At 41.5% G+C, this 57671-nt stretch carries 49 protein-coding genes, 1 other RNA gene and 2 pseudogenes; 27 read left to right on the plus strand and 25 right to left on the minus strand.

Annotated features, from left to right (window positions below; all coding sequences use genetic code 11):
- Positions 1–33: 33 nt before the first annotated feature.
- The 3 genes from RMY00_RS17635 to RMY00_RS17645 form a co-directional block, all read right to left on the minus strand.
- The gene (locus tag RMY00_RS17635) at positions 34–738 is read right to left on the minus strand and encodes a DevA family ABC transporter ATP-binding protein (RefSeq protein ID WP_322648755.1); all 705 of its coding nucleotides are present in this window, start codon (positions 736–738) and stop codon (positions 34–36) included.
- Positions 739–819: 81 nt separating this feature from the next.
- Positions 820–1992: an ABC transporter permease DevC gene (gene devC / locus RMY00_RS17640; protein ID WP_322648756.1), complete on the minus strand. Its 1173-nt coding sequence runs from the start codon at positions 1990–1992 to the stop codon at positions 820–822.
- Between the two features lie 154 nt (positions 1993–2146).
- Positions 2147–3457: an HlyD family efflux transporter periplasmic adaptor subunit gene (locus RMY00_RS17645; protein ID WP_322648757.1), complete on the minus strand. Its 1311-nt coding sequence runs from the start codon at positions 3455–3457 to the stop codon at positions 2147–2149.
- A 249-nt stretch (positions 3458–3706) separates the two neighbouring features.
- On the opposite strand from RMY00_RS17645, the gene RMY00_RS17650 reads away from it, so the two are divergent.
- Both RMY00_RS17650 and RMY00_RS17655 read left to right on the plus strand, forming a co-directional pair.
- Complete coding sequence (locus RMY00_RS17650) at positions 3707–4321, plus strand: TetR/AcrR family transcriptional regulator (RefSeq protein WP_322648758.1); 615 nt, start codon at positions 3707–3709, stop codon at positions 4319–4321.
- Between the two features lie 658 nt (positions 4322–4979).
- A complete protein-coding gene (locus RMY00_RS17655) occupies positions 4980–5687 on the plus strand; it encodes a Crp/Fnr family transcriptional regulator (protein ID WP_322648759.1) in 708 nt (235 codons plus the stop codon).
- A 59-nt stretch (positions 5688–5746) separates the two neighbouring features.
- Here the strand turns inward: RMY00_RS17655 and RMY00_RS17660 are convergent, their stop codons facing one another.
- Positions 5747–6370, minus strand: coding sequence for a PAS domain-containing protein (locus RMY00_RS17660; protein ID WP_322648760.1), 624 nt, complete (start codon positions 6368–6370; stop codon positions 5747–5749).
- Between the two features lie 748 nt (positions 6371–7118).
- Here RMY00_RS17660 and RMY00_RS36200 point away from each other — a divergent pair.
- Complete coding sequence (locus RMY00_RS36200; RefSeq protein ID WP_109007878.1) at positions 7119–7262, plus strand: helix-turn-helix domain-containing protein; 144 nt, start codon at positions 7119–7121, stop codon at positions 7260–7262.
- Positions 7263–7462: 200 nt separating this feature from the next.
- On the opposite strand, the gene RMY00_RS17665 is transcribed toward RMY00_RS36200, so the two are convergent.
- From RMY00_RS17665 to RMY00_RS17680, 4 genes and pseudogenes are all read right to left on the minus strand, one after another.
- Complete coding sequence (locus RMY00_RS17665) at positions 7463–9388, minus strand: iron uptake porin (protein ID WP_322648816.1); 1926 nt, start codon at positions 9386–9388, stop codon at positions 7463–7465.
- A gap of 567 nt (positions 9389–9955) precedes the next feature.
- Positions 9956–10498: a hypothetical protein gene (locus RMY00_RS17670; protein WP_322648761.1), complete on the minus strand. Its 543-nt coding sequence runs from the start codon at positions 10496–10498 to the stop codon at positions 9956–9958.
- Positions 10499–10703: 205 nt separating this feature from the next.
- On the minus strand, positions 10704–11483 hold the full coding sequence (locus RMY00_RS17675) for an isoprenyl transferase (RefSeq protein WP_322648762.1): 780 nt from the start codon (positions 11481–11483) through the stop codon (positions 10704–10706).
- Between the two features lie 23 nt (positions 11484–11506).
- A pseudogene (locus RMY00_RS17680) lies at positions 11507–12466 on the minus strand (ferritin-like domain-containing protein).
- A gap of 251 nt (positions 12467–12717) precedes the next feature.
- Here RMY00_RS17680 and RMY00_RS17685 point away from each other — a divergent pair.
- A complete protein-coding gene (locus RMY00_RS17685) occupies positions 12718–12957 on the plus strand; it encodes a hypothetical protein (RefSeq protein ID WP_322648763.1) in 240 nt (79 codons plus the stop codon).
- A gap of 372 nt (positions 12958–13329) precedes the next feature.
- Here the strand turns inward: RMY00_RS17685 and RMY00_RS17690 are convergent, their stop codons facing one another.
- Positions 13330–14010: a Uma2 family endonuclease gene (locus RMY00_RS17690; RefSeq protein WP_322648764.1), complete on the minus strand. Its 681-nt coding sequence runs from the start codon at positions 14008–14010 to the stop codon at positions 13330–13332.
- A gap of 94 nt (positions 14011–14104) precedes the next feature.
- On the opposite strand from RMY00_RS17690, the gene RMY00_RS17695 reads away from it, so the two are divergent.
- The 5 genes and pseudogenes from RMY00_RS17695 to RMY00_RS17715 all read left to right on the plus strand — a co-directional run bounded on the left by RMY00_RS17695 (position 14105) and on the right by RMY00_RS17715 (position 17456).
- A complete protein-coding gene (locus tag RMY00_RS17695) occupies positions 14105–14368 on the plus strand; it encodes a CopG family transcriptional regulator (RefSeq protein WP_322648765.1) in 264 nt (87 codons plus the stop codon).
- Positions 14355–14735, plus strand: a complete 381-nt coding sequence (locus RMY00_RS17700) for a type II toxin-antitoxin system VapC family toxin (RefSeq protein WP_322648766.1) — start codon at positions 14355–14357, stop codon at positions 14733–14735. The genes RMY00_RS17695 and RMY00_RS17700 overlap by 14 nt, the downstream gene beginning before the upstream one ends.
- A 165-nt stretch (positions 14736–14900) precedes the next feature.
- Positions 14901–16946, plus strand: a pseudogene (locus RMY00_RS17705) (tetratricopeptide repeat protein).
- Between the two features lie 177 nt (positions 16947–17123).
- Positions 17124–17252 (plus strand): hypothetical protein, encoded by a 129-nt coding sequence (locus RMY00_RS17710; RefSeq protein ID WP_322648767.1) that lies wholly within the window; start codon positions 17124–17126, stop codon positions 17250–17252.
- Positions 17253–17333: 81 nt separating this feature from the next.
- Positions 17334–17456 (plus strand): hypothetical protein, encoded by a 123-nt coding sequence (locus RMY00_RS17715; RefSeq protein WP_322648768.1) that lies wholly within the window; start codon positions 17334–17336, stop codon positions 17454–17456.
- Positions 17457–17592: 136 nt separating this feature from the next.
- Here RMY00_RS17715 and RMY00_RS17720 read toward each other — a convergent pair whose 3' ends face one another.
- Positions 17593–18024 carry a hypothetical protein gene (locus RMY00_RS17720; protein ID WP_322648769.1) on the minus strand — a complete coding sequence of 144 codons (432 nt, stop codon included), beginning with the start codon at positions 18022–18024 and terminating at the stop codon, positions 17593–17595.
- Between the two features lie 159 nt (positions 18025–18183).
- Positions 18184–18411 carry a hypothetical protein gene (locus tag RMY00_RS17725; RefSeq protein WP_322648770.1) on the minus strand — a complete coding sequence of 76 codons (228 nt, stop codon included), beginning with the start codon at positions 18409–18411 and terminating at the stop codon, positions 18184–18186.
- A 702-nt stretch (positions 18412–19113) separates the two neighbouring features.
- On the opposite strand from RMY00_RS17725, the gene RMY00_RS17730 reads away from it, so the two are divergent.
- Complete coding sequence (locus RMY00_RS17730) at positions 19114–19770, plus strand: DUF2301 domain-containing membrane protein (RefSeq protein ID WP_322648771.1); 657 nt, start codon at positions 19114–19116, stop codon at positions 19768–19770.
- A 158-nt stretch (positions 19771–19928) separates the two neighbouring features.
- On the plus strand, positions 19929–20459 hold the full coding sequence (locus RMY00_RS17735; RefSeq protein WP_322648772.1) for an ElyC/SanA/YdcF family protein: 531 nt from the start codon (positions 19929–19931) through the stop codon (positions 20457–20459).
- Positions 20460–20677: 218 nt separating this feature from the next.
- On the opposite strand, the gene RMY00_RS17740 is transcribed toward RMY00_RS17735, so the two are convergent.
- Positions 20678–21838 carry an alpha/beta hydrolase gene (locus tag RMY00_RS17740; RefSeq protein ID WP_322648773.1) on the minus strand — a complete coding sequence of 387 codons (1161 nt, stop codon included), beginning with the start codon at positions 21836–21838 and terminating at the stop codon, positions 20678–20680.
- Between the two features lie 145 nt (positions 21839–21983).
- On the opposite strand from RMY00_RS17740, the gene dprA reads away from it, so the two are divergent.
- Positions 21984–23099, plus strand: coding sequence for a DNA-processing protein DprA (gene dprA / locus RMY00_RS17745; protein WP_322648774.1), 1116 nt, complete (start codon positions 21984–21986; stop codon positions 23097–23099).
- Between the two features lie 249 nt (positions 23100–23348).
- Here the strand turns inward: dprA and RMY00_RS17750 are convergent, their stop codons facing one another.
- Positions 23349–24911 (minus strand): serine hydrolase, encoded by a 1563-nt coding sequence (locus RMY00_RS17750; RefSeq protein WP_322648775.1) that lies wholly within the window; start codon positions 24909–24911, stop codon positions 23349–23351.
- A gap of 175 nt (positions 24912–25086) precedes the next feature.
- Positions 25087–25827 (minus strand): RNA methyltransferase, encoded by a 741-nt coding sequence (locus RMY00_RS17755; RefSeq protein ID WP_322648776.1) that lies wholly within the window; start codon positions 25825–25827, stop codon positions 25087–25089.
- Between the two features lie 168 nt (positions 25828–25995).
- Here RMY00_RS17755 and RMY00_RS17760 point away from each other — a divergent pair, with 168 nt between their 5' ends.
- Positions 25996–27840, plus strand: a complete 1845-nt coding sequence (locus RMY00_RS17760; protein ID WP_322648777.1) for a tetratricopeptide repeat protein — start codon at positions 25996–25998, stop codon at positions 27838–27840.
- Positions 27841–27946: 106 nt separating this feature from the next.
- Here the strand turns inward: RMY00_RS17760 and RMY00_RS17765 are convergent, their stop codons facing one another.
- From RMY00_RS17765 to RMY00_RS17775, 3 genes are read right to left on the minus strand one after another with little or no spacing between them, the layout of a single operon-like run.
- A complete protein-coding gene (locus tag RMY00_RS17765; RefSeq protein WP_322648778.1) occupies positions 27947–30547 on the minus strand; it encodes a BsuBI/PstI family type II restriction endonuclease in 2601 nt (866 codons plus the stop codon).
- Positions 30548–30574: 27 nt separating this feature from the next.
- A complete protein-coding gene (locus tag RMY00_RS17770; RefSeq protein WP_322648779.1) occupies positions 30575–30751 on the minus strand; it encodes a hypothetical protein in 177 nt (58 codons plus the stop codon).
- Between the two features lie 30 nt (positions 30752–30781).
- A complete protein-coding gene (locus RMY00_RS17775; RefSeq protein ID WP_322648780.1) occupies positions 30782–32134 on the minus strand; it encodes an N-acetylmuramoyl-L-alanine amidase in 1353 nt (450 codons plus the stop codon).
- A 297-nt stretch (positions 32135–32431) separates the two neighbouring features.
- Between RMY00_RS17775 and dnaG the strand changes: the two genes are divergently transcribed.
- A complete protein-coding gene (dnaG, locus tag RMY00_RS17780) occupies positions 32432–34408 on the plus strand; it encodes a DNA primase (protein WP_322648817.1) in 1977 nt (658 codons plus the stop codon).
- Positions 34409–34533: 125 nt separating this feature from the next.
- On the opposite strand, the gene RMY00_RS17785 is transcribed toward dnaG, so the two are convergent.
- Complete coding sequence (locus RMY00_RS17785; protein WP_322648781.1) at positions 34534–35139, minus strand: YdcF family protein; 606 nt, start codon at positions 35137–35139, stop codon at positions 34534–34536.
- 37 nt (positions 35140–35176) lie between these two features.
- Positions 35177–36520 carry a DEAD/DEAH box helicase gene (locus RMY00_RS17790; RefSeq protein ID WP_322648782.1) on the minus strand — a complete coding sequence of 448 codons (1344 nt, stop codon included), beginning with the start codon at positions 36518–36520 and terminating at the stop codon, positions 35177–35179.
- 258 nt (positions 36521–36778) lie between these two features.
- Here RMY00_RS17790 and infC point away from each other — a divergent pair, with 258 nt between their 5' ends.
- Positions 36779–37246, plus strand: a complete 468-nt coding sequence (infC, locus tag RMY00_RS17795) for a translation initiation factor IF-3 (RefSeq protein ID WP_322648818.1) — start codon at positions 36779–36781, stop codon at positions 37244–37246.
- Between the two features lie 1154 nt (positions 37247–38400).
- On the opposite strand, the gene RMY00_RS17800 is transcribed toward infC, so the two are convergent.
- Together RMY00_RS17800 and trxA are read right to left on the minus strand one after the other, a co-directional pair.
- On the minus strand, positions 38401–38565 hold the full coding sequence (locus RMY00_RS17800) for a hypothetical protein (protein ID WP_322648783.1): 165 nt from the start codon (positions 38563–38565) through the stop codon (positions 38401–38403).
- A 214-nt stretch (positions 38566–38779) separates the two neighbouring features.
- On the minus strand, positions 38780–39097 hold the full coding sequence (gene trxA, locus RMY00_RS17805; RefSeq protein ID WP_100898273.1) for a thioredoxin: 318 nt from the start codon (positions 39095–39097) through the stop codon (positions 38780–38782).
- Positions 39098–39674: 577 nt separating this feature from the next.
- On the opposite strand from trxA, the gene fabG reads away from it, so the two are divergent.
- Positions 39675–40421 carry a 3-oxoacyl-[acyl-carrier-protein] reductase gene (gene fabG, locus RMY00_RS17810; RefSeq protein ID WP_322648784.1) on the plus strand — a complete coding sequence of 249 codons (747 nt, stop codon included), beginning with the start codon at positions 39675–39677 and terminating at the stop codon, positions 40419–40421.
- 257 nt (positions 40422–40678) lie between these two features.
- Here the strand turns inward: fabG and RMY00_RS17815 are convergent, their stop codons facing one another.
- Together RMY00_RS17815 and RMY00_RS17820 are read right to left on the minus strand one after the other, a co-directional pair.
- Positions 40679–41041, minus strand: a complete 363-nt coding sequence (locus tag RMY00_RS17815) for a hypothetical protein (RefSeq protein ID WP_322648785.1) — start codon at positions 41039–41041, stop codon at positions 40679–40681.
- Between the two features lie 784 nt (positions 41042–41825).
- Positions 41826–42908, minus strand: a complete 1083-nt coding sequence (locus tag RMY00_RS17820; protein ID WP_322648786.1) for an MraY family glycosyltransferase — start codon at positions 42906–42908, stop codon at positions 41826–41828.
- 157 nt (positions 42909–43065) lie between these two features.
- Between RMY00_RS17820 and groL the strand changes: the two genes are divergently transcribed.
- The 7 genes from groL to RMY00_RS17855 all read left to right on the plus strand — a co-directional run bounded on the left by groL (position 43066) and on the right by RMY00_RS17855 (position 50763).
- Complete coding sequence (groL, locus tag RMY00_RS17825; protein WP_322648787.1) at positions 43066–44739, plus strand: chaperonin GroEL; 1674 nt, start codon at positions 43066–43068, stop codon at positions 44737–44739.
- Between the two features lie 815 nt (positions 44740–45554).
- Positions 45555–46697 (plus strand): magnesium/cobalt transporter CorA, encoded by a 1143-nt coding sequence (corA, locus tag RMY00_RS17830; protein WP_322648788.1) that lies wholly within the window; start codon positions 45555–45557, stop codon positions 46695–46697.
- 64 nt (positions 46698–46761) lie between these two features.
- The gene (locus tag RMY00_RS17835) at positions 46762–47457 is read left to right on the plus strand and encodes a hypothetical protein (RefSeq protein WP_322648789.1); all 696 of its coding nucleotides are present in this window, start codon (positions 46762–46764) and stop codon (positions 47455–47457) included.
- Between the two features lie 43 nt (positions 47458–47500).
- Positions 47501–47957: RNase P RNA component class A (gene rnpB / locus RMY00_RS17840), an RNA gene on the plus strand.
- Between the two features lie 91 nt (positions 47958–48048).
- Complete coding sequence (gene rnc, locus RMY00_RS17845) at positions 48049–48768, plus strand: ribonuclease III (protein ID WP_322648790.1); 720 nt, start codon at positions 48049–48051, stop codon at positions 48766–48768.
- Between the two features lie 102 nt (positions 48769–48870).
- A complete protein-coding gene (locus tag RMY00_RS17850; RefSeq protein ID WP_322648791.1) occupies positions 48871–49932 on the plus strand; it encodes a Gfo/Idh/MocA family oxidoreductase in 1062 nt (353 codons plus the stop codon).
- 3 nt (positions 49933–49935) lie between these two features.
- Complete coding sequence (locus RMY00_RS17855) at positions 49936–50763, plus strand: class I SAM-dependent methyltransferase (protein ID WP_322648792.1); 828 nt, start codon at positions 49936–49938, stop codon at positions 50761–50763.
- Positions 50764–50787: 24 nt separating this feature from the next.
- Here the strand turns inward: RMY00_RS17855 and RMY00_RS17860 are convergent, their stop codons facing one another.
- Entirely contained in the window at positions 50788–52917 is a 2130-nt protein-coding gene (locus tag RMY00_RS17860) for an ATP-binding protein (RefSeq protein WP_322648793.1), read from the minus strand.
- Between the two features lie 294 nt (positions 52918–53211).
- Between RMY00_RS17860 and RMY00_RS17865 the strand changes: the two genes are divergently transcribed.
- The 3 genes from RMY00_RS17865 (at position 53212) to RMY00_RS17875 (ending at position 55745) form a co-directional block, all read left to right on the plus strand.
- Positions 53212–53949, plus strand: coding sequence for a RibD family protein (locus RMY00_RS17865; protein WP_322648794.1), 738 nt, complete (start codon positions 53212–53214; stop codon positions 53947–53949).
- A gap of 141 nt (positions 53950–54090) precedes the next feature.
- Complete coding sequence (locus RMY00_RS17870; RefSeq protein ID WP_322648795.1) at positions 54091–55272, plus strand: GNAT family N-acetyltransferase; 1182 nt, start codon at positions 54091–54093, stop codon at positions 55270–55272.
- Between the two features lie 89 nt (positions 55273–55361).
- The gene (locus tag RMY00_RS17875) at positions 55362–55745 is read left to right on the plus strand and encodes a DUF4346 domain-containing protein (RefSeq protein ID WP_322648796.1); all 384 of its coding nucleotides are present in this window, start codon (positions 55362–55364) and stop codon (positions 55743–55745) included.
- A gap of 106 nt (positions 55746–55851) precedes the next feature.
- Here RMY00_RS17875 and psb32 read toward each other — a convergent pair whose 3' ends face one another.
- A complete protein-coding gene (psb32, locus tag RMY00_RS17880; RefSeq protein WP_322648797.1) occupies positions 55852–56589 on the minus strand; it encodes a photosystem II repair protein Psb32 in 738 nt (245 codons plus the stop codon).
- 377 nt (positions 56590–56966) lie between these two features.
- Here psb32 and surE point away from each other — a divergent pair, with 377 nt between their 5' ends.
- Positions 56967–57647 (plus strand): 5'/3'-nucleotidase SurE, encoded by a 681-nt coding sequence (surE, locus tag RMY00_RS17885; RefSeq protein ID WP_322648798.1) that lies wholly within the window; start codon positions 56967–56969, stop codon positions 57645–57647.
- The last annotated feature ends 24 nt before the right edge of the window (positions 57648–57671 follow it).

The following is a 57671-nucleotide window of genomic DNA, read 5'->3' on the forward strand; positions in this document are numbered from 1 at the left end:
CCATTTGTTATTTTGGCGTGTCCTTAACACACCCTAACCGACTGCAACAGCAGCACTATCATTGATTAACTTGCCATCTTCCATGTAGACGATGCGATCGGCAATATCTAAAATGCGGTTGTCATGAGTAACTAAGAGAATAGTACAATCTTGTTCTTTAGCTAGGGTTTGCATCAGGTTGACCACATCTCGTCCCGATTTACTGTCAAGGGCAGCGGTAGGTTCATCTGCTAAGACGATTTTAGGACGACCGACTAACGCCCGAGCGATCGCAACTCTTTGTTTTTGTCCTCCAGATAAATCATCAGGATAATAATTCAGGCGATTTCCTAATCCTACTTCCTCTAACATTTGGGCTGATCGGCTTTTCATTTCTGCCGGGGAAATATTATTATGCACTTCCAAACCCATTCTGACGTTCTGGAGCGCTGTCAGGCTACCGTGCAGATTGTGCGCTTGGAAAATATAACCGTTACTGCGTCGCGCTTGAGTAAGTTGTCCTTTGTTAGCCCCACACAATTCTTGTTCCAATATTTGCAAACTGCCAGATTGGGCAGAACGCAAGCCGCCGACTAAAGTGAGAAGTGTAGTTTTCCCAGAACCAGAAGGCCCTGTCATAATAATAATTTCGCCCGCGTTAATATCCAGGTTGATATCAAAAAGAACTTGCTTACGGAGTTGACCATGACCAAAATAGTGGTCGAGATTTTTAACAGAGATTACTGGTTGACTACTCATAAATAGCTTAATTACTCGTTATGATTGTCATTAGTCCTTTGTCCTTTGCAAATGACTAATGACTAATGACAAATGACAAATTTAAAACATATCTGCGGGGTCGGCGGACTGTAATTTACGGGTAGCGATCGCACCAGAAATTATACACATAATCATAGTCAGCGTTAATACCGTCAAAGCCCGTGCTACGGTCATGTAAACTGGCAAATTGGTGGCATTACGAGTTAAATGATAAAGTCCTAAAGGTGCGATCGCTCCTGGGATAAAGCCCAAAATCGCCAAAATTATCGCCTCTTCAAACACCACACCTAATAAGTGGAGATTGTTATATCCCATTGCTTTAAAAGTGGCATATTCTTTCATGTGGGAATTCACATCTGTAGAAAGAACTTGATAGACGATAATCACGCCCACCAAAAACCCCATTGCTACACCCAGGCTGAAGATAAACCCGATCGCCGTATTTGTTTTCCAGTAATTTATTTCAAATTCGAGAAATTCTGCTTTGGTTAAAACTTTAACATCATTATCTAAATGAGATTCTAAAGCTATTTTAATCTGTTTTGGGTCATAGCCTGGTTGCAGTTGCACTAAACCTAGACTGACACTGCTTGCTTCTTGTCTGGGAAATAGTCGCAAAAAGTTCTGGTCGCTGGTGATCAAAGTACCATCGGCTATGAAGGAAGCCCCAACTGAAAATAAGCCGCTAACAGTAATTGTCCGCCGTTCTATTTCGGTTGTGACAGTTTTACCTTGTTCAATTTTGGCGATCGCGTCATTGTAATCTCCTCTAGAGGCGCGATCAAACAAAACGGTATCTGGTAGCTTAATAGCATCTATCTGACGATTCACATCCGCTAAGTTCAACATTTGCCGATCGGGATTGAACCCCATAACTAATATTGTCGTCTTCTTATGTGTTTGGGGATTTTTCCAATCAACAATGTTGACATACATTCCTTCTGCCGACTTTACACCTGGTACATCCATTGCTTGATACAACCGCCGCCGCGTAAAGCTAGACATATATGCTAAGTTACGTGCTTGGGGGCTGATAACAAACATATCAGCCTGCATACTTCGATGCAGCATTGTGTTACTTTCAAACAGGGCATTCTGAAACCCTAGCTGCATGAACATCAGAACATCGGCAAAGGCAATACCTGACAATGCTACCAAAAGACGGCCTTTTTCATGACTCAGTTGCAACCATCCTAAAGGCGTTCGCCGCCGCAGTTGTTCGATTAATTTCATAAGAGGGAGTGGGGAGTAGGGAGTGGGGAGATGAGGGAGCAGGGGAGGCAGGGGAGGCAGGGGAGCAGAGGAGCAGAGGAGCAGGGGAAGAAAAACTATTGATTCTTTAACTATGCCCAATGCCCAATGCCCCATTCCCAATTCCCAATTCCTTTTAAATTTCAATTACCGCCTTGACTTGCAAATTAGTGAAGCTAGAAGCATTTTGGCTAGATAGTTTATTCAGCTGCACATGCACTTCCACCACTCTGGCATCAATATTGCTAGAGGGATCAGCATTGATCAGATTTTGCCGCTTTACTTGCATACCAATCCAATCCACTCTTCCCTCTAGTTCATGGCGTAGGGAATCACTACTTACCCGCACATCCTGTCCCGGACGCACTTTTTTGATATCACTCTGGTAGACTTCTACTACTGCATACATCTGGTCGGTTTGGCCTAGAGCTACAATTCCTTCATTGCCTACAGTTTCTCCGGCTCGTGTATTAATCTCCAAAATTCGACCGGCTTTAGGAGCCACAACATAAGCCTGCGCCAGTTGTATTCTAATTTTATCTGCCGTAGCTTGAGCGCTGTCTACCTCTGCTTGTGCGTTTGCTATATCTGTTGGACGGACTTCAGCAGTTTGATTCAAGTTAGCTTTTGCTTCGTTAATCTGCTGTTGTAAGCTAGCGAGGGTTTGATCTTGGTTGGCTTTTGCTTCGTTAAGTTGCTGTTGTAGGGTTGCGACAGTTCTTGTCTGGGTGGCTTGGCTTTCAATTAACGCTTGAGTGGAAGTTTCGGCGTTTAAGCGTCTACTATCAACTTCCTGACTAGAAATTGCTCCTGCTTTATATAAAGTCTCGTAGCGCTGCACGTCAGCTTCGGCATTACGTCTCTCGGCTGCTACGCGAGCTACTGTTGCTTGCAAGCTGCGTTGTTGCCCAAAAAGTTCTGCTTCTATACGATTAATTGTGGCTTGTTGAGTTTTAATATTTCCTTCTAGTTCTACTTGTAAACGATTTACGGTAGCTTGACGCGCTCCAATTTCTCCCTGTTTGGCTCCAGCTTTTACCTGGTTAAGGCGGGTTTTGGCAACCTGAACTTGTTTTTGGGCTTCAATCAAACTAGCTTGTAGGCGATCGCGGTTGTCCATAATCGCAACTATCTGTCCAGCTTTGACGCGATCGCCTTCTTTCACCAATAGTTGATCTACCCGATTTCCTTCACCAGTTGAAGAAGGCGCTGACAGTTTTATTACCTCTCCCTTTGGTTCCAAACGCCCTAATGCTGTTACCGTTTTTACCACAGGCTGAACTGCTACTGGGGTTTTTTGTTTTTCATTAGCTGTAGCCTGGAACTTCATCACAGCATAAACACTGATTCCGCCTATTGCTAGAGCTGTAATTATTGCAAGTAGAACAGGCGATCGCACAAGATTATGAGAAGACCTTAAGCCCTCTGAATTCCTGTTTTGCTCCATACTATTTTCCCTTACCACCAGTAGCAACTTGTACTAAACTGTCCAGTTCAATTTATGCTAAACTAAACGGACTAGTTTAGTCAATATGATACAACTAAATTTGTCAATCAATTTACTCGGCATTATGGAGCAAAATGCTATTCCTGTCCCCTGCCCCCTTCAACAAAGGATATATTTATTTTCGCCATTTTCTACTGGAGCATTTTGCAGCATCTATTAATATTGTTTATAGGAAAGGATAATTAATAAATGGTACGCATCAAAGCTGACGAAGTTGATCGAGATAATTCCGTTGATAAAGTGGAGCAAATTCTGCAAGGGGCAATGCAAGAATTCCTTCAACATGGCTACGCTGGCACAAGTATGGATCGGGTAGCAGTAGCAGCAGGCGTTTCTAAAGCGACAGTCTACAGCCACTTTCAAGATAAAGAAGGACTTTTTAAAGTACTGTTAGAGCAACTAGCAAGCAAAAAGAACAGCTCCATTTTTGGCACAGAACCTATTGAGGGAGAACCAGCCACTATACTGCACCAGGTAGTAACTAAAGCATTAGAGCAGATGCTTAACGATAAAGAACATAGTGCATTTATGCGAGTATTAATCGGAGAATCTGGGCGTTTTCCTGAGTTAGCTCAAATTTGTGTTCGGGCGCTAATTAAGCCAGTAGCGGAAACTCTGACTCAGTATTTAGCAGCTCCAGAACTAAAAATACCTGACCCAGAGGCAACAGCAAGAATTCTTATAGGAGCATTGGTGCATTTTCATATTACTCAAAATGTGATGCATGGACAGGATATTGTACCAATGGAAAGCGATCGCCTGATTGATGCCTTGACACACCTAATCAATAAATGCGCTGATTAGATTAGCTATTTCCCGGCGCTTCTTCGGTCAGAAGGTCAAATATTACCTTGATTAAGATCGTGTTTGCCAAATTATCCATAATCATAAAACAACCTCACCCCCAACCCCTTTACGCCTGTGGGGTGAGGTTCTCCGAGTTTAATAAGTAATCAAGCAGACATGACGTAACTCAATACTGGAATATTTGGCCCGGATTTCTCACAAGTGAGAAATCCGGGCGTAGTGTACAATAAAAATACCTTTAACTAATACAGATTGTAAAACCTTACTTGGCGTAAAAACCTTGAAAAGGTATAAGTTAATTATTAAAAAATTTCTGGCCAATATCTCTTCAAAATTGGCTAACGTTACGTAGTTATGCTTATAGTTTAATAAGTAATCAAGTAAATATGATATAACTCAATGGTAGAATATTTGGCCCGGATTTCTCACATGTGAGAAATCCGGGCCAAATATACAATTAAAATACTTTTTATTAATACGCATTGTAAAACCTTACTTAGCGTAAAATCTTGAAAAGGTATCAGTTAATTATTAAAAAACTGCTGGCCAATATCTCTTCAAAATTGGCTAATCTTGCATAGCTATGCTTATAAGTCTTCGGATGGCGTAGATTAAAAATATTAAAAATAGTTCATAAAAAAGCTCTAAAAAATATATGGCTACTGAAAACCTTCTGCTTGCCGCCCTACCCAGTGAGGTGTACAAGCGGATAGAAAACAAAATGGAGCAGGTCGAGCTGTCATACGGCGAGATACTCAACCGACCCGGCCAAACCATTGAAGAAGTTTACTTTCCTCTCACTTGCCTGATCTCAGTCACTATTACGATGATGGACGGCATCACGGTTGAAGCCGGAGTGGTCGGAAGCCGCGAGATGGTAGGAATTAACGCTTTCATGGGCGGCCAGGAGACGACGCAGACCCAGTACATCGTTCAGGTTCCCGGCAAAGCGGTGAAAACGAAGGCACATCTGCTGCTGCATGAGTTCGACACCAATAAGTCGCTGCGGGACGTGATGCTCAAATACACACAGGCTTATCTCGCGCAAATCTCGCAGAATGTTGCCTGCAACCGCACTCATACTATAGAAAAACGCATGGCCCGTTGGTTGCTTGAGTCGAGCGATCGTCTCTACTCGGATGAACTGTTCCTGTCTCATGAGTTCCTTTCCCACATGCTGGGCGTGCGCCGTTCTGGTATCACCGAAACCGCGCACATCTTAGAAAAGAAAGGTCTTATCAAATGCGGCCGAAAGAAAATCAAAACCGTTGATCGACAGGGGCTAGAAGAGGCTGCCTGTGAGTGTTATAGAGTAATCAAAGAGGAATACGATCGCCTTCTAAACTTTAAGTTAGAGAGATAACGTGTAGAGAACTTGCAACAAGTCTTTCCCCTTGCCCCCCTGCCTCTTATAAGCCCTTCTCATATTAAAAGCGCTGATTGAGGCTGTTGCCAGATATGAGCCATATCGCGCACCATCCAGCGCAAACCTGTTAATTTGCCTTTAACGTCGCGGATAAGAGCTACAGTCATAGCAGCCTCAAAAGGCTCACAGTCACGAGGCTGTATGCGTAATATCCACTCTTGGATATAGTCACACTCACACTCGTATATCTGATTTAGTTGGCAACGAAACGCGTGACGTTCTTCTACTGGAATGAAACAGGCTAACGGTTTGTTGACCAAAAATCGCTGTTGAACATTGAACAGTGCGGCAGTGGCATAATTAGCTGACTGAATTTTTCCTTGTGTGTCACTCACCAAGTAAGCATTTGGGATAAACTCCAATAGGTCTTGGTAGCGCTTGTATTCCTCTCTAAGTCGTGCTTGTACATCTCCCAATTTTTGAGTTTGCTCAAACAGCTTCTCTGTAACTATCTCTAGTCTTTTTGAAACAGTATCAAGTTCCTTCAAGAATGCTAGCAGCAAATCGGTTTCTGGCTGTACAGGGGTGTTTGCATCTTGGTAAAGGTTAGCTAAACGCCCTTGCACTGATTTTAACTGCTGGGCAAACATATCTAAGTTCATTATCAATTCAGGTGGCATCTAAGTTTCAATCCCTGAATAAAAACAAAAAGACTGTTAACCAATTTCTAATGGATTTTATCCCGCCAATGATTTGTTACGGGATTCTAGCCAGTAACGATAAGTTAAGGGATATTACCATCCATGAATTTGATCCTAACTTCTCATAACTTCGGGATTGCCTACATTGAAGTATTATTTAAAGACTAAAACACCTAGTCGCTCTCAGTCAGTACGATTTCGTACAATATTATGAAAGTTTGTTCTTGATACTCAGACCCCGGTATCGTTGTAAGAGTCGCCACGAGTTCTTACCCTCTGGCTTTGATAAACTACAACCAAGTAACGAGGTTGAAAGGTTGCTTCTCCCTATAACCCTTACAAATAGACATTTTTGGAAAGTATAGGATTTCTCTTTCTGACTCAATTTTCTTAAAAGCACCCCTAACCATAGATAAAGTACTTATCTAGTTGGAGAAAGGCATTGAGGTTATTTTAATAACTATGCCGAAATTCTGATAATTTTGCTTTGTATCTCTTATTGCTAGCGAACTTAACATTAAACTATACTTTATCTGTCTTCACAAATTCACTAGATAGAAGAATAAATTTTGCAAAAAGAGTAATTTTTTTACATAAGATTAACCACGGTCAGTTTTCTAGTTTATAGGAATTACGAAAAATGACTGTAAAAACTTCTTTTGCAATAATTCTTGCATCTAAATAATACGGATTTTTACCAACCCTATACAAAAGGTCTAAAAATTAGATGGATGATTTAAAACAATTAGATAAGTATGCCTTTCAAGTCTTAACGATGAGCAGAGAGGGGTATTCTAGTCGCCAGATCGCCCAGCAGTTTCATCTAAGTTATAAGACAGTAAAGGATATTGTGGAACGGTTTTCTAATTAGCGATAAAATGAAGAAAATTTTCAATCCCTATCTCGGTTAGTAGGTTTGGATTTTAGAAATATTAGTGCGCTTCAGCGCCGACTTAATATTTTTCTGTCACGATACTAGTGAGACAGGGCAATATTGTTATTACCGTGACTTGTTATCTAATCTCAAAATCCCCCAATAAATTGGGGGACTTTGACCATACTCCCAATCTCTTAAAACGTAAAAGTAGTCCGAAGTACACCTACAGTCGTAGTGTCATTGTTGCTGTTACCTTCTGGGTTAAAGAGAATAAATGCACCTGGGGTAATGCTGATATTATCGTTAAGTTGAAGGCGATAATAGGCTTCTAAATGGTAAGGAGTCGCCCGATTCTCGCCTGTAGGGGTAAGTTGAGCAGAACCACCACTATCACTACGAAAAAGCGGCTGACCAAAAAGAATCCCGGCAGTATTCCCTGACTTGAATAAATCTCTGAAATGAATTCCCGCCATCCAACTTGTAAAGGTGGTGGAAGCATTCACGGTATTTGAAGCAGCATCAACAAATAGTGCTGCACCGTAGCCAGATAAGGCTATTTTGGGAGACAATCGCCATGTTAACGTACCTCCAACAGAGTTGAGTGTGACCGGTGTTTCAGGCCCAACCCCTGCTAAAGCATTGATATCACTACTAACTAATCCTGTACCCAAAATATTGATTTCGTGATAACTGTGGGCATAGTTTAAACCAATATCAAAAGCGGAACTTGGCTTGAAGGTTAACTGTGTGGCAATTACACTACTACCACTAAATAAACCTGCTCCCAAAGGTGTAGTAGAAACTCCTGGTAATCCCGCAACGTCAGTAGCAGATTTTTGGGTTAAATTGGCATTTGGATTGCCGTATAAAGCTCTTAAATCCAAATTTGGCGAAATGTTAAAAATAAATCCCGCCGCCGATGCTAAACCAGTACCTGAAGTTCCACCAGAAACCCGCACCACAGGATTCAAGTTGCCAAAACGAGAAATTGACTCTTGTCCTTCACCATAAAAAGGCGTAATTGCTGGGAAAGCATCTGATGTCTCCGCCGCAGTTCCCGCAAATAAGGTTAATTTATTAGCGACGGGAAAGATATACAGTAATTTATAAAGCTGAACACTGTTTGAGCCAACACTCGACAAAGTATTGACATTTAACCCCGGAAATTGCGGCTCAAAACTGGTACGAGCGCTACTTGAACTTAAAATCGGCGAAGCTAATCCTAAACTTTGTTGTAAGCTACCCTCTCCAGTGGCTCCACCCAAAAAGTTATAAGCTTGCAATCCAGTAATTAATGAATCTTTACCAGTAAAGCTAGTGGTGAGATTTAACCGCACTCTATTAACTAAGATGATGTTCGAGTCGCTGTTATTAGGAGCGCCGCCGCTAGCACCAACACCAGCAATAATTACCTCTCCATTAAGTTTAGTAGTCGTAGAAAACTGATTTGCTTCTAGTTCTGCTGTGCGAGCTTCTACAGCATCTACTCGACCCCGCAATGTTGCCAATTCCGCCGCAAATTGTTCTTGTAGTTTCTGCAATGTGGCTAAATCTTCTTTCTTAACCAAATCAGCAGTTGCAGTGGCAATCAGTTCGTTGATTCGTTCTAAACAAGCATTTAAACCAGCAGCAAATTCATAGCGAGTCATCGCCCGATTGCCGCGATAGGTTTGATTGGGATAACCTGCAATACAACCATAGCGTTCGACTAAAGATTGTAGTGCCTGAAAGGCCCAATCGGTCGGCTGTACATCAGATAATTGGGATACCGATGTTACTTGTGCAAGTTTATATGAGGATGGAGATAAACTTGCTGATTGTTGTATGATTGGCTGCCAAAAGTTAACAGCAGAATCTACTCCTAAATCTTGATTTTTTTGCTGTTGATTGACTGAGGGTAAGTTTTTTTGACTTTCATTAGCTATCAGCAATTGACTGGAGGTATTATTTGCTAAATTGCTTTGATGAGAATCATTTTTTTGATAGCTGCCATCATCTTGATTAACAGCTACGTTTTTATCTGCAATTTCTGGACTAGGAAAGGCTTGCACAGGTAATAACCCAGCAATTAAACATAAAAATCCCATCCCACTAGCACAAGCTAGTAGATATTTTGTCATCATAACTCCCAACACCAATAAAATAATGGAAAAATTAATTGCGATTTTAAAATGCATTGATAAGTAAATTTAAAGTAAATCTAGCAAGAGAGTCTTGTTAACTTTAAATTTTTGGTATCAGGATTTTTTCTGAATTAACTTACCAAAACATCAGCTCATATCGCAAGTATTAAATTATAGTAAATACTATTTTTGGAAAGAATTAACAACAAGTTATATTGATAGTTCTTATAGTTACCATAGAAAATTATAAATGGTTCGTGAACAGTATGTTCAGTAGGATGCCTGATTCATAATGCTTCCAATTTTTCTCTGTTCAAAGTTAAAATCGGATTACTATATTGACAAAATAATAATTAAATAAGTCTGATTTTGTGATAAAAGCGAATATAGGTATTGAGCTAAGGATTTTGGCTCAATACGTACCAAAGAATAATTTAGTCAAAAAAACTAAGAGCCTGCGATCGCAGGCTGCTCCATTTAGGTGTAAGTAATATCGGGAGGAAAACGGTGGAAATAAGTGCATATTTTAGTCCACAATTTCTCTGATTGAGATACTTCAAGAATTTAATCCCACCAATAGGTAAGAATAACCGCATCACAATCCTGGTGAACATCTTCACCCCATAGTCCCCCTTCCAATCTAGTTCTCAGTCGGCGCTTAAGCCGCAAACCGTAGTCTTCATTCGTCCCATCACTTATCTCTACCGAATCAGCTCGCCATTTTTTGCCCAAGTCTAAAAGCTCAGACACTTTTGTGTCTTGGTTCTCTGTAAGGATGTACAACGTATCGGCAGGATAAGCAATGAAATGGATGATGCTGGTTTCAGGCATGGGGCGATAGTTCGCCATTGCCAGGAGGGTATCAACCATACCACTAAAGCTTAAACCGTTTTCATCTGGTGCAAAGATTGGTTTTGTGAACAGAAAGCTTGCCCATAAATTTCTGTGGTTGGAAAGGTCAGTAATCACTTCTTCGCCATCAAACTCATTAAACCGACGCTGCCAAACCAAGGCAGCAAAGAGTTCTTGAGGAGAATAGGATTTCGCAATCGATTGGATTTTGCCTAAATCAAGCATCACATTGACGGTAAGTAATATTTTTAACAAAACATTTGTAACTACCCTTGCAGTTTATTTACCCAGTGCCTGCTATTCTTATAGTTACTTCGGTCTGTCATAGCAGATAGATTATCCTCAATAATGTTTCATTTATTAGCGCTCATATACCATCATGGTAATGTGGGTGCTTTTACTTTATCGCTCATTGCGAGAATCCGGTTTAATTTTTAGGCGATGTCTAGTGTTTGGTAGACTAAGCTGACACTGAAGCTTTAACTTGACCGAAACGGCGATGTCTACGACGGGCTACGCCTACGCGTCTTTGGTAGCTCAACAAAGCCTGATGAAACGCTTCTCTATTAAAATCTGGCCAAAGAATATCGGTGAAATACATTTCTGTATACGCCATCTGCCACAGGAGAAAATTACTCAATCGCATCTCACCACTAGTACGAATCAGCAAATCGGGTTCTGGAGTATCTGCTGTATAAAGATATTGTTCTACGAGACTTTCATTCACTTCTTGGGGACTAAGTTCGCCCTGTTGCACGAGTTGAGCTACTTGACGGCAAACTCTGGTAATTTCGTTGCGGCTCCCGTAGTTGACTGCAACAGTAAAGTGGATTGCTTGATTGTTCAACGTCTCTGTCATTGAACCTTCCATTTCCGTCTGTAGGGACTTGGGTAAAGCCGATAAATCTCCAATAAATGAGATTCGTACTCCTTCTTGATGCATCTGAGCTAACTCGCGGTGTAGTAATCGTTCAAACAAATGCATCAGAAAATCCACTTCTTCAACGGGACGCTGCCAATTTTCTGTTGAGAAAGCGTAGGCTGTCAACGCTTTGATTCCCCAATCTTTGCAGCAACGCAATAGTTCTTTGAGCGTCTTTGCTCCTTGGCGATGTCCAGCAATGCGTGGTAATCCTCGACTCGTTGCCCATCGGCCGTTACCATCCATGATGACGGCAATATGTTGGGGGATTTTTTGAGGGTTTAAATCGGTGGGTAATTTCGATTTGTCATTTGTCATTTGTCCTTTGTCCTTTGTTTTTACTAATATCTAATTTCAAATAAATCTTGCAGATAGTCTGGTGTAAGGGTGTTGTTCCAACTCCATAAACGATGCATGGTGTAGGCGAAGGTGAAAAGGAGAGTTGTTTTGTTGCTTAATGACCAAGCATTCCAGTTAAGAGTAGCCATCATGCGGCGGAGGGTACGTATGAGGTTGTTACGCTGATAGTTTTGCGTTAGCGAAGCTCACCGAAGGTATCGCGTTTTAATCAGCGTGTGTCCAATTCGCATCAACCCAGTATCAGGGAAAGTCCAGACTCCAAACCCCCAGAATTTGGTCGTATGGTTGATTTCATCCTGTGCTAGTTCCTCTAGAACATCTTGGAGTGCGCCAGTGGTATGAGCCATCAACCAAATATAAAGACAGGTAGCACCGTATTCTGTAGCAATGCGGTGTAAGCCGTGGCGATATAAATCTTCGTGAGCGTTATCTGTAGGGAGATAGCCTCTAACAGTACGAAGTTTTGGGGTAATTTTCTCGCCTGTTAATTGGGTGTAGATTTTAATTAATGCAGGTGTGTGTTGACGTTCTTCCTTTTCCCACAAACCAAGTTCTAGCAGTTCGCCATCTTTACCGACAGTTCCACCAACAAACCGAGCCATCTGAGGATGCAATTTTTCCAAATACTGCCGACTGGTTTGGGTATAACCGCGAATGGGAGCTTCTGTATCCATCGCACCTATCAATATAGATAAAAATACCTCTGCATCTAAGCCGATAATTTGATTGCGATTAATTGTTTGCCAGTCGATGTGTTTCCAGGGACGCGGTTGAGGATTGGCAAACTGTATCGGTAAATCTTGTAGACGCTCATGTAGTTTTTCGACTGCAATATATTTGTCTATAAGTGAACGAATGCGGTGCTGTGTTTGCAAGTAATGAGGGTTAGGATAGCTTTGACCTGCTAAGTCTGCTGTAATTGGGCTGAGGATATTAAGCATATTTTTATACTTAAATTTTTATCTCTATGCCCAATAGCCTAAGCGATCGCACTTCCTTTTGTCAGTCGGCTGAAGTCGGCAGTTTTATGTGATAGTGTTGCAAAAGTCGGGGAAAAAGTTGGTTATAGAAAATTTGGGTTTCCAACCTCGCCCTTCTAAGACGACTTTACAAAGTTAGAAAAGAGAATTGCAGAGAATGTAGCGAAATTGTTAGAACAAGGGTAGATAAAAGTTGAGTAACAGGATAAATCATGAACGCTTATAAAAGATATATCACTATTGAAGATCCAAAGCAGTTAGTATTATCTGATTTACCATTTAAAGCAGGACAGAGAGTTGAGGTGATTATTTTGACAGACGATAATCAAAGGGTTACTTTAGCAGAAGAATTAAAAAAGTTATTCAAAGAAATACAAGCGATACACGCAGATAATCCCTTGACTGATGAAGAAATAGCAGCAGAAATTGAAGCTTATAGACAGGGAGAATGAAAGTTATTATTGATTCTTGCAGATAAATCTTTGTGTAACATATGTCAAAAGGATGCTAGAGCTTGTTCTCATATAGCAGGTAGACTTTATGATGGGAGAATATGTTACTATCAACAAGTTAATCCACAAATCGATCATATTGCTCTTGTGAAAGTACCTAAAGATCCAAGATGCCGCATATGGTCTTGGCAAGTCAAAGATAACGATCGGGGTGAAGGCATTAAAATTGATAAAGCATGTATACTCACAACATTTAGTATTGATGATTTTATACATAAATTTTAATAAAGATGATATTAATCATCGTCGATCATACCAATACAAAACCTGGCGCTACTAAAAAAAGAACAATTGATTTTGACTAAAGCTACCTCAATATTCTGGCCATTCTCCAAATTGCTGACGATAACGCTCAAGTTGTTTTTGCGCTAATTCAAGCTGTTCTTCTGGAGTTTGATAGCGTTTTCCTTGTTGATCGTACCAATACAAAACCTGACGCTGGATATTACCAGAGACGTATTGCCCTCTACCAATTCCCAAACCAATTTCTGGCATCCAAAAGGGTTCACCAATTTGCAATTGATAGCTACCATCTACTAAGCGATAAACTTCAAAAGGTTGGTGGCGGTCTCTTTGCCAATACTCTGGATTATAAATAATGTAGTACAGTACCCCTAGCTTGGCATAGGTGTCTAATTTTTTGTCGTATTCTCCACCCGGAGTTAAGGAGACAATTTCTAAAGCTAGGATAGGCACTATGTTATTTTCTTCCCAGACAACATAGCTTTTACGAGATTTATCTGCCTTGCGGCGTTCTACACCTAAGCTCAAAAATCCGTCTGGCACAATCGGCACAAGTGGACTAACCCCTGTGGTATGGTAAACGCCCATATCCACGCTGAAAAACCAGTCATTACGGTTTGCCCAAATATATTGCAGCAAAAAGAGAAGCAGGTTCGGAATAAAATTCTGATCTTCGTTATCCACAGGGGTATCGTCTGAACAAGGAAGTTCAGCACTACTAGGCAATTGGCGGGGATCTGACTTCACCATAAGTAATGATGGTGCTGATGTTACCTAATGATTTTTATTCTAGACGATTCGAGGCGGACGATATACTTTAGGTAAACGTTCCAAGTTAGTGGCAATGAAGAATTTTGATATTCAGCTAGATGAAGAATATGCTCAAAAGCTTGCCTACATCCAACAGGAGGCTGATCAAGATACACTAGAGGCAATTAAATCTTTGATTGAACTGCGCTATCAACAACTTCAGCAACAAAAAACAGATCCCTTAGCTAAACTTAAGCAAAGTAAATTTATCGGCTGTTTCAAAGGAGAAACTGACTTAGCTGCTAATTCCGAAACCATTGTAAGATCGCTAATGCAAGAAAAGTATGATCGTCGCTGATACTGGCTTTTTCGTGGCACTTGGGAACCAAAACGATCAATACCATCAATTAGCACTACAAGTTTTAAATACTCTCAATGAACCACTAGTGACTACTTACCCTGTTATTACCGAAACTTGTTACCTTCTTCTTGCTAGAGGAGGTGGTAATAATGCTCAATGTAGTTTTTTGAGAGAGGTTGCACAGGAAGCATTTGAGGTGTTTGATTTACGAAGTCACCATGTTGTACGCATAGTTGAACTCATAGAAAAATATAACGATTTGCCAATGGATATGGCAGATGCTTCTCTGGTTGTTCTAGCAGAACATCTGGGACATGGACGAATTTTAACGCTTGATCAACGAGACTTTAATACTTACCGTTGAAATAACAACAATCCTTTCAAGAACTTGCTGCTGAATTTTGAATAAAGTTTGCAAAAGTCGGGAAAAAAGTCGGGTTTACAGAATCTTATCCAAAAACTCCAGCAATATAACTGTAGAGTAATTTATAGTTGTCCTTAAAATCTGAACTATCCTTGTCGTTACCCAATGGACGCTGAAGCTAGCATTAGCATGGTTAGACGCCATAATTCCTCCTCAGACTGGGGAACGGTTGAGCGATTTGCAAAAAGTGATTCTTGTGCAAGTTTGGTTGGGTAGAAAATACTTGGATATTGCTCATTCTTACGGTTGTACGGAAGGACACGCTAAGGATGCTGGTTCTCAGTTATGGAAGCTGCTTTCTAAAGTATTGCGAGAAAAGATTACCAAAAGTAATTGTCGCGCTACTTTGGAACGAGTTCTGAGAAAAACTACTGCGATATCATCCAGTCTGATTGATTACTCCAGAACGCCCCCCCAACCCACCCCAAAATTAGAGGATACCAATTTTATTGGACGAACAGAAGCGATCGCTCACCTGAATACTTTGGCAAATCAAGGATCGAAAGTCATAGTTATCCAAGGTGAAGGCGGTTTAGGCAAAACCACTCTAGCGCAGCAATATTTGCAAACTCAGAGGTTTGAGTTGGTTTTAGAACTGCTGATGGCGAAGGAAACTCAAAACATCACTCCCGCCGAACGAATTGTAGAAGAATGGCTCAAACAAGATTTCGATCAAGAACCTGGGGTAGAATTTGGAGTTACATTAGGACGACTCAAGCGCCAACTCCACAATCGGCGAATTGGGGTGTTAATTGACAATCTCGAACCTGCATTGGATCAACAAGGTGGGTTGATTGCTTCTCACCGCAACTATGTAGAACTATTGCGGGTTTTGGCTGATGCTAGGGTGCAATCTGTTACTTTGATTACCAGTCGCGATCGCCTTTGTGAACCTGGGTTGAATGTGAATCACTATCGGCTTCCTGGTTTAGATGAAAGCGCATGGCAACAGTTTTTTAGCAACCAGGGATTAATCATCAATTCGCCAACCTTGCAAATCATGCATCGCACTTATGGCGGTAATGCTAAAGCAATGGGAATTCTCTGTGGTTCGATTCAGGAGGATTTTGACGGTGATATGGCTCTTTATTGGCAAGAAAATCATGCCGATCCGTTAGCCGCAACCGACTTAAAAAATTTAGCAGTTAGTCAAATCAATCGTCTACAAGCCCTCGACCCCCAAGCATATCGCTTGCTTTGCCGTTTGGGATGTTATCGTTACCAAGATATACCCACCATTTCATCTCAAGGATTGTTTTGTTTACTTTGGGATGTCCCATCCGAGCAACATCGCCAAATTATCGCCTCCTTGAGAAATCGGTCTTTGGTGGAGTGCGAGAAAGGGGAATACTGGGTGATTTATATTGGATAACAGGTAATATTAGTCAAGCGATCGCTTGTCAACAAAGGACTATTACTCTGGCAACCCAAGCACTCAAATCACTTGTACCTCAGCCACGAAATAAACATACAGTTTATTATCTCAGGATGCTAGAGGTAGATTCTTTATTAAGTATTGGTCTTTACAAAATAGATTTGTGGGAACTAGAAGCAGCCGTAAACTTATTTCAGCAAGTAATTTATTTGGCTAAAAATACCGAGCATCATCGCTGGGCAGAGAAAGCTTCAGTGTGTTTAGCTTTGGTGTATTCTTATTTAGGTTTGCATGATGCCTCATCTGCATTAGCAGATGTAGCTTATCAAAATATTACAAACGAAAAATTGGTGGAACAGACTGGAAGATTTGTCTATTTCATGCAAATTTTGGGTCAAACCTATGTAAATTTAGGAGATTTTTCTAAGGCAAATCAAATACTTCAGCAAGCTTTGACTTTTGCTGAAGAAAGCCACTATATGCAGGTAAAAGCAAAAATACTGAATGGTTTAGCAGAAATCCATCGACAACAAGCATTTACATTAGCCCTTACTCATTATACAGAAGCAATCGAACTTTTAGATAAAATAAGTGCTAAGTGTGACCTGGCTGAAGCTTACTTCCAATTAGGTTTAACTTATCAAAAGATGGCAAATCCTGATGATAGCCAAATGAATTTTAATCGAGCGATTCAACTATTCACTGAAATAAAAGCTCCGAAGCAAGTTAAAAAAATTTCCAACTGCGCTGCTCAAGGCTGTGTCAACCATTCCTGACATTATTGAGCGGATATCCCTGCTTTGTGCAGCTTGTTGTCTATCATTTTTAACTAAACTAAGGCATAAGAGACTTCCAAATAGAAAAATAATCAATCGTTTTGGTAAGCAGTTATTGAGCAGGGGAAGAAGAAATCGGATAGTCGTATTGGATACAGGAATTGAGTAATTTAATTTTTGGAAGTCCCTAATGAGAAAAATTCAGCTTTGGCCGATTTTTGCGGTGGCGATCGCGCTCAACAAATTAAAATAACAAAACGCGATTGCATTGTCGAAGAGTATCAACTTGCGATCGCAATATTTTGAATAAATTACCGGGATCTGTTCAAAGTCGGTATTTGGTTTTGAATGACAAGATTTGCATTGACTGGGGTTAGGAAATTTAGATTGACTACTGGGGTTGTTGTGATTCTGTTTCCAGATAAGGTGCTTCTAGATAAGGTGACATTAGCAGATGGAACAGCTTGGAAATTACGTATTGTTGGTGGCAGATTTATCGAGTTTAGTTGAGCTAGCGGGATCTGGGTAGTACTTCGTAAAGCTCTAGCGTTAGATATCCTCACGGAATTGTCGGAACTACTATTAGTGAAGCTTAATATTGGTGTTTCACCACGCTTAACTGGAAATTGAGTCCAGTTAACTGTAGTTACCTGAGGCCGTTGAGGATCTGTGTGTTCGCTGTAAACTGTGTAATATTCAGTTGGAGTAAGTTGTGAAAGTTGAGTAACTGCTGATGAAAAACCTTGAGTAACTGCTGATGAAAGACGTTGACTAACTGCTGAAATTGGAGTGAGTTTTGTAAGTAGTTGGTTGCAAATGGATCGTAGACGCCCGTGCTGTCAATATCAACACCTACACCAGAGTCATCAATTCTAACAACCCCACCAATTTGGACAACAGCAAGTTGAGTAGCTGTAGGGAATAAATTTATTAAGACAGCAGGATCAATAATCACATCAGTATTGACAAAGACTGTTCTCGATACATCTTGTGCATTAGATGAGGATGCGGAAAACACAGCAGAACTTATTAAGAGCATAAAAGCTAGCTGTTTCCTGAACCGTTTGAACGATCGCATACCTTAATCTCCATAAAAACAAAGACAAGAAAATACCAAGCTCCAAAGACACCAAATATGTTTTTATTTGGTATCTTTGCAGCTTTTTATATTTCGATATTTATATATATAACTAGTAAATTTAAGGTTGAATTTTTCTAAAATCAAACTTTACAATACTTAGGTTTCCAAATTTAAATCAATTTCATTCACAGGTATTGGGCTGAAGTAGAAACTATGTTCTCTATGTCTAGGACGTAGATAGGCGTTACTTTTTTCTGGAATTGGGTAATGACCAACCTCGAATCTCAGGCGATCGCTAAACTTAATAGTAAGCTGGAATTGGTAAACCCTTAACAACCAAATAATCGCTCTTAAATTCCTCTGCAAAAATAAAAATAATAGCAAATTTCTGAACTTTAGATGGAGCGAGAATTTGAACGTTTATTTTCTAAAAAAAATATCTAACATTAAGGTTTTTGGTGAAATTCTTATGCTGTAAGTATTTTAAGCGAGCGCACATCCAGGGCAAAGAGCAATATCTCATGACAAACCCAAGAAGAGTCTACAGTTTTGCAATTCTTTAAACAAATGCGATCGTCTACCGTGGGAGAAACAGCGCCATCGCTCACCTCATCTTCCTATATCAACTAATTATGGGGTTATCTGATTGCCAAACTTTTGTATGCACTAAATTTTAAATTTGTCAATATTTACTGTTTATAGCTAAAGTCTAATGTTAAAATCAAGTCTTCAGTTAAACTAGATACTATACAAACCATTGCTAATTACTAGTATAATATGGCGGAAGTTTGCCTACCTTTAACAAGGGGCAAAATCCTCTTGTTAGTCTGGTTAATGGAGATGGTACTTGGATTTACGCCATGCTTTACTGTTGCTATGTCTTTCGCTCTCGAAGGAAATCCGGTCAAATGATAGAGATAATTCACGACTCTAGTGCGTCTGTCAAGTCAACTAATACTACGAAAATGGCTTAATACTTTAGGGATTGTGACACTTTAGTTAGTCTCATTGCCCATCATATAAAAGTTACCCTTCAGCAATTTACTGTTGTACTCTATTAGTAAATTCATAACTATATTTTTAACTATGACTACGCAAACACTACCTCCACCAGAAGTTTATCAAGGTCAGTTTGGAGAATTTACAATTACTCAGAGCGATCGCACAGGCGTAATTATCTACCGTGCTGGGCTAATGGTAGCAGCACTGAGCTTTGCCATAGGCAGTGCTTTGGTTTTGCTCCCTAATAACCCGGCTATTGTTACCGCACTTACACCTCTATATACTTGTTTTAGTGTCGCTCTGGGTGTAAGTTTATTTACCATTCATATTTATATGGCATCACTGCACCGAATATTGCAAATTTTTTGGGCGATCGGTAGTATAGCATCAGTGATTCTGGCAATCTCTAGTAGTGAGCCTTTAGCTCTTACTGTTTACAATCACCCTCTTACATTATTTGGAGTTGGTTTTATTTTCGTTGCTTTGACAGGTATTTATTTTAAAGAGGCTTTTTGCTTCAATCGCCTGGAAACCAAAGTATTAACTCTAATAGTACCGCTACTATTGTTAGGACATTTAGTAGGAGTTTTACCAACTCAGGGGGAAAGTGTTTTATTAGGAATTTGGGCAACGTTATTTTTGGTGTTTGCTCTGCGAAAGACAGTGCAAGCAATTCCTCCTGATATCGGAGATAAGTCTGTGTTTACTTATTTGAAAGAACAACGTCTAGCTAAGGCTTAATGCAGAGAAAAAATCGTCGGTGTCGAAAATTTCCAAAAATTAAACTAATAAAACGCCAAGAAATGTGGACACTTACGGCTCAGGGGTGGGCGATTGCAATCGCTTCGATTGCTTATTTAATATTCTTCACTATTACTCATGTACACTCATTTCTCGCCGTGACTTCCCCAATAAAATCAGCAGACGTATTGGTTGTTGAAGGATGGCTACCAGATTATGCTATACAACAAGCTTTGACTGAATTTAAAAACGGTTCTTATAGTCTAGTAATTACTACCGGAGGCTCAATAGAAAAAGGAATTTATCTTAGCGAATACAAAAACTTTGCAGAAGTGTCAGCCGCCACCTTCAAAAAACTTGGTTTAGAATCAGAGAAGGTAGTAGCTGTGCCGACACCTATGGTAATCAAGGATCGTAGTTATGCATCTGCTGCCGAATTTCATCGTTGGCTATCCGATTCAAATTTAAAGCTACAATCAATAAATGTTTTTTCTTTGGATGTTCACACCCGTAGGAGTTGGTTGCTCTTCAAAAAACTACTTAGCCCTAACATCAAAGTTGGTGCGATCGCTGCCAAAACACAAGATTATGATCCAAACAAATGGTGGGATTATAGCCAAGGTGTACGGACAATTATTGATGAAGGTATAGCTTATATTTATGCGCGGTTTTTGAATTGGAAATCCTAAAATTAATAATTTGTAATTCGTAATTTTAAGTTACGAACTACGAATTATGTTATGTAGCTTTTCCTAATAAAATGAGCTATGTCAGGGCAAAAAAGGAGCTTGTTGTTAGGGGATTGGGGGTGAGGTTCAGTACCTACTCAACTAAGAAGCAAAAACCGCTATATAAAACGTAGCTTTGGTGGGGTGCTTTTACTATAGGCAGTTAGACAAATATCATATTACTTTTCCAGAATTTGTAATAATGCTTGTCGGTAAATTTTTAGACCCTCTGCGTTCAGATGCTCACCATCGCTCGATAAATTCTCTTTAAGAACATTCTTTTCATACAATGGTGCTACTCCTGTTGCTGCAACTGGCACTTTTTCTATTTCACCAACTTTATTAATCAAAGCATTAATTTGTTCAACTCTAGAATTGGGGGCTGATATAGTTGGATCTGAGCTTGCTGCAACTGTTGAATAAAAAGCTGGAATGAGAAAAATTTCTTTATTTCCCATTGTGCGGATAAGTGCGATCGCCTCTTGCAGATTTTTGCTAAATAACTCATCACTCATTCCATACCAAGCATCATTTCCACCCACAGCAATAATAGCTTTTTCGCATGTAACCTTGGTAGGAATTAAACTTTTCAGTTGTTCTAGTAATGAGATTGTACTCAAACCATTTAACCCAAAATTAAAAGTACCATTCCCAAGAGTATTACCAAGTTCAGCCGAAACAGAATCACCAAATAAACAACCTGAAAACTGTTTATTTTGGGCGGCAAGTATTTGATATTGCAGTGCAATTTTCCCGAAGGGTGAAGAACTTACATTGTCCTTTGGAGGCGCATCAGCAGAACCAGAAGAGGAATTTGCCATGCCGACTAGCTTAGAAATTTTTGACGCATCAACAATTAGTTGATTACTGGGATAGGCTGCTAGAAAGCTGACTAATCCTAGACCTTCTGGTGATTTTGCTCCGATGATAATGGCTGATCGTAGGGCTTGTATACTGGCTTGATCGCGACGGGCGATCGCTTGGGATGCAAAAGATAAAATTTGCTTGCCCATTCCTGTATTTATCAGCTTATCTAAAGCCACAATATCAAGAGACATTTTTACCTGAAGAGCATCTTGGAACTTCTGTTTCTCCTTAGGGCTGAGGTAATCTAGAAAAGATTGCAAATCGGCAGAAACCTTTTGATTCTCGCCATAGTTGCGTATATCTGCCACAGGGATTGATCGCTCAAACAATCCGTATCTGACAGTAACTTTCTCAGCAGCTAAACTAGGCAATAAACCAAGGCCACTGTGCAACAGTAAAAATATTAAGCACCCAGATAGGCTTATTAAAAGACGATAGAAATATTTCATCACACAAAATAAGAAGATAGTCAATAGTTAATAGTCAAGAGTCAAGTGTCAAAAGTCAAGGGGTTCGTTATTAGTGATTAGTCATTAATTCTTCCACTGCCTCCTCTGCTCCCTCAACATCCAACCTCAATTTGGGAATACTTAATCCAGTAGGCGTGAGGATGAAACTGTGGTAGAAGAAGGCGCATATTGGCTAGCTTGGGCGCAAATTTCGGGAATTGGCCCGGTATTACTGCGACGGCTGGAACAGCATTTTGGCACGTTAGCAACAGCTTGGAACGCTACTAGGGTACAGTTGGGAGAAGTAGAGGGTTTTGGTTTTCAAACACTAGAAAAAGTAGTACAACAGCGATCGCGTTTGCATCCAGAACAACTATTTACCAAACACCAGCAAGAAAATTCTCATTTCTGGACACCAGCAGATGCAGATTATCCCCGCTTACTATTGGAAACTCCTAGTCCACCGCCGATTTTGTACTATCGCGGTGAAGTCGAACTCCAAGAAAATCTCGGACAAAAACCAATGGTTGGAATTGTCGGAACCCGCCAACCTTCAGAATACGGTATCCGTTGGACTCGCCAGATTAGTACAGCTTTGGCTAAAAATGGCTTTACAGTTGTTTCTGGGATGGCGGAGGGAATTGACACAGAAAGCCACAGCGCCGCCATGAAAGCAGGTGGACGCACAATCGCAGTTTTGGGAACTGGTGTAGATGTTATTTATCCGCATAAAAATCGGGATTTGTACAAGCAGATTTTGACGGCTGGGTTAGTCGTGAGTGAGTACCCCACAAAAACCCCACCTGATCGCACCCACTTCCCCCGCCGCAACCGAATTATTGCAGGCTTGAGCCGCGCCATCCTCGTAATGGAAGCACCGATAAAATCTGGTGCTTTAATTACAGCTACCTACGCTAATGAATTTGGTAGAGATGTTTATGCACTGCCTGGAAGACTGGACGATCATCCATCCCAAGGGTGCTTAAAGTTACTGAGTCAAGGAGCTTCTTTCATCCTCAAAGAATTAGATGAACTGTTAACAATGCTAGGAGCAATACCACAAATTGATAGAGTGGAGGCTTCCACAGCACCAGAACAGTTAATGCCAACTTTATCGCCAGAATTGCAAACGGTAATGGATGCGATCGCAAGTGAAGCTTTACCCTTCGATTTTATTGTCCAGCAAACTGGCATGGCTGCTGGTTCAGTTTCTGGTGCGTTATTACAGTTGGAACTTATGGGTTTCGTTTCGCAATTACCAGGAATGCGGTATCAAAAAAGTTAAAAATTAAAAGATAACAATACAGTTTAGCTTTTAGAAACAAAAAGCTAGTGGCGATCGCATTTTCGATGTTTCTAGCTACTTGATGAGGTAGACGACTCTGGAGATTGTACTACTCTTCCACCCCAAGGTTTGATAACTGAAATGCCGATGATGGCAAGTATACAGAGAGTTTGGGTTGTACCACCAATAATACCAGTTCTCCAAAATGAAGCAACAGATGTAAATCAGGAAAGTCTTGCTGCATCTAATTTATCTTGCCGGATAATATTGCGGATTCATAATTGGAGATTGATAACCATTTGGGGGTACAGTACCTCCCATACTGTTGGGTACAGGATTCACAACAGGAGGCTGATAAATGCTCATGGGTACAGTGCCCGTTGTATTGTTAGGAAAACCAGGACTTACAACAGGAGGCTGATAACCATTTGCGGGTATAGTGTTGGTACTGTTGGGTGTAACCGCATTTTGGCTGAATTCTTGGTAGCTAACACTAGAAATTGAACTAATCAAATTTTCGGCGCGAGGGTCATTATTGGGGCGTTGTACCATGACAGAGGCTATGTAGCGTTTGCCAGTTGGAACAATAATTAAACCTGCATCTGCCAGCATAGTACCAATATCGCCCGTTTTGTGGTATACTCTCGCGCCTGCTCCCAAACCGGATGGTAACAAAGTGTCTCTCTGGGTGCGACGCAAGATATCGAGCATGAGATCCCGTGATGGCATACTCACTAAATTTCCCTGACTCACAATCGCCATCAAATTCCCTAATTCCCTCGGAGTAGTGGTGTTTGTCCCTTGCAAATCCGGAAGCTTATTACGAATTGTTGTAGTTGTCAATCCCCAGTCCCGGAAACGCTGGTTTAACGCCTCCATTCCTCCTAGTCGCGCAATCAGCATATTTGTCGCAGTGTTGTCGCTGATTGTAATCATTTTAGTGACGACTTCCAGAGCAGTATACTGGGTTCCGGCGGGTTTATATTGCAGAGTTCCCGAACCGCCAGCTATCATCTCCTGTTGCATAGTTAGCATTTCATCCAGGCGAATTTTACCCGCGTCTACATCCTGGAAAAAAGCAATTAGAATCGGCACTTTAATTGTGCTAGCCGCCGGAAAACTGGTAGAGCCATTGATATCTACATAATTACCAGTATCTAAATCTACTAAAAATACTCCAGGTGTAAGATTTGGGTTGGTCGCCGCCAAATTTTGCACGGAATTTTTTAAGGAAACCATTTCCTGAGATAGGTATAAGCTCGAAGGTGCAGCTTGGGGAGTTTGGGTAGGTTGTGGCTGCGATCGCGCCACATTACTATTAGATTGCGGCGCAGAAGTTGTGCTGATGCGATTAGCCGGGTCTAAGACTGACAATGCTGTGCCAACAATTGCACCCATGCCAACACCCACAATCAACAACCGCACAATATATAACAAGGTTTTGGCCATTGGCTTTAACCGCGTTTTGGGCGATGAACGCCTGCCGATTTTTGGCTTTTCCATCCGCACTGTTTTCACCATCACAGCACCTGGTCGAAAGGGAGGAATTTTACCCTTCACACTAGGTATTGGTTTTACTGCCGTTGGCATGACTAATCCCGATTTTACCCTACGTGTAGCACTAGGGGTTGAGGGAGGACTGCTCAGTTTTTTTGGGCGTGTTAATGCCGCTTCTCGTCCATTGGCAGCTTGTTGCTGGCTGTTAGCTTTAACTTTCTTCTTTACCACTTTTTGAACTTTTTGTGGCGGCTGGCGGCGATTTAAGGGTTGACGCCGCGAGAAAGCTGTTAGTTCGTCACTTGACTCTGACACAGTTACTCCTTGTGACCCACTTGGCTGTTTTCTTGCAGACTCCTAACCCCAAACTTAATCTTTAAGCAAATATTAATACTCAAATTTCACTTTGCCACTAAGTAGCATTTTTGTGTTTAGTCTAAGCCATATTAAATATTTTGGGGGGATAATTGCGTATATATTAAACAAATAATTACAAGTTTTCACCATCCCTCTGATTTTTAAGGGCCCATTCTACTTGCTGCAAAATTCCCCGCAGCATGTATACTTCCCCAGTTTTCAGGTGAGCGCGATTATATATTTGGCGAAATTTTTCCATCCGACTAGCTGCCGTATGGGGATATACATAACCAATTTTTAATAATAATGATTCTAATTGCTGATAGTATCCTTCCACAACATCTAAAGGGGCGAGTTCAGTTTGGGTTAAGGTTTTAGTGTCAGGTTGCTGAGTACATTGTGACAATTCATAACAGCAGATTGCTACGGCGGTAGCCAAATTTAGGGCTACATAATCTGGACTAGTGGGAATGCGAACAAACCTTTGTGCATAATTTAATTCTTCATTGCTTAATCCCCGATCTTCCCTGCCAAAAATCAGTGCTACGGGTTTTTCTAGTTCCTCTAATAACCAGGGTAGTGCAGTGCGGGGGTTTTCTAAGGGTGTTTCCCAACTGCGAACGCGACCAGTGGTAGCGATCGCTCGTACACATCCATGCAATGCTTCTGGTAAAGTCGGCACTAATACCGCAGATTCGATAATTTCCTGAGCATGAACAGCCATCATCAAAGCTTCCGTCGATAACGGATCGCATTGGGGGTTCACTAATACTAAATTATATAGCCCGAAATTTTTCATTACCCTAGCGATCGCTCCGATATTTATCGGACCAGCTGGCTCTACCAAAACAATTCTTAATCCAGCCAAGCCCATTTTTTGCCTCCTGCGATCGCACCAAATGATATTTTTAGGCTAATTCTCAGCATTGTTATATTCTGCTAAAAAGTTTCCTTGACATCATTCTAAACTTTGCAGGTAAATGCCTACGCGTCTAATCCACTCAAACTAGAATTAGAATGGACGTGATGTTCTCTAGTAGCTATGCCAGACTCTTTGCCATTGCGCGATCGCTATCTTGCCTTAATCGATGAAATTGTCGAAACCACCCTCAAGGGCAAAATTAGCTCTGTTGAGATGGTGTACCAAATGCTGCTTAAAGGAATTACTTCCGGTACAGGGGAAGTCTTTGAGCTAGCTTTGAGCGAGCGCTTGAATGCTCTTCAAAATCAAGTCGATAGTGAAAAAGACGAACTCAAAAAAGCTAAGGCTACTCGGAGTTTGAGAGCCATTAAGACCATTCAAAGTCAATGGCAACGCTGGCAAGAGCAAAACAAAACCACAGAAGCGATCGCCTCCGCAGTTACAGAAATTACTACAGCTCCTGCTGATGAGCGTCTAGCGGTATTTTTACGGGTTACTGATCCTAATCAGAAGTATCCGCTAAATTTGCAACAGCTACAGCAATTATCAAAAGGATTACAGCAATTTGCCGAGGCAGATGCTGATTTACAACAATTTTCCGAAGGGATTACCCGTGGTTTAGCTTCTTGGCAGCGATTACAAGACAACTTGCTCAGTTGGATGTACGAGCAAAAAGAATCTTTGGGATTTGGCGGTGTACCGGGAGAACGTGGCCCTTGGGCAAGTTGGGCGAAACAACTCAACAGTGAGTTACCTCAAGCACTGTTTCGCACCTTAGCTATGGAAGAATCTGCAATAGAGTTTGCCGAGCGACAACGGGGGATCACCCTTAGAGATTGGGTGGAAATGGCATTGATTTTACAGTACTTGCAACGGGGACTAATTAGCTGGTTTGACCAACAAGCTTACGATATTAAGGCCGGGCCAAAGTTGTCCATTTCCACATTTTTGACCTTTGCGGTGATTTGGAGTCAGCTAGCAAGTGGTTTTGGGAGCATTGGGAAAGTATACAGCGATGCCTGTTCTCAAATCATGCTCCAGATATTGCGAACCTTTGCCCAGCGTCCATATTTTCCCTTTTACGGCGGGATTTTTGCCTCTTTTACAGGCACTTATTTGCGAGATGCCCTAGATTATTTGGATGAACCATTGCGTCAAGGCGAGGGAACCCAAGAAAAGGCGAGGATTTTGACACTTTTAGGCTATTCTCAGCGTGCTTTGGGACAATATCAGCGTTCTATTGATTTTCATCAGCAGGCATTAGAGATAGCTAGAAATGCAGGCGATCGCACCTGTGAAATTGCCAATCTCAACCACCTCAGCCGCACCTACGTACAACAGCAAAATTATGCTGAGGCAATTAACAACAGTCAACGAGCATTGATACTGAGTCGGCAAGCAGGCGATCGTACAGGAGAAGCAAACGCGCTGGTAAATTTAGGTTACAGCGAAGTCATGCAAGCTCAAGAACTGGAAAACTTAGAACCAGAAACTTATGAAGCTGCAATTAACTATTTGGAACAAGGTTTAAAATTATCAGAAAAATTAGGCGATCTTCAAAGTAAAGCCTTATGTGTCAGCAGTTTAGGAATTGCCTATCTAGTAATTGGAGAACACCAAACTGCAATTAAATATCTCGAAGATGGCTTTAAAACAGCACAAGTTTCCGGTGATTTGTATCTCCAAGGGCGTAACTTAGCTTATTTAGCAGAAGCTTATTATCATCTACAAAATTCAGAAAAAACTGTTTACACAGGCTGCTTGGGAATGTATCTTTTGGAGCAAATTGCCTCTCATGAATGGCGACAACCAGCAGGGTTACTGACAATTTTACAAGGGCAAATTGGGGCAGAAGCTTTCCAAAAGTTCTTACAGCAACATCGCCCGAAAATGATTGCGGTTATTGGTGTAGATGGGTATGATCACATTGCGCAATTGTTAGAAGAATATAAACAAGATATGTAAAAAAGTAATTTGTAAAAAAAGCAGGGAATTAAGCCCCCTTTTTAAGGTGGTTTAGGGGGATCTTCCGAAGCAAAATATCACGAACACCGAGCTTATTTTCGTATGTTTAAGAAGTTTGCTTCTTATCTGTTTGGTAAGCCTGCAATAGATATTCACCATTGAAATGAATTAGGTGAGTTGAATCATCAGCAACCCAAACATCTGTTTCCCAAGCAATCTCTGCCAGATATCCCACCATTGCCTTACGGCTGAGAAATGTTGTTACCATCACCAAAGGTATTTGGACATCTCTGAATAAGACTTCAAGTTCCTTCTTGCGTTTAGGATTAATTGGACCATGTGAGGTTACAGCTTCAATCAACACCAACCAGTTATTTTTGGTGAAGTGAATAATCACATCTGGGATTTTGCCGTGGGAATCAATATTAATGCCCAAATCTGCTAATACTGTTTCATCAAAGTAGGCAAATTTTTCATCTGTATCCCCAACATAGATGAGCTTTCCACCAGGAGTAAAACGAGGAGCAAAATCATTAATAATTTTTTCAATCAGAATATTCTGACCACCTGGCGATAAAGTTTTAATTTTTCCATTAATTACTATGGGAATACGAGATATTGCACGTTCTTGAGCATATTGCTTTTTTAGACTTTCAACTGAAGCCAGGTAGGTGCAAATGCTCTTATCCCATTCGTCAGTACCGTAGGTTCGTAATAGTTCGAGCGCACTTCCCTCGATTTGATATACAGTTTTAGGACTATTGATAGGACGACTTAAATCATCTGGATTAGCAATTATTAAAGCAGCATCCAAAAATTGATGTACTGTCTGTCGGCGAACTGTTTCCCGTGTATTAGGCTTATATGTTTTGCCATAATGTTGAGCCATAAAGTTCATCATCGGCGTAATTCCTATCAAAGGAGAAGTTGCTAATTGCCAAGAGTCGGTCGGTTTTAAGTCAAGCAACGCCAGGAGAGTTAAAGCAGACCGTTCGTTAAGCTGTGCCCGTGGAAGGCTCAATTGTGTCAAAATTTGCAGCGCTTCATCAATTCGAGACTTAGTTGCAACTGGATTATTCTCTGACAAATTTGACATACTCAATAGCTTATTTTCGATAAGTTCATCAATTTCCTGCAAAGAAGGAAACTGATCTTTAAACTCCGTCCCTAATGACAATAGCTGCTCCAAGTTAGGGTACTTTAATTTTCGCAAATCTGTTGCATTGACCTGAGTATGCCCATTGAACAACCGAAAAAAAGCATCGACTAGGGTTGAATTGAGATAAATAGCAAGCCCACGAGCTAAGGTAAGGCTAAGTCCACGCCCATCTTTGTGAAAGTAATTCAAGTGATTTTCAAAGCCGACACAGCTATAATTAAATTGGTTGGCATCATAAACCACCGCAACAACACGCCTTTTCTCTTCTTTCGATGAAAATCTTTTGCATAAGACATAATGCTCATTTGGTATTAGAAGATTTGCTGTTTCTTCTATATACACTATTGCTTGAGACTTTTTAGTTATTTTTGGGTGTTCTACATATCCATTCGCTAAATTCACCGGATAAATTAATGGAACAGTATTATTTTCTTGATTTATCCTTAGATAATCTTTTACTCGGAAATCTACTATCCGTCCGGTTGAAACTGTTAGCCCTAAATCTTTTAAAGTGCAGGTAAAAACTGCCATTCGCTGAACGATTTGTTGGCTAAGATTATCTGGAATAATATGAATAAACTGCTCTAGATCATCGGGGTTAACTAAGGCTGTATATGGTACAGAGTGTGACACGATCAAGTCATCATTAGCACTACAACTGCTATTTATGCTGACGCTGCTAGACTTTTGCTTTTGTTTCGTAGCTTGGATAATGATAGTTTCCTGCAAAACATCATCGTCACTAAATGCTTCTTGACGCGACTCAAAAAGATGTACTTGCTCTAAAGCCATCATCTCTAAAAACATTTTGCGGAAGTCACGGAAATATGGCCCATTACAAAAACTGCGCGGAGTAATCGCTACAAACTCCCCATTTGGTTTTAGAAGTTGTGCTGTAGCAGCCATAAAACCAGTATAAAGATTGCTGGTTTCCAAACCAATGGAACGTAGCAATTCGCGCATTTTGGAATGAGCATTGATTTTCAAATAAGGCGGGTTGAGAATAGCATGGGTAAATTCTGTTGCGTAGTTTACCGCCGTAGGCATCGCACTATTTAATAAACCAAGCTTTTGCAGCCTAACTGCGTCTTCGATAAAATCAGTCTCACGAATTTCGTAGTTTAAGGAAATACTTGCATAGTCGCATTCTTTTTTACATAATTCTAGAGTCTGATGCAAATATTTAATTAGAAAAGGGTCAATTTCATAAGCTACAACGCGCAAACTTGACGTGGGTTTTCGCTGCTTGCATACTTTTGCTACAAAAGCGGCTATTAATGAACCAATTCCTGCTCCAGCATCAAGCAAGGATATTTCAGGCAAATCCAGGCTATTAAACATCCCAGTCATCAATTGGGCTACTGAAGCGGGAGTCAGAAACTGACCCATTGAAGCTTTTTTGTCTTGCCTTAGCTTTAAACTTACTACAGCTCGATACAGATCCACTTCTGCAAGCAAGTTTCCACTTAATAGTTTGGCGAGGCTGGTAAACTCTAAACTACTGTTATGACTTGTTACTAACGCTCTACTACTTGATGGGAGGATCACAGTCTGTCTTCTTAATTGCTATCAAGTTTACAACTTTACGACATTTTTAGCTGAAGCAGACCACGTTTGCGATCGCGTTCCGCCCACCGTAGGCGATCGCGCTGTGCAAAACCTTAGTACAGGTTTGCTATAAGGATGCAAACGAACCGCCCACGCCACGCCGCCAACGTGCAACGTCTCGTAAAGAAGAAAGAAAGGATTCAAGTAATTAGTACAAGTTTATTTACTTAATACTTAAAGAAGTCCTGCTGATTCATATAATCGTTTAAGCATAGCTGAAATCTTCGTACCATAATCCAAATCTGCTGACCACCGCCCTGATAGCTGATCAATTAATGGCGCAATTCCCCGCGTGACAAAGCGAAATCTGGGATCTACTACTTCTTGTACCAAAGGTTCTAAACTAGCATAAGCTTTCAAATGTTGGATGTGTGCCCTAACTCCAATTCTGGCACTTGGAAAAGATGCAGCCTCTGAACCACCACCGATCGCACCTAAGCCTGCAAAGTTATTTTGCTCAGGTTTAATATCGCCACCAAACCGTAAAAATCCAGTTTCTACACACATTTGGCAAAAGGCAATGTCATAGTTCACGCCTTCTATACCTGATTCTTCTCGATAAAGTTTTGGGATGTCAGGAAAGCTTACTAAAGCATTTTCATTATTGTTTCTCAGAAATAATTGTAACTGGACTTCAGAAGTATTACCGTTCGACATCACCCGCGAAAATTGACCAGGGCAAACCGCCAAATTCGAGCGTAAGGTAACAGTACGCGTAGCAGCATCCCAAGTGACTGCAACGTTAAAATCTCGCAGTTCGATAGCTTTAACATAAACTATTTTGTGATAGGTAATACGATTAGTATTAGCTGCTTTTGAAAGGTCAATTCGCAGAAGGTCTACTAAATCAATGGGGATGTAAGCATTACCATTAACTAAAACACCTTGCTCTGTGTAACTTTGACCATTAATATTAATATTAATTGGCGGATAATTTGCTTCGGCTGGAGTTCCAGGAGTAGGATCAATTATCCGACTCCAAGTTACTAATCCATCGGCAATTCCTAAAGCAAAATCGCGGCGACGACTTTGCAGCAAAGCCCGATCCTCTGGATTGCTGAGAAACGCCACTTGCATCACCAAAGCTGGAAGCGTTGTCTGGCGACAAAATGCTAAATTACCCAACCCACTATCTGTATCTGGCTTGACTCCCCGATTCGGCAATTGAGGTACGCGCCGCAACAACCCCACTAGCAATTGTTCAGCATTACTCTTGCGATCGCTATTATTAGTTATATAGAAAACGCCAGCCCCACGCACAGAAGGGCTGTTAGCCGCATTAGATTCAATTTCTAGGGCGACATCACCCCGCCGACCACGAGAATTAATCCAGGTGATAGTTTGGGCGGCACTCAAGTCATCAGGGACTGCCAAAATTTCGACATTCCGCGCTCTCAATTCCGTGACAATCAAATCTCGCAGCAGAATCATTTCTTTAGCTTCAGTTGTACCACCTGCGATCGCACCTGGATCGACTCCTCTAGCTTCTTTGCCTCCGTGAGCCGCCGAAATAAAAATACGCCCCATTTTAAGTAATTCCTCTGATAAAATTAAATGTAAGCAATTATATAAATCATTCTTGGTCTAACAACAAGAATATAATAGCCATCAGAAGTCTAAAGTCATTTATCCTTTGTTATTTCTCTAAAGTTAATGTCCAGGGAGTGGAGAGTGGGGATGAGGGAGCAGGGGAAGCAGGGGAGGCAGGGGAAGAAGAACTATTGATTAATGCCCAATGCTCAATGACAAATGACAAATGACAAATGACAAATGACCAATGACCAATGACAAATGACAAATGACCAATGACTAATGACTAAGTATATGCAAATCCCCCGCTTGCACCCAGACACAATTGAGGAAGTTAAATTACGGGCTGATATTGTAGATGTCGTCTCGGAATACGTAGTTTTACGCAAACGCGGGAAAGATTTTGTCGGTTTGTGCCCCTTCCACGATGAGAAATCTCCCAGTTTCACAGTCAGCCAGACTAAACAAATGTACTATTGCTTCGGTTGTCAAGCCGGAGGAAATGCCATTAAATTTGTCATGGAGTTGGGGAAGCGTTCTTTTGCTGATGTGGTGTTGGATTTAGCACGGCGTTACCAAGTACCTGTACAAACTCTCTTACCCGAACAACGCCAAGAATTACAGCGTCAGCTATCTTTGCGTGAGCAGTTATATGAAGTTCTGGCAACGTCCGCACAATTTTATCAACACGCCCTCAGACAATCACAAGGGCAAAAAGCACTTCAATATTTGCAATCTAACCGCCAATTCAAAGAAGAAACAATACAGCAATTTGGTTTAGGTTATGCCCCCGCAGGTTGGGAAACTCTATACCGTTATTTAGTGGAAGATAAACACTACCCAGTACAAATACTAGAAAAAGCGGGATTGATTAAGCCACGGCGGGAAGGAGGCGGTTATTATGATGTATTCCGCGATCGCTTAATGATTCCCATCCGCGATGTTCAAGGGCGTGTCATTGCCTTTGGTGGTAGAACCTTGACTGATGAACAGCCCAAATATCTGAATTCACCAGAAACGGAGCTTTTTAGTAAAGGTAAAACATTATTTGCCCTCGATCAAGCCAAAGGTGGAATTTCTCAACTCGATCAAGCAGTAGTGGTAGAGGGATATTTTGATGCGATCGCTCTCCACGCTGCTGGTATTAATAATGCCGTAGCCTCACTCGGTACAGCTTTAAGCCTAGAACAAGTGCGGTTAATATTACGCTACACAGAGTCGAAACAATTAGTACTCAACTTTGATGCTGATAAAGCCGGAACCAATGCCGCCGAACGAGCGATCGGTGAAATTGCCGAATTAGCATACAAAGGCGAAGTTCAGCTAAAAATTCTCAATTTACCCGATGGTAAAGATGCTGATGAATACTTGCATAGCCACACCCCAGAAGATTATGGAGAACTGCTAAAAAATGCGCCACTTTGGTTAGACTGGCAGATTCAGCAAATTATTCAAAACCGTGATTTAAAACAGGCTACTGATTTTGGGCAAGTAACTCAGCAAATAGTCAAATTACTTAAAAATATAGCTAATAGTGATACACGCAACTATTACGTTTCCTACTGTGCAGAAATACTCAGCTTAGGAGATACCAGACTTATACCCCTACGAGTCGAAAATCTGTTAACTCAAATTGCTCCCCCTCCGGCTACATACTCTAAACCTGTGTCAGCAAGAATTGCATGGGGAAGTAGCAAATCCCCACTCCGTACAGACGCAATTAATCGCGTCTCTACCCACTCCCCACTCCCCACAGAACGGAGCCTTTTAGAACATGCAGAGGCGTTATTACTGCGAATTTACTTGCATTGTCCTGAACAGCGTCAAGTGATTATTGACGAACTAGAGGAGCGAGATTTGCAATTTAGCCTTTCCCACCACCGATTTTTATGGCAACAGATTTTAGAAATTTCATCCGTTGATGGAGAGACGAGAAATTTTGCGTCTCCACCAGATTTAATTTCCCGCCTGCAAGACCAGTTTTTAGAATTTGGTAGCGAGATGGGGTTAATTTCCCATTTATTCCATGTGGATGAAAAAACCCAAAAAGAAATACTTCGGACTCCGCAAGTGGTTCAAGCTGCGATCGCTTGCATGGATTTAGTGATGCTTGAAAAACGCTATCGCCACTTTTTGAAATTATGGCAACAAACCGATCCAGAAGCTGAACCAGAGCGTTATGAATCTTATTATCAGGCTTTCTACGCTGAAAAAATCAAGCTGCAACAAATAGACCGACAACGGTTATTTTCCATTACAGAGTTATTGTAGTTTCGGTTTACCAAGAAAGGCAGAGGAGAAAGGGTAAAGGGCAGAAGGAAAGAAATATGAATAAAAACTTTAGTTCTGGGTTATTGCCCAGTTTCAAAAAAGAGCTACAGAGTAAGAATATACAGCTAGATTTTAAACACTAAGTAGACAAAGTAAAAATAAGTTTCTCGGCTTAAAAACTCCATCTGGCTTTGAAAACTGCGATAGCGCGTAGTCGGTGTGGGAGATGAATGTGCATCCATTCCTAAGCCCCGCGCCATCAATACGGCTCTCTTCATATGCAATGGATCGCTAACAATAAGAAACTTGGTTAATTGGTGAGCATTCGCTACTTTCAAAGCATTTTTGAGGTTCTGGTGAGTTGTACGAGATTGAGTTTCAGTGAGAATATCAGCAGCTTTTACCTGTTGTGCGAGTGCATAATTTTTTCCAACTATAGCTTCAGCTAATTCATTACTCTCGCCAACTCCGCCAGTAAAAATGATTGTATTAACAGATCCATTTTTATATAAGTTAATGGCGTGGTTAATTCGCTCCCTGAAAACAGGAGATGGTTCTTTTCCCCAAACTGCTGCTCCTAAAACAATTGCTGCATCTGCCTTGATATTATTAGTACTGCTGCCATATAAGTAAATACTTGAGGCAGAAAAAGCGATCGCCAGCAACAAGGCAGATATCAAAGCCAATGTAACCCAAATTAACCATTTTTTGGGAATTTTGTAATTGAGCATGGGGCGCTGTTGAAAGAGTAATCCTTAAGAACAAAGATTAGCGATCGCGTTTAGCAGAACGGCGTGATGCCGACGAACGCGCACCAGGCTTATCGCCATTTGTGGCGGGTGGTGCTGCCTTACGTCTAGTTGATGTCTGTGGTAACGGGTTAGCAGTACGAGCCGGACGCTTATCACGTTCGGTTTTGGCTCTGTGTTGCCGTCCATTTGGGATTGGTTCGGCATTGGTATCGGGGTTAGGAGTAAAACCAGCCACTACTTCCCTTGGCAAGCGCTGCTCGATCAGTTTTTCAATATCTTTCAATAGAGGATATTCATCAACGGATACCAGTGATATCGCTTCACCTGACGCGCCAGCGCGGCCAGTACGCCCAATGCGATGAACATAATCCTCCGGTACATTGGGTAGATCGAAGTTAACTACATGAGGCAGTTCGCTGATATCAAGACCCCTAGCAGCAATGTCTGTCGCCACCAATACCTGTAAGCTGCCATTTTTGAACTTTGCTAGAGCATTAGTACGCACCGGCTGACTCTTATTCCCGTGGATGGCCAGTGCTTGAATGCGGTCTTCGCCCAATTGCTTAACCAAACGGTCAGCACCATATTTAGTGCGGGTGAACACTAGCACTTGATACCAATTATCTCGGCGAATCAGGTGAGCAAGTAATTGGCGTTTCTTGTCACGGTCTACCTGGTAAATTTTTTGTGCGATTGTCTCGGCGGTAACGTTGCGGCGTGCTACCTCAATCATCGTCGGGTTATTCAGCAGTCCGGCGGCGAGTGTCTTAATTTTGTCCGAGAAAGTAGCGAAGAATAGCAAATTTTGCCGCTTTTTAGGTAATAGTGAGAGGATGCGGCGGATATCATGAATGAAGCCCATGTCCAGCATCCGATCTGCTTCATCTAGCACCAAAACCTCAATATGCGAGAGGTTCAGCGTCCCTTGCTGTACATGGTCTAACAGTCGCCCTGGAGTAGCAACTAGAATATCTACTCGGTTCTTCAAACGCTGTTTTTGCAGATTAATACCGACTCCGCCGAACATCACCATCGAGTTTAACTGCAAGTACTTGCCGTACTCGCGCACGCTTTCTTCTACCTGTGCAGCGAGTTCACGAGTTGGGGTAAGAATCAGCGCCCGGATTGGCGGGTATCCCTTATATGTAGCTTTGATGCTCTTGTCAGACGACAACCGATGCAGAAGCGGTAGAGTAAAACTAGCAGTCTTTCCAGTACCAGTTTGTGCCCCAGCTAGTAAATCGCTACCCGACAATACAGCAGGAATCGCCTGTATTTGAATTGGCGTGGGTTCAGTGTACCCACGTTCGATAACCGCACGGATAATTTCATTGGACAAGCCGAGATTAGAAAAAGACATAAAACTCCAAAAATAACATCGGCCTGTCGCCAATGGCGGCGTCAGTCTTAGGCGGACGGATAAAAAAGCGTTGAAAGGCTGATGGGCAATAGCGCAAAGACTGAAGAGCGAGTGCCGCAATTCCACATCTTAACAGATTGTAGTCGATTGTGTGGTTTAAAGTTGCTCTAATTCAGTGTTGTGTTAAATTAGCATTACTTGGAATGTAAAGTGTTGAACAATTAGGAGAAATTCGTTATCGCAATCCAAAAGCAACTGATTAATTCACAAATCAAGTCACCTAGTGTCTTCTTGATTGACCATGAGAATAACAATCGTGGTCTGATCGACACCAATGAGGCGCTACAGCTAGCCGAAAGCTTAGAGCTTGACTTAGTTGTAGTCTCGCAAGGTAAAGAGGCTCCAATCGCCAAGATTCTCAACTATGGCAAGCTTCAGTATCAAAAGAAAAAACGTCAGAGCCAGAGTGCTAGACCCACGGTAAAGGAAGTTCGATTTGGTCTAAACGTGGGCGTGGCTGATTACAATTTACGCATCGAACAAGCAGGCCAGTGGTTGAGTAAAGGCGATTCAGTCAAGTTTGCCATCCGTTTACGAGGCCGAGAACATCAATATCGTGACAAAGCAGGAGAAATGCTAGACCGAATTGCAAATGATCTTAGTCAAGTAGGTAAAATCCAGTCGTTGGATAAACGCGCACTAGTTGTTCAAGTGATTCCTGCCTAGTTAATCTTGCGATCGCTAGAGGATATCTTTGTACCAGCTGGTAAGGAACGAAAAAAACTGGAGGCAACACTGTAGCTTCTATGGAAAAAACATTGAAATTATCCCCACTAAAGATAGCAAGGGGATTTTTTCGCTGGGCATCCACTCGTACTTGCACAGAGAGAGAGCTACACTGGAAATGAGGATGGAATCTTAAACCAGTAAGGGATGCCATAACCCCAAGTACTGGGACATAGAAACATCTCAGATCCTTTGTACAAATATTTATTTTTGCAAGCCGCACTGAGATTTGAAAGTGCGGCTTTTGGATTTATCTAATGCGCTTTACGTAAAGCAGGGTGAGCTTGCACCCGAAGGTGTTTGGGTAACACGTTATCAAGTACGGCAGAACAAGAAAAAATACTGTTACTTTTATTAACAGTCTCCGTGAGGAATTTTTCACGAATTTTATCTATTTTCTCAAGGTTATTTTTAAGTTTTTCATTTGCGGTATTCAACAGATATTCAGTATCAATTTGAACTTTACTTTCTAAGTATTCACTTATTTCTATTGCATGATTAATCCTTTCTTGAGCTATATAATTAAGCTTGCCAGCTAAAAGGTAAAGTTTGTTATCAAACTAGGTAGTTATTTCTTTGTTACTCTCTCTCACAACTTCCTTATACCAATTCTGTATGAAGATGCGCTAAACCATATTTAAGAACAATGAAGAAAAACGAACCACAAAGGACGCATAGACACGAAGTGGCTTCCCGCAGGGTAGGACACAAAGAAAGAAAGAATTTAAGAAGGTTTGGCGCAGCCTCACAAAGAAATGGTATTAGCTGCACCTTCAAATTGTTTAATAAGACCTCCAAATAACCATCACATCATCTATCCACACTCTTTTACAGCATAATTAGCAAGCAAATATCCTCCGAAAAATAACACTCCTTTTCAGGAGTGTCGAGGATAAAATAATGACTAACAAATAAGTATAAATTTGGTGGACGATTATCAAACAATATTATTTAGTGTTTGACAAAAATATATAGTTGCTTTGCCTAAAATCTGTTGTGCAAAACTGTTGCCTTGCCTACCTTGGACACGCCTACGCTACACTCAAAATAACTTGTGCAGTGTAGCTCATCCTAGACATCGCCCTACAGATAACTTAATTATTTCTTTTACCTGATTGACCAGTTTGATTTGAAATTTGGTACTTTTGTATAACCCGCTCAATTTGGCAAGTCACCGCATCTATTCTATATTTAACCTTATCAAAATCAATATTCACCCAAATATAGGCTTTGTCAGGTCTTTTTTGCTTGTAGTTCATATATGGCTTTACTTGTCAAGATATTTTGTTATATCTACACAATATAGTCATTTATATTTATAAACTACTTTCTCTAGACGTATAAGTAGATATGCTTAATATTTACTTAAGGTTTTACACGGTAATTTGTAGGGCTACAAGCTATGGTACACCACTAAAAAAGACGCGATATTCCGCGCCTCTGGCAGCTAAAATTCAAATTTTAAATATTAGCTTAAACCTTTGTTTGTAGATATTGCACTAACTGCGGTGCTTGCATCACTCCCTCAATTCTATCCACAGGCTGACCCTGCTTAAATAGTACTAAGGTTGGTAGAGCGGCAATTTTATACTGAGTAGCCAAATCTGTGTATTTCTCTGTGTCGATTTTGACAATTCGCAGGCGATCCTTAAGTTGGGCATTGACTTGCTCTAAAATTGGCACCATCATTTGGCATGGGCCACACCAGTCAGCATAAAAATCTACTAATACAGGTACATCAGAAGCAGACAGCATCTCTTCAAAGCTGCTAAATTGCTTTTTAGTTGCCATGTGATACACACCGATTTTCAATTGTTTGTTTCAATAGTAATTCTTAGAAAATAAAAGCGGTATAGGTTTATGGGTTTTTGTTGGAAAAGGATTAAATTACTCAATATAGGATGATTTGCCAGCAAAAAATCTTAAATAATTATAATAAAATTCGTATATTATTCTTGTTTGTGTATATAGGTTAAATATGTATTTAAACCTATCTTGACCAAGCACATCACTATAGGGGTTCTCTGTTGAGTAGGTACATAACCCCACCTTCAACCTCCTAAGAGCAAGTAAGAAGCTTGCTCTGATGTAACTCATTTGATTAGGAAAAGCTATAACTGCCATTCCTAAAAGTGATACCTACGATGCTTGTAGCTGCAACACTTTCTAGTGTATGTAATCGGGCGATGTCTACAATGAGCTATTAGGCATCATAGCTATAAATTAAATCAACAATATGTTGCTTTAAGTTATTCATCAATTAAGAGAGAAATAACTATAGATATTTAATTATCCAGACAATATTCAGATGTTCCCTAAATCGCCATAAGATAATTAGCGCGGTATTTCTAAGATTGAGGAACATTAAATGACAATATTACAAGATAAAGTTGCAATTGTCACAGGTGCATCACGAGGGATTGGACGAGCGATCGCAATTGAATTAGCCTCACAAGGAGCGATCGCAGTTGTCAATTATGCCAGTTCCAGTGCGGCGGCTGAAGCAGTTGTTACAGAAATTACAGATGCGGGAGGTCAAGCGATCGCTATCCAAGCAGACGTTTCTAAAGGCGATCAAGTAGACACATTAGTTAACACCGTGATGGAAAAGTTCAGCCGTGCGGATATTTTAGTCAATAACGCAGGTATTACCCGCGACACACTGCTTTTGCGTTTGAAGCCAGAAGATTGGCAAGCTGTGATAGACCTTAATCTAACTGGTGTTTTCCTATGTACACGCGCCGTCAGTAAAATCATGCTCAAGCAGCGATCGGGGCGGATTATCAACATTACCTCCGTTGCTGGGCAAATGGGCAATCCAGGTCAGTCAAACTACAGCGCCGCCAAAGCAGGTGTAATCGGCTTTACCAAAAGCGTAGCTAAAGAACTAGCTACTCGTGGGATCACCGTTAACGCCGTCGCCCCTGGATTTATCACCACCGATATGACCAGCGACCTCAACAACCCCGAAGATATTCTGAAATACATCCCACTCGGCCGTTTCGGTCAACCTGAAGAAATCGCTGGGATGGTACGCTTCCTAGCCGCCGACCCCGCCGCCAACTACATTACCGGACAAGTTTTTAATGTCGATGGCGGTATGGTAATGGCCTAAATAGTTGAGGGGTAGCGATTGTTCATAGTTGGTGCTTTAGCGCTAAAGCGCCAACTATGAACTTATTAATCAAGCTTGACGCTATCCGTGCAGCTATTCTAGTAGGGTAGTTGCATTAATTTTTTCAGGCAAAGAAGCACTTGTGGGGGCGCTTGCCAATCGCTACTTTAAGCAAGAATATCAGATAACTTGAATAAGTCTGCTTACATTAGGATTTACGCATAAAGATTCTTTAGGAAAATTGGATGTAAATATTATTAACGCTGCCAATCATACATTAATCGTCCATGACGATCGCGCACAAGTTCCCATTCTCCATGACGATATGGTTGTCCGTGATAACTTACAGAGCGATAGCGTCGTCTATAGTGTCGTCGATTCCTCTGGTGTTGATAATAATATCTTCCAGTCCGTTGCCGTCTATGATAACGTCGTCGAGTCCGTCGATGAGCTAACAAAAGCTCTTCACTTTGCCCTCCAACTAATTTTGTCTGTGCGTCAATACTCTGTTCATTAAGAACATTGTTTAGAGTATTATCCTTGGCTTCAGCCAAAGCAGGTGGATAAATGAAGGCTAATAGCAGTAATACAATTGAGGATAGCTTTTGGAAACGGTTCACGTTTTTGCTTTTCCTAGACTATTGGTAATGATTTTATTTAATACTTAAGTTGAACAACTATATAGCTCAGAATTCACAAACTTAAGGGGAGCAAAAGTAACACAAGTACTTAATATGAAATACAAAGATACTTAACTATAACGGCAACCAGATAATGTACATCTGTTATATAGCAAATAGACACAACAGCGTTCTTGAAGAAGAATTCATTTGGATTTTTAAGGATTTATTTATAAAAATTGCAAAATAAAAATATGAGCGCCGATACCTATATCGCGCCAATATTATCATTTATTACTATTTTTTAATTGTTTAGAGCATGTTATTTTTTGGCAAGTAAAATCTGTTAAATGAGTTTAAAAAATCCTTTTAAGGCAAACTAATAAATAGATATAAAATCTTGCTGTATCTAAGTTTCTTAATTACGTTAGCGCAGCGTTAGTGAGGAACGAACGTCGGAACGAGCGTCCGTAGGAGCGTCATTACAAATTGCGTTAGCGCAGCGTTCGCGTAGCGTCTCGTAGAGAGGAACGAGCGTCATTGCGTTAGCGTAGTGGGGCAAAGCCCATTGCAAATTTTTATTAACTTAAGTTTGAATTTTTGGTGGACTGAATAAACCATATAGGACTAATGTTTGATTTCTGAAAAAGCTCGGTACAAATTAAAAGCCTAATTCCCTATTCCCTACTCCCTACTCCCCACTCCCTACCCACGGAGATAATTTCAAAAATCAAATACGATTCCTATAGTAGGGCTAGCATTACAATGCTTACCCTACAAAGAATTAAGGCTGTTGACGTATCCTTTGCCAGATAGTAAAGCCCAAAAGAATGATAATGCTACTGGCGGTAGTCAGCATCACAGCCAAACTCATGCCTTGTATTCTCATAGCCAGCAAGTTAAAAACTAAGGTAATTGACCAAAGTGTGAACGCAGCATGGCGCTGAGAAAGTCCCCAAGCAAGTAAGCGGTGGTGCAAGTGGTCTTTGCCAGGAGTACTCAGAGGGTTATTTCCTGCTAATAGCCGTCGCACAAATACTTGAGTGGTGTCTAGTACTGGCAATAACAAAAATAAAACCGTGGGAATTAGCGCATAAACTGTGTTTTGTTGTAGCCTACCTAAAATACTGGTTGCTGCTAATACATAGCCGAAAAAGTATGCTCCGGCATCACCCATAATGATCCGCGAAGGGTGAAAATTGTGACGTAAAAAGCCCAGTGCAGCACCTGCCAAGGCTGCTAACACCAAGATTGCTGCTGCACGATTGTTAAACTGGGCTGCAACACCCAACAAACTCATGGCGGTAATAAAGCTGATTCCTCCCGCTAAACCATCCATACCATCCATCAAGTTGATGGCATTGGTAATTCCTACTACCCAAAGTACTGTTAACGACATAGACAGGAGCGAGTCTATGGGAGTACCAAACATAACATGAATACTGATACCATTGGCTACCAGTAATAGCGCCGTAAGGATTTGCGCCCACAAACGAACAGAGGGCGGTAAGCCGAATTGATCGTCGATAAAGCCTACAAGGACTAATATCGAACCCCCCAACAGAATAGTCAGTACCTGAGCCAATACATTTTGGAGTTCGATAGGTCGTAAAAGGCTAGCTAATATCAGTGCGGCAATCACACCCGCGTAGATAGCCAGCCCTCCTGCATTGGGCAAAGGTTCTCGGTTGAGCCGCCGGGCGTTGGGTTGGTCAGCCCAACCTACCCGCAAGGCGAATTTGCGTACTGTCGGAATTAAACGCCACGTTACAAGGCAAGCCAAAAGAAACGTAAATACTACCGCCAACCAGCCGGTGCCGCTAGGGTCGGCAATACCGAGGGACTTAAGGGAGTTGTCTAGATTCATCTCCCAATTCAAGCATTACTGCCTGTATGTAATATGAGCATCACCTGTATATTAATCAATTTTTTTATTTCCATTTGTAACTTGAGCCGCTTGGAAGATTAGCACTCTGGCGCTGTGAGTGCTAAATTGTCTAATGGAAGCGCTAGAAAAATAAAACATGGCGAAAATTATTGCATTTGACGAGGAATCGCGGCGATCTCTAGAAAAGGGTGTTAACGCCCTTGCCGATGCCGTAAAAATCACCTTGGGGCCCAAAGGTCGCAATGTCCTTTTAGAGAAAAAATTTGGCGCACCTCAAATTGTCAACGATGGTATCACTGTTGCCAAGGAAATTGAATTAGAAGATCCTTTGGAAAATACTGGTGCAAGACTCATCCAGGAAGTGGCCTCAAAAACTAAAGATGTCGCTGGGGATGGTACAACCACCGCAACAGTTTTAGCACAAGCCTTGATTCGGGAAGGTTTGAAGAACGTCGCGGCGGGTAGTAACCCTGTTAGCTTGAGACGGGGGATCGACAAAACCATTGAGGCACTTGTAGAAGAAATTGCCAAGATAGCCAAGCCAGTAGAAGGAAGTGCGATCGCTCAAGTTGCCACTGTCTCTGCTGGTAACGATGAAGAAGTTGGCCAAATGTTAGCCCAAGCAATGGAAAAAGTCACCAAAGATGGTGTAATTACCGTTGAAGAATCTAAATCTCTCACAACTGAACTAGAAGTAGTTGAGGGGATGCAGATTGACAGGGGTTACATTTCACCCTACTTTGTCACCAACAACGAGCGCCAAATCGTGGAATTTGAAAACGCCCGGATCTTGGTTACTGATAAAAAAATTAGCAGTATCCAAGATTTAGTGCCGATTTTGGAAAAAGTCGCCCGTTCTGGTCAGCCTTTGCTGATTATTGCTGAAGATGTCGAAGGTGATGCTTTGGCAACTTTAGTAGTGAACAAAGCGCGGGGTGTGCTTACTGTAGCTGCAATCAAAGCACCTGGGTTTGGCGATCGCCGCAAAGCTTTGTTAGAAGATATTGCTATTCTCACCGATGGACAGTTGATTTCGGAAGAAATCGGCTTAAGTTTGGATACTGCTGCTCTAGAAGCGTTGGGAACTGCCCGCAAAATCACCATTGACAAAGAAAGCACCACAATTGTTGCTGGTAGCGTCACCAAGCCAGAAGTACAAAAGCGGATTGGTCAAATTCGCAGACAGTTGGAAGAAACTGATTCTGAATACGATCAAGAAAAACTGCAAGAACGCATCGCCAAGCTCGCTGGCGGCGTGGCAGTGATTAAAGTAGGTGCGGCAACCGAAACCGAACTTAAAGACCGTAAACTGCGAATTGAAGACGCGCTCAACGCTACTAAGGCTGCTGTAGAAGAAGGTATTGTTCCTGGTGGTGGGACAACCCTAATTCACTTAGCTAAGGCGGTAGAAGCGATTAAAAACACTCTAGAAAATGACGAAGAAAGAATTGGGGCTGATATTGTCGAACGAGCGCTAGAAGCCCCCTTGCGCCAAATAGCAGACAACGCTGGTGCTGAAGGTTCTGTAATCGTCTCGAAAGTCCGGGAGAGCGACATCAACACTGGCTACAACGCCGCTACTGGTGAATTTGAAGACTTGATTGCTGCTGGTATTATCGACCCTGCCAAAGTCGTGCGTTCAGCTTTGCAAAACGCTGGTTCTATTGCTGGTTTGGTCTTAACTACCGAAGCGATCGTTGTTGAAAAGCCTGAGAAGAAATCTGCTGCTCCGGCCCCTGATATGGGCGGTATGGGCGGTATGGGCGGCATGGGTGGCATGGGCGGTATGGGTGGCATGGGCATGTTCTAACTTCTGCTCACCGAAGAGGCAGGGGGGAAGGGAGCACGGAGCAAGGGGAGCAAGCCCTTCCAAAAACTGCGTGGAGTGCAGCGAAACACGGTATGAAGCCCCGTCCTTTTTCGTTCGCTTGAACTGGGGCAAAGTACAAGCTCCGTCTCAGCTTTTCCCTCTGATCCCTTGCCTGTTTTGACTCAGATAAATATTTTTTCAGCAGTTTGTCTTACCAAGGCAAACTGTTTTTTTATACTTACCATTGCTGATTCAGAAGCAATATGTTATCTGTATTGCTGGTAACTCACTGAACCTAAATAAATTTACAGCAGTTTTCATCTATTAAAACCACACTTATCGAAGGGGCACAGCAATGCTCATTAGTGTCAACTTAAGCTATTTATTAGCTTAACTGTTGGCTACCTCATCCGCCTGGAACTAAAGTTCAAGGCTAATAGCTAAAGTCTACTGAAGTAGACTAAAGATTCTTGGGGATATTTAGTAATCAAAAGATTACTTTTACTATTAGTAAGAAACTTCAGTTCCTTGCGGGACATGACTTTTACGTTAAGTTAACACCAATGAGCAATGCTATGCCCCTACAACTAAAAATAGCTGTAATTATGAAACTTTTCAGTGGTTAGTTCTAAATACAACTAACTACCAATAAAATGCTGATGACCAAGTTAGCAACCTAAATAATTACTTAATCTAAAAATTGCCGTATTTATATTAGTTTTTGTTAAATTACATTTAACCGATTATTAGCCACTAGTCAATTATTTTTACTAATGACTAATGACAAATGAATAATAGCTATTAGGTAATATTGCATGGCACGAAAACTGAGTCGCCTTCCTAAAATAATCACCAAGGTATATGAAGATGAGTTCCATCATAAACCTGGGACTATACCCGGAACCATTTTTATTGATGCAGATGCTCCACCACCGATAATTTTTTTGATTGACTATAACCAAACCAATTTTATCCGTGAACAAATAGCAACTCCAGAAGAATGTATTCCATATTTGCAGAGAGAGTCGATTTCTTGGGTAGACGTACAAGGTTTAGGTAGTCAAGACATATTACAACGATTAGGTAACGTTTTTAAGTTACATCCTCTAGTTTTAGAAGATATAGTTAATGTACCGGAACGCCCCAAAACAGAGGATTATGAAGACCAATTGCTATTCATTGCCCGCATGGTAGTACCAAAGGAAAGAATATGTGGTTTTCACAGCGAGCAAGTAAGTTTGATATTAGGAAAAAACTATTTGCTGACAGTACAAGAAGAACCAGAACATGATTGCTTTGAAGCGGTGCGATCGCGAATTGAAAAAAACAAAGGGATCATTCGCAAACAGGGAGCCGATTATTTAGCTTATGCCGTGTTAGATGCAATTATTGATGGCTTTTTCCCAGTGCTGGAGCTTTATGGGGAGCGAATTGAAGAGTTAGAAGAAGAAGTAATAATTAAACCTACTCCGCAAACACTACAAAATATTTATCAAATTAGGCGAGAATTACTGCAATTACGTCGTGCTATCTGGCCCCAGCGAGATGCAATTAATTCTTTAATTCGTGATGATCCCGATTTAATTAGTGAAGAAGTACGAATTTACCTGCGAGATTGTTATGACCATACAGTGCAAGTGATGGATATGGTAGAAACTTATCGAGAACTAGCATCTGGTTTAATGGATGTGTACCTTTCGGCAGTGAGTAATAAAATGAATGAAATCATGAAGGTACTAACGATAGTTTCAACAATTTTTATTCCACTGACTTTTATTGCCGGAATATATGGTATGAATTTCAATACTGAAAAATCTCCATATAATATGCCTGAGTTGAACTGGTATTGGGGCTATCCACTTTGCTGGGCAGTGATGTTAGCGATCGCACTTGGATTGCTGTTGTTCTTTTGGCGACGAGGCTGGCTGCAAAATTCTGTAACAATTAAACGTAATTAAAAATTGTAGATGGATAATGAGTCAAATATACATTCATTAGCATCAGGAGTTAATATTTTAACTTATGAGGAGTAGCGACCAAAATTTAGTAGTTTTAACGATTTATATTATCGGTGTTTCATACATTTTTAACCGGATGGTTGAATCTATCGATGATCAAATTAAGTTTGAGTTTAAAAAAGGAATCGTTGACGAGCAACTCAAAGAACACAATCTCGATGATAAAATTGGAATTTCCTTTAAACTCAAATCCTCATATCCAATTGACGATTTGAAAGATTTAGGAATTAGCATTGAAAATAAATCTGATAATGTTGCTGTATACGTTGACTGGGACAACAGTTCTTTAGTAGTTGAACATAGCAAGCAATCACGCCGCGTAATTAGGAAATCACCAGATTTAACCCGCGACTTAGCAGTACCCCAAAGTCCTAGCTTGATTGCTCCCAAAAAAACACTTTCTGAAACAGTGACAGCAGAAGATGTATTTGAGCGCGATCAAGTAGCTGGAACCTATTCAGCAAAAAAACCACTAATTGATATCAACGGGCTGCAAAAAGGGCAAAAAAAATTGTACAACGACTTTATTAACAGAAAAAAGGAGTTGGACTTTTCCCTGCAACTGGTACTAAGGATATCTGAGGTGCGTTTAGGTCTAGCTCCAGGTCGTGATTTTCCTCCCATTAGCATTATCAATTGTCCTTTCACAGTCAGGAAACTACCTTGGACTTACGCTCTACCTTGGAATAAAAAAAAGTAATACCTGTCAACAGGCTACGTCAACAGTAAACTGGATCTAAGGAGAGAGTAGGCGCAGGCGGTTGCAGATCAGTCATAGCTACTGGTTTGAGGAAAGTCCGGACTCCCGAAAGACCAAACTTGCTGGATAACGTCCAGTGCGAGCGATCGTGAGGATAGTGCCACAGAAAGATACCGCCAATAATAAGGGAACAGGGAATAGGGAATAGGGAATAGGGAAAGAAAAACCCTACTCCCCACTCCGTACAGACGCGATTAATCGCGTCTCTACCCACTCCCCAATCTTTGGTAAGGGTGCAAAGGTGCGGTAAGAGCGCACCAGCAGTATCGAGAGGTGCTGGCTCGGTAAACCCCGGTTGGGAGCAAGGCGATAGGAACTACGGTTGGTCTTTTACCAGTTCCGCTCAATGAGAGCCGCTAGAGGCGTTTGGTAACAAGCGTCCCAGATAGATAACTGCCCTCGCAAGAGAACAGAACCCGGCTTATGTCCTGCTCTCTCCCCCCTTTTTTATTGCTGAGTGCTGAGTTAGAAGAGACGCGATGAATCGCGTCTGTACAAGAGTTAGAAGTTAGTATTTTTCCCCTGCCTCCAATGCCACTTGCCTATCCACGCCGTCAACGGCAACTCGAAAGTTTAGTCCAAAAATTAGGTTTGTCCCTAGAAGCACCTATAAAGTGGGAATTGCTAGATTTAGCGCTAACTCATCCTACTGTCTCTGATTCGGCAAATTATGAACAACTGGAGTTTGTTGGCGATGCAGTGGTGCGGTTGGTGTCGGCTGTTGTGTTATGGGAAAATTATCCTGATTGTCCAGTAGGCGATTTTGCGGCAATTCGTTCGGTGTTGGTGAGCGATCGCATCCTCGCCCAATTGGCCAGAGTTTATGGTTTAGAGTTATACTTACTAGTCGCTGGTAGTGCTACCGCCGATAAAGTTGGTCAAGAGTCACGACTGGCAGATGCCTTTGAAGCAGTTCTGGGTGCGCTTTACTTAAGTACTCAAAATCTGGAACTGATCCGCTCTTGGCTAGATCCCCACTTCCAACAACTAACGACAGAAATTCGCCTCGATCCTGCCAGACTTAATTACAAAGCTGCTCTCCAAGAATGGACTCAGGCACAATTTAAAGTTTTACCAGAGTATAGGGTTGTGGAAGTCACTCAACCGCACCGCAATCAAGAACGTTTTGTGGCTGAAGTTTGGCTACACGGAAATAAGCTTGGAGTTGGTAAAGGGCGATCAATTAAAACTGCTGAACAAGCCGCAGCGAAAGTAGCCTTTTTAGCAATTCCTCAACCGGAAATACCCTAAACCGAAAATAGTACTGATAAACCGATAACTCGTTGGTTGTTACTGGTCATTTATCCCTAGTCCCTTGCATACTAATGACAAATGACAAATGACAAATGACAAATGACAAACCAAATTAAAATTGCTGTCATCGGAGTTGGGCGTTGGGGAGTGCATCTATTGCGGAATTTCTTAGCACATCCTCAAGTAGATGTAGTTGCTGTAGTAGACCCCCACCCAGAACGATTAGCGGCGATAAAACAGCAGTTTAATTTAGATGATAATGTAGTTTTAACAACTCAATGGGAAGATTTAAAGAAAGTTCCAGGGTTGACAGGGGTGGCGATCGCAACTCCAGCTACTACCCACTATGCTTTAATTAAAGACGCTCTCCAACAGGGATACCATGTTTTAGCTGAAAAACCCCTAACTCTTAACCCAGCAGAATGTCGAGAACTTTGCCAGTTAGCAGAGCGGCATCATTTAATACTGATGGTTGACCATACTTATTTATTTCACCCAGCAGTTGAGCAAGGAAAAAGTGTAGTACAAGCGGGTAAATTAGGAGATTTACGCTATGGCTACGCGACGCGCACCCATTTGGGGCCTGTTCGGCAAGATGTTGATGCGCTGTGGGACTTAGCTATTCACGATATAGCTATCTTTAACGCTTGGCTGGGACAGACCCCTATGAAAGTACAAGCAACGGGTACAGTGTGGCTACAGGAAGAGGGGAGTAGGGAAATGACCCGCTTTCCATCTCAAGGACTAGCTGATCTAGTATGGCTAACACTGACATATCCAGATAACTTTCAAGCTTATATTCACTTGTGCTGGCTGAATTCTGATAAGCAGCGACGATTGGGAATTGTGGGCAGCCTTGGTAGTTTGATTTTTGATGAAATGTCGCAATTATCACCTCTCACCTTAATACATGGTGAGTTTGAACAGCAGGGGCATCAATTTATTCCGGTAAATCAAAAGCAGGTGGTACTGGAATTAGAGCCAGGGGAACCATTGGGGCGAGTTTGCTCCTGCTTTGTTGTCTCTGTTTTTAACAATACTCCCTCTGAGGTTTCGTCTGGCTGGGTAGGCACACAGTTAGTAGAAATTCTTGCTGCTTTAACAGCATCTCTTAACCAAGGCGGCCAACCTGTTTTTCTGAATAATAAGGAGCAAAAGTAACAAATGACAGATGACTCGACCATTGTTGACGATGCATTCAAGCAGTTCGAGCGTGACAAATTCTCTCTTGTAGCCCAAAAATATGATGAAGCGATCGCTGCTGTAACTTCTCAGGTGAATGAAGCCATATTGGATGCTGTAGGAGCATCTGGTTTGAAATTGCTGGATATAGCTTGCGGGACTGGCTGGCTCAGTGCCGCAGCACTAAAGCGGGAAGCTATAGTAACAGGATTGGACTATGCAGAGAATATGGTGGCTATTGCCAGAGTGCGATGCCCTCAAGCATCATTCCATAACGGGGATGCAGAAAACCTTCCTTTTGAATCGGGGCAGTTTGAGGCGGTTGTTTGTAGCTTGGGCATCCTCCATTTCCCCAACCCAGAAAGAGCGATCGCCGAATCCTTTCGCGTACTCAAACCGGGAGGGCGCTATGCCTTCACCTGTTGGACACCGCCAACGTGCAATCCGTTTATGGCTCTTATACTGGGTTCGGTGCAGACTTATGGCAACATGAATGTCGATCTACCTCCGGGGCCACCTTTGTTCCGCTTCGGCGAAAGAGGCGAATGTGAAAGGGTTTTGATCGCCGAGGGATTCACTGAGGTGTCTGTCACTGAATTGTCTATAAAGTGGACTTTCTCTACACCTGAAGATGTGATGGCAAAGGTTGTTGTAAGTACGGCGCGTCTTGGCGCGATATTGGCAATGCAAACCCCTGACCAACGGCGCAATATTGAGAATGCTATTATCGATGGAGCATCAAAGTATGCGACGTACAGTGGTGTGGAAATCCCCGCTTCTGTGATGCTAGCTGTAGGTTACAAACCATGAGCTAGAACAACTCTTGTTAAATAATTACCTCTTTAAAAGAATATCCGCACAAACTCCCCCTTTTGGAAGACTTACCAACAGAGTTTGCTGCGGCGAAAGACTAATCTCGTAAGTCTCGTTCCCAAGTAACACTTGGAACTTCGAGGACTTCTCTTTATCTACATCTGCTTTTACAGATTTGTTAAGACTCAAGGAAGGACTTCTCTCAGACTCTTGTAGGTTAGGGTAGTGATTTGCTTTTGCCGCATCATTCACAGAGGAAAATCCAAGATCCCCTACATTTTCTTCTTTCTTGGCAATAGGTAAGAGTGAGATATCAATCAAGGGTAAGGTAATTTTCAGTGTCGTACCTTGATGAAGTCCCGTACTTTCAAGAGTAATGCTGCCTCCCATGAGTTCGATTAAGTTCCGTGAAATTGCTAGTCCCAGTCCAGTCCCTTCAAACTGGCGGCTAGTTGTGCCATTCACCATCACAAAGGGGCGAAATAGTTTGTGCTGTTGAGTGGGATCAATTCCTATACCTGTATCTTTAACTATTACTACCACTTGAGATTTACCATTACTATGTTGAATTTCTGTAGCAATGGTAATGCTTCCTGTGTCAGTAAACTTAGTGGCGTTGCCGATAACATTAATCAGCACTTGCTTTAGTTTTGCTGCGTCTGCCTTAATTGGTATTACTTGGGGATCTAACTCGCATTTTAATTGCAAGCCCTTTTGTTGAACATTAACTGATTGTAAATTAATCACCTCTAGCAATATTTGTCTGAGGTCAAGAGGTGTGGTAACTACAGAAAGCTTCCCTGCTTCGATTTTAGAAATGTCGAGTAAATCATTAATAATATTTAGCAAATGAAGAGTTGTTTCATCGGCGCGTTTGAGAAACTCCATTTCTTCTTCCCGGCTATCACATAAGCCCTCTTCAACCAAGCGAATGCAGTTGATAATAGTATGTAATGGATTTCTCAATTCGTGGGAAGTCGTTGCCAAAAACTGGCTTTTAATCTGGTTAGCACTTTTTGCTTCTTTCCAAGCTATTTCCAGTTCTTCTGAGCCAGCTTTGAGCCGTTCTACCATTTGGTCTAATGCTTGGGCTAGTTGATTAAATTCCCGGATTTGAAAATTGTGCGGAACTGGTTGTGCTGCATGGTGAGAGTGAATATTTAGAGCGTAGTCTCGCAATTCTTCTACAGGACGTGCCAAGTAAGGTGCTAGATATAAAGATGCTAACAAACTTGCACCAATCAAACCAACTGTTAAAACGATAAGAATTAGTTTGATTTCCTCTAAACCAAAAAGTGCATTATCGACACTAGTAACAGCTAAGACTATCCATTTTTGCTGCTGCTGTTGGGTAAGTGGATTGGCAATAGCCGTATAGCCAGCGACTAATTCGTTCCCTTGTGTAAAAGACAAATTTATCGAATTGTTTTGCCCTGCAAGCGCATTTTTAATTATGCTTTTGAGTTGAGAAGCATTTGGGTGCTGATTAATATTAGTTCCCACCCAGTCTGTGAATGGGTGTGCCAAAATTGTGCCATCTTCAGCAATCACTACCATAGCGCCTGTAAGCGATCCCGGCGGATTTTTGGTTTGTTGCGACAATGCAGACTGAATGCTTAAGCTGTAAACCAAATTTTTTCGGCTATCGGAAACTGGTGCAGATAACACTACTTGCAATTGATTTTGTGTGTTTCTTTTTCCAGTTATTCCTGCCTTCGGCGGAAAGATTGCTTTGACATCAATTCCATCACTAGGCAAAGGTAATCTTAACTCTCCAATTGCTTGATCCCCACAGCTACTAGCAACTATTTTCTGGCTTAACAGATTTGTTAATTGGATACATTCAATACTGGCTGGAAGTTGTTGCCTTGTCTGCGTGAGAATTTCTTGCTCTTGTATAGGCGAATCCGACGGAATCACCGTTGTTTTACTTACACTCAGCAAAGTAGCTTTTAAGATAGCGATCGCATCGCCAATTCGCTCACCTTTACTGATAGCGCTTTCTGTTAAATTTTGACGGGCAGATCCCAATATGCTAGAACGTGCCTTATTCAAGGCAACAATCTCGCCTATAAGTAAAACTGGAACGAACAGAAGCAGTATTCTCGTTACTAAAATTCGACGAAAAGATGATTGGCGGTGATTAGTCATCGAGTGTCTCACTTTGCATCTGCAAACCACAACAGCAAAGATATGTAATTAGATGATCTAGATGAGACATTTTATTAAATAATCAGAATTTTATTTTCAATGTTTAAAATTAACAAATTGCTATGATTCAAAAAGAAACGTGGTATACCAAAATTAAGATATGCTAGATTGAGAAGCTGTTTGGGTTGCATATAAATACAGTGGTGAAGTTTTAAAAGAGTAATTTGCACGCATGGATTTTTTTGAAAATCTACACACTAGCAAAGAAAATATTCAAAATCTAAAATCAATTTAATGTTGCAACATCGTCCTCACACTACAGTTGTTTTAGCAATGAGTGCAGATGGTAAAATAGGAGATTTTAGGCGATCGCCTGCTCGGTTTGGCTCAAGGGTTGATAAAGCACACTTAGAAAAACAAATCGCTGCCTGTGATGCGGTTTTATTCGGTGCTGGCACTCTCCGCGCCTACGGAACAACACTTACTATATCAGATCCAACTCTAGTGCAACTTCGGGCGCAAGATGGGAAGCTTCCGCAGCCAGTTTATATAGTGACTTCACACTCTGCAAACCTCAATCCGGAAATTAAATTTTTTAAGCAACCAGTTAGACGCTGGCTACTCACGACAACAACAGGGGCAGTTTCATGGAAAGAACGTTTAAGGACGCCTCCCTCAATGGTAGCTAGATCAAAGGAATGCCCTCCAGAATTTGAGCAAATTCTAGTTTTTGAAACACCAACGCAAGAAATAGATATTTCCGCAGCTTTAAAGCATCTAGCCACTCTACATATAACACGCTTGGCGGTTTTGGGTGGAGGTGAATTAGTCGCTTCCTTGCTGGAATTAAATTTAATTGATGAATTATGGCTGACTGTTTGTCCGTTGATTTTAGGTGGTAATACTGCACCCACTTCTGTAGATGGGAAAGGATTTTTACCCGATTTAGCTCCCAAACTACAACTACTAGAAGTTCATACAGTTGAGCAAGAAGTGTTTTTGCACTATCGCCTGCAACGACCAGCAGATTAGATTACGCTAAGTAAAGTTATTGAGGCATTGGGCATTGGGCATTGGGTATTGCTTAAGAATCAATCAATAGTTCTTCTTCCCCTGCTCCCCCTGCCTCTTTCCCCCACTCCCTACTCCCTACTCCCCTAAAAAAACCAGACAATGGTGGAACAACTTAAGCCTCGCTATTCTGTCGTTTGGACGAACAAAATTGCTGAAGTACCCCAAAGTGCCTGGAATGCTTTGGCAATGCCACTCAAAACACCGTTTTTAGAATGGGAGTGGCTAAACAATATTGAAACCTCCCATAGTGCTACGGCTAAAACTGGTTGGTTGCCTAATCACTTAACATTGTGGCGAGATAGAACGCTGATTGCTGCTGCGCCACTTTATCTTAAAGGACATAGTTCTGGCGAATTTGTTTTCGATCACCAATGGGCAGAGTTAGCCGATCGCATCGGAGTTCAATATTACCCAAAATTGCTGGGAATGACACCATTTACCCCAGCAGAAGGCTATCGCTTCTTAATTGCCCCAGGAGAAGATGAGGACGAAATCACCGCGATTATGGTGCATGAAATTGACACTTTTTGCGCCAAAAATCGAATTTCTGGGTGTCATTTTCTCTATGTTGATCCCCAATGGCGGCCGATGCTGGAACGGCATGGTTTTACAACTTGGCTGCACCACAGCTACGTTTGGGAAAATGCTGGGTTTAAAACTTTTGATGACTATTTGAAAGTTTTCAACGCCAATCAGCGCCGCAATATCAAGCGAGAACGCAAAGCTGTGGAAAAAGCCGGTTTACGATTACAACCTCTTAGTGGGGATCAAATTCCTCAGTCTTTGTTTCCCTTGATGTACCAGTTCTATGCTGACACCTGTGATAAGTTTGGCTGGTGGGGTAGCAAGTATCTCACACGAAGGTTTTTTGAGCAGCTACACGCCGATTATCGCCATCGAGTCTTGTTTATTGCTGCATATAGCGAGGAAGATAACTCTCATCCTTTAGGAATGTCTTTTTGTTTGTTTAAAGGTGACAAACTCTACGGACGCTATTGGGGAAGTTTTCAAGAAATAGATTGCTTACATTTTGATGCTTGCTATTATGCGCCGATTGAGTGGGCGATCGCTAACAATATCCAACTTTTTGATCCTGGCGCGGGTGGACGCCACAAAAAACGCCGTGGTTTCCCCGCTATGCCCAATCATAGTTTGCACCGCTTTTACAATAATCGTTTAGGACAAATTTTACGTCCTTACATTAAAGAAGTGAATCAACTCGAACAACAGCAGATTGAGGCGATTAATGCAGAGTTGCCATTTAGTAACCGAGATTCTTAAAAGTTTGCCAAGGCAGAGGGTGAACGACGAATTACACTTGATATAGAGTGAAAAAACCCTCAAGAAAGAAATTTTTTTTTATAGTGCTTATGGATTTAATAGTTGAAAATTTAGCCGCAATTGATGATAAACTTTCCCAGCGTCATATTGATCTTGATCCCGGTGGATATTTCATTATTTACTTGGATCGAGATGCCGGGTTAATTAATGCCAAGCATTTTACAAATGTGATTGACGATCGCGGTTTAGCTGTCGATCCCGAAACGGGAAAGGTAATTCCAGCTAGAGGAAAGGTAGAACGAACCCACACGACGCTTTTTAGCGGGAGGACAGCGAAAGAACTGTGCGTGAAAATATTTGAGGAAACTCAGCCCTCTCCTGTAACTCAATTAAATCATGCAGCTTATTTGGGTCGAGAATTTGTTCGGGCTGAGGTAGCTTTAGTCAAAGAGCAAGAGTATGTTCAGGATTAAACCAATTTTAGATTTTGAGTCGCACCTTTGGTGCGCTTACAGCGCAACTTGGATTTTGGATTGAAGGAAAAATCTAAAATCTAAAATCTAAAATTGAACAATCCCATTACCCATCCGATGATGGCTGATTTATCTGATAGATATAGTAAGTCGCCATTGGAATAACGGTAGCGGCAATTAACAATCCTACTACCCAAGCAGTAGCGTTACCTTGGTCAGTTTCGCCTGCTTTCTTGAACGTGCCTTCTACCTGTACAGTGTCAGTGATTTGAGGTGGGCCTGGATCGGGTTTGCCGGAGAGAACAGCCACAAGGCGATCGCTTGCATCTAGAAATGCCTGATTGTATTTGTTACCATCGCGTAACGGTACACTTACTGTTTCCGTAGCTATACTCTCGGCAATAGAGTCGGTGAGCAATGGCTTGACTTCATCTCCTGTAATAATGGCAGTACCATTGGTAACTGTGTCAATAACCAATAAGGTTTCATTAGCTTGGGCTTCTTTTGTCGGAAACCATTTTTCAAACAGTTCTTTGGTGAAGCTTTCTGGTGTTTCACCGTAATCGAGGCGACGAACAGTAACGATTCTAACTTCCTTACCTGTTTGCTTTGCCAAATCCTCGAAAGCGCTGTTAATCTTACCTTCATTAAGACGGCTGATGACTTCACCTTGATCTACAACCCAGGAGTTATTCCCTGCTGTGAGGTTGGGTATTTGATTCACACCTGTGGCAAAAGCAGGTACGGCAAACAGCGAGGCTGCTAAAATAACTGTCACCAAAGGCAGAATTAGCCGGATGAGGTGTTTTTGACTGCTAAATACTTGTTTGAGGAGCTGTTTCATCGTGTGATCCCTAAGACAGACTTGCATCAAAAATACTACAGAACTACTGCCAAAATCTTCTCGTTCCCAGTTTTCTCAAGTATTAAATTTCTGCTATTGCCAGCAGATGTATATTTTACAGGATTTTTTGATTGCACAAACTTGTTCTGAGGGCGGTTGCAAGCATTAAGTTGACAAGAAATACCGCCCATTTTGGGGATTAACCCAAAAACTTAGGGCGGAATTTGCAAACCATCTAGAAATAATATCGTACAATCAATATTTTTGGTAGAAATAAGCACATTTTTTCATATCTGCAAGTAGCTTTTCCTACTCTACCCATTGATTGGTTGATATCTGCATTTTTCGGAAATTTTAGCCAAAATTTATATCAATACATGACCATAATTTTAACTAACGACGACGGTATTGATGCCCCCGGCATCCGAGCGCTGCTCAAAGCTGTAAACGGCAAAAATGCTATTATCGCTGCTCCTGCTGATCATCAGTCTGGCTGTGGACATCAAGTTACTACCACTCGTGCCATCAACCTCCAGCGACGTTCTGAGACTGAGTATGCGATCGCAGGCACTCCCGCCGATTGTATAAGAATTGCCATAACGCAAATTAACGCAAATGTCAAGTTTGTGCTTTCAGGTATCAACGCTGGAGGTAACTTAGGAGTCGATGTCTACATTTCTGGCACAGTAGCTGCTGTGCGGGAAGCCGCAATGCACGGTATTCCCGGAATTGCTATTTCCCACTATCGCAAAGCCAAGCAAAATTTTGATTGGGATCTGGCTGCCAAATTGACAGCTGAAGTTTTAGCCGACTTACTCAAGCGTCCCTTAGAACCGGGAAGCTTTTGGAATGTGAACTTGCCGAATCTGCTACCAGGAGAACCGCATCCTGAGATAGTGTTTTGCCAACCCTGCAACAGACCTTTGCCAGTAAACTATCGAATTGAAGGCGATAATTTTTATTATGCAGGCGAATATGGCAAACGCGATCGCACTCCTGGTAGCGATGTAGATGTATGTTTTTCCGGCAATATTGCGGTAACTCAGTTAAGGGTTTGATCATTGAATCCAGAATCCAAAATT

It is taken from the genome of Nostoc sp. ChiVER01, from assembly GCF_034531155.1.
Lineage (GTDB): Bacteria > Cyanobacteriota > Cyanobacteriia > Cyanobacteriales > Nostocaceae > Nostoc.

Bases quoted from the DNA above. Each gene is read 5' to 3' on its own strand.
- corA (WP_322648788.1), top strand. From the start codon at position 45,555: ATGGCACGAAAACTGAGTCGCCTTCCTAAAATAATCACCAAGGTATAT.
- RMY00_RS17760 (WP_322648777.1), top strand. From the start codon at position 25,996: ATGCCAGACTCTTTGCCATTGCGCGATCGCTATCTTGCCTTAATCGAT.
- RMY00_RS17635 (WP_322648755.1), bottom strand. From the start codon at position 738: ATGAGTAGTCAACCAGTAATCTCTGTTAAAAATCTCGACCACTATTTT.
- RMY00_RS17645 (WP_322648757.1), bottom strand. From the start codon at position 3,457: ATGGAGCAAAACAGGAATTCAGAGGGCTTAAGGTCTTCTCATAATCTT.
- RMY00_RS17685 (WP_322648763.1), top strand. From the start codon at position 12,718: ATGAACGCTTATAAAAGATATATCACTATTGAAGATCCAAAGCAGTTA.
- RMY00_RS17855 (WP_322648792.1), top strand. From the start codon at position 49,936: ATGACAGATGACTCGACCATTGTTGACGATGCATTCAAGCAGTTCGAG.
- groL (WP_322648787.1), top strand. From the start codon at position 43,066: ATGGCGAAAATTATTGCATTTGACGAGGAATCGCGGCGATCTCTAGAA.
- RMY00_RS17790 (WP_322648782.1), bottom strand. From the start codon at position 36,520: ATGTCTTTTTCTAATCTCGGCTTGTCCAATGAAATTATCCGTGCGGTT.
- RMY00_RS17730 (WP_322648771.1), top strand. From the start codon at position 19,114: ATGACTACGCAAACACTACCTCCACCAGAAGTTTATCAAGGTCAGTTT.
- RMY00_RS17850 (WP_322648791.1), top strand. From the start codon at position 48,871: ATGACAAACCAAATTAAAATTGCTGTCATCGGAGTTGGGCGTTGGGGA.
- surE (WP_322648798.1), top strand. From the start codon at position 56,967: ATGACCATAATTTTAACTAACGACGACGGTATTGATGCCCCCGGCATC.
- RMY00_RS17665 (WP_322648816.1), bottom strand. From the start codon at position 9,388: ATGACAAAATATCTACTAGCTTGTGCTAGTGGGATGGGATTTTTATGT.
- RMY00_RS17695 (WP_322648765.1), top strand. From the start codon at position 14,105: ATGAAGAATTTTGATATTCAGCTAGATGAAGAATATGCTCAAAAGCTT.
- RMY00_RS17655 (WP_322648759.1), top strand. From the start codon at position 4,980: ATGGCTACTGAAAACCTTCTGCTTGCCGCCCTACCCAGTGAGGTGTAC.
- devC (WP_322648756.1), bottom strand. From the start codon at position 1,992: ATGAAATTAATCGAACAACTGCGGCGGCGAACGCCTTTAGGATGGTTG.
- RMY00_RS17690 (WP_322648764.1), bottom strand. From the start codon at position 14,010: ATGGTGAAGTCAGATCCCCGCCAATTGCCTAGTAGTGCTGAACTTCCT.
- RMY00_RS17860 (WP_322648793.1), bottom strand. From the start codon at position 52,917: ATGACTAATCACCGCCAATCATCTTTTCGTCGAATTTTAGTAACGAGA.
- RMY00_RS17835 (WP_322648789.1), top strand. From the start codon at position 46,762: ATGAGGAGTAGCGACCAAAATTTAGTAGTTTTAACGATTTATATTATC.
- RMY00_RS17875 (WP_322648796.1), top strand. From the start codon at position 55,362: ATGGATTTAATAGTTGAAAATTTAGCCGCAATTGATGATAAACTTTCC.
- RMY00_RS36200 (WP_109007878.1), top strand. From the start codon at position 7,119: ATGGATGATTTAAAACAATTAGATAAGTATGCCTTTCAAGTCTTAACG.
- RMY00_RS17775 (WP_322648780.1), bottom strand. From the start codon at position 32,134: ATGGGGCGTATTTTTATTTCGGCGGCTCACGGAGGCAAAGAAGCTAGA.
- RMY00_RS17870 (WP_322648795.1), top strand. From the start codon at position 54,091: ATGGTGGAACAACTTAAGCCTCGCTATTCTGTCGTTTGGACGAACAAA.
- RMY00_RS17785 (WP_322648781.1), bottom strand. From the start codon at position 35,139: ATGCTCAATTACAAAATTCCCAAAAAATGGTTAATTTGGGTTACATTG.
- RMY00_RS17865 (WP_322648794.1), top strand. From the start codon at position 53,212: ATGTTGCAACATCGTCCTCACACTACAGTTGTTTTAGCAATGAGTGCA.
- RMY00_RS17720 (WP_322648769.1), bottom strand. From the start codon at position 18,024: ATGCGATCGTTCAAACGGTTCAGGAAACAGCTAGCTTTTATGCTCTTA.
- psb32 (WP_322648797.1), bottom strand. From the start codon at position 56,589: ATGAAACAGCTCCTCAAACAAGTATTTAGCAGTCAAAAACACCTCATC.
- fabG (WP_322648784.1), top strand. From the start codon at position 39,675: ATGACAATATTACAAGATAAAGTTGCAATTGTCACAGGTGCATCACGA.
- RMY00_RS17660 (WP_322648760.1), bottom strand. From the start codon at position 6,370: ATGCCACCTGAATTGATAATGAACTTAGATATGTTTGCCCAGCAGTTA.
- RMY00_RS17700 (WP_322648766.1), top strand. From the start codon at position 14,355: ATGATCGTCGCTGATACTGGCTTTTTCGTGGCACTTGGGAACCAAAAC.
- RMY00_RS17820 (WP_322648786.1), bottom strand. From the start codon at position 42,908: ATGAATCTAGACAACTCCCTTAAGTCCCTCGGTATTGCCGACCCTAGC.
- dnaG (WP_322648817.1), top strand. From the start codon at position 32,432: ATGCAAATCCCCCGCTTGCACCCAGACACAATTGAGGAAGTTAAATTA.
- rnc (WP_322648790.1), top strand. From the start codon at position 48,049: ATGCCACTTGCCTATCCACGCCGTCAACGGCAACTCGAAAGTTTAGTC.
- RMY00_RS17755 (WP_322648776.1), bottom strand. From the start codon at position 25,827: ATGGGCTTGGCTGGATTAAGAATTGTTTTGGTAGAGCCAGCTGGTCCG.
- RMY00_RS17800 (WP_322648783.1), bottom strand. From the start codon at position 38,565: ATGAACTACAAGCAAAAAAGACCTGACAAAGCCTATATTTGGGTGAAT.
- trxA (WP_100898273.1), bottom strand. From the start codon at position 39,097: ATGGCAACTAAAAAGCAATTTAGCAGCTTTGAAGAGATGCTGTCTGCT.
- RMY00_RS17650 (WP_322648758.1), top strand. From the start codon at position 3,707: ATGGTACGCATCAAAGCTGACGAAGTTGATCGAGATAATTCCGTTGAT.
- RMY00_RS17675 (WP_322648762.1), bottom strand. From the start codon at position 11,483: ATGACAAATGACAAATCGAAATTACCCACCGATTTAAACCCTCAAAAA.